Here is a 54,940-nt window from a genome sequence, read left to right as displayed (position 1 = left end):
GAGCACAGCCGCCCGTCTCTCAGGGTTCACGATCGACCGCTACGCGCCCGATCAGCCGACCGGCTATCCCACCTTGTGCAAGGGCCGGTTCTCGGCAGGCGGAACGACCTCCTATCCGGTCAGCCTGAATGCCGGCGGGTTGATCGCGGGCCTGAAGGCGGCCGGGGTGACGGCGTTGAAGATCGAGGGGCGCCAGCGCGGCAAGGGCTATGTCACCGAGGGCGTCCGAACGTTCCGAAAGGCAGTCGACGCGATCGAAGCGGGAGGGGATGCGCCCGAAATCGACCGAATCCTCGCGAGAATGTCGGAGGGTGGCCGACGGACGACCGGAGCCTACAAGAAAACGTGGAGATGAGACCGTGGCGAGAATAGCACTGACGCTCGGCCCGGTTTTCTTCCACTGGCCGGCCGATCGCCTGGCGAACTTCTACCGGCGCATCGCCGACGAAGCGGCGATCGACAGAGTGCATATCGGCGAGGTCGTCTGTGGCAAGCGAATGCCGTTTTCCGACCCGGTCTGGCCGGAAATCATCGAGCGGCTCGAACGCGGCGGGAAAGAAGTGGTGCTTTCCACCCTTGCAGCGCCGGCGACCGTCCGCGAACGCAAGGCGGTAGAGGAATTGTGTTCCGACGGGCGATTGGTGGAAATCAACGACATCACGGCGCTGCCGACACGCTTCGGCCAGCCATTCGTGGCCGGTCCGTTCGTGAATGTCTACAACGAGGCCAGCGCGCAATTTCTGATCCGAAGAGGTGCTCGGACGATCTGTCCGCCCGTCGAACTTTCGTTGGCTGTCACCGGGACTATGGCGCGCGCATGTCCGGAGGTGGAGTTCGAACTTTTCGCCTTCGGTCGCCTTCCGCTCGCGCTATCGGGACGTTGCTATCACGCCCGGCTGCACGGCCTTCACAAGGACTCCTGTCAATTCACCTGTGAAGAAAACCCCGACGGTCTTTCGGTCGATACACTTGACGGCCAGGAATTCCTGGCGGTCAACGGCGTGCAGACCCTGTCCCATCAGGTGCAGGCCTTCTGCCCCGAATCCGCCGATCTTCTAGCCTGCGGCGTCACGCGGTTGAGGCTGTCTCCGCAAACCGTCGACATGGTCATCGTCGCCCAAACCTATCGCGCGTTGCTCGACGGAGCGGAAACGCCGACAGGCGCCCGCTTTATCCTGTCATGTCTCGATCTCCCGGGCGCGCTGGCCGTTGGATTCCCTCACGGTCGACCGGGGTGCCACGTACCGGACACCATCTGACCCGCGGCTCAATCGAGAAAGAATTGACCCAGATAGCGATCGTCAAGATCTCGGGCCGGGAAGCCGCGGTGAGTACAAGGATCGCTGCGGTCCCGCTATCGAAAATTGGTCTCGCCGTGCCGGGACGGGCTCGAAACTTCGGTGACGTACTTCCCGACCTGTGCTTCGCAAGATCGAGTTCGACCAATCCGCACCCGTCATTCCTCGGGCCCTTGCAGGAGGTACTCCCAGCCGAAGACGTCGTCGGTAGCGATGTGCGGTCCCGCGCATTGCTCGATCTCTGGCCCATAAGCTTCGGAACGGCCAATCCACAGAAAAGGTTTTTGGCATCTTTGTTGGTATCGTCGCCCTCTGGCCAATGAAAAAATGCGTTCGGAATTAGTTACATTGGCAACGCTCTCGATTCCGCCTCTGGCCCAACATTTCTCGGTCGACGGGCATTTTCACTCCAAGTCGTGCCCCAATTCAACTCTGGGTATCGATCGCATAAAAGATATGCATCGTCGTACACAAAAGTTGAATGGGTATCCGGTGTCTTGAGCAATCCTGGGTCTGAAGACCGAGGGTAAGGCTGCAAGCATTAGGGCCAGGACATGAATGAGCGTCTGCAATTTTCGGACAGCTGCACGGAACGAAAGAGGTGCGCCAAAGACGCGCTTTCAACGCGAGGGTTTTAGCTGGAGAGCTAAAGCCGATGTCACGTGCCCTGAACGTTTTGCCGCCCTCGCTCCCGCCAGTAGGAATCAATCGCGAGCAGGCTGCGACGTTCATAGGCGTGAGCCCAACGACCTTTGATGAAATGGTTCAGGACGGCCGGATGCCGCAGCCACGAATGCCAAGCAAAGGACGCATCGTTTGGGACGTCGAAGAGCTTGTATTGGCGTTTCGAAAGCTCCCCCACCGCCAAGTCGAAGAAGCACCAAACCTTGACGAAGATTTGCTGCCAGACAATCCTTGGGATCGAAAACCACGAAAATGACGGATGAGCCTGTGAAGGTCGATCTTAAGGGCGTCGTGAAGGACACTGATCGCCACGGCAATGATCGGTACTATTTTCGCGCACCCGGTCGGAAGAAGGTCCGGCTCCGAGAACCGATCGGCAGCGACGAGTTCCTCGAGGAGCTGCGCTGTGCGCGTGCCGGGGTCGCCTATTTCCGGCCCGGCACTCTTCCCAAGGCTGTCCGATCCATCCCGGAGCCTCCCGAGCCAGCCAAGAAGGGCACGTTGCTGTGGCTTTGCCAGGAGTACTACCGTCGCGGCGGCGCGGAGATCACTGAAGACACTATGGCGCGGCGACGAGCAATGCTGGAGCGCGTGTGCGAATTGCCTCATCCGCTCGAAGGCGACCTCGATCCACAGTATCCCACCAAGGGGTCTCTGCCGTTCGCCGGCATGAAACGGTCTCATGTCAAGGAGATCAGGGACACAAGGCTCGACGCCCTCGGCGCCGCAAACAATATCGTAAAATCCATCAGCGCGATGTTCGAATGGGCAAAGGAAGCCGAGCTCGTCGATTTGAACCCGGCTCGAGGCATTAAGCGACTGAAGAGCGGGTACGGCTGGCACACCTGGGAGGTTACGGAAATCGTACGGTACGAAGAACGTCACCCCCGCGGCACAACGGCCAGGCGTGCGCTTGCGATCTTCATGCTCACCGGCCTGCGGCTTTCTGACGCCGCTATCTTCGGCCGACAGCACATCACGCTCGTCCATAACGATGAAATCAGCGAATGGGAGAAATGGATCAGAATCAAGCCAGGAAAGACAAGTCGTAACAGCGATCCCGTTATGGTCGAGATCCCATTGCTTCCTGAGCTTGAGGCCGAACTAAATGCGACACCGGCCGACCAGATGACTTTCCTGGTCAACGAATATGGCAGCCCGTTCTCCGGGAACGGTCTCGGGAACAAAATGCGCCAGTGGTGCGACGAGGCTGGCTTGCCGCACTGCAGCGCACACGGGCTGAGGAAGGCCGGTGCGACGATTGCAGCTGAGAACGGCGCTACGCACGAACAGCTCAAGGCGATTTATGGCTGGACGACGTATCAGCAGCCTGACCTCTACATCCGTAAAGCGCGCCGGCGGAAGGTGGCCAAGGCTGCTCGCCACCTACTCGTCATCGACCGGAACGAGAACAAAATTGTCCCACTTTCCGAGGGGGTTGATTTGAGTGGGACAAAATCAGCCAAAAAATCTTGAGAAATCAATGAGCCGAGATGGGTAATGGTGGGCCCGGAGGGACTCGAACCCCCAACCAAGCGGTTATGAGCCGCCGGCTCTAACCATTGAGCTACAGGCCCCACGCCGGGCTGGATAGTTGCTTTTTTCGGGGCGCACAAGACAGTTCGCCGCAATCGCCACATAATGTCGCCGTAACGACCACGCCGTAGACGCCGCCGCATGGCTCGTTGCGAAACGGAGAATGACATGAGACCGAATATCCTGCCTCTGACGCTGGCGTTGGCGCTGGCCATCCCCACTGTCGCCAGCGCTGCGGACCAGCCGCCGCCACGCATCATCGTGGTCGGCGAAGGCCAGAGCACGCTGGCGCCCGACATGGCGCTGCTGTCGCTCAGCGTGATGCGCGAGGCAGCCACCGCGCGCGAGGCGCTCACCGCCAACAACGACGCCATGGCGGCGGTCATCTCGGCGATGAAGTCGGCGGGCATCGAGGAGCGCGACCTGCAAACGGCCGGCGTGCAGATCGCGCCGCGCTACGACTACACTCCCAAGCAGGATGGCACCCAGGAAGCCAAGCTGGTCGCCTACCAGGTCACCAACACGCTTTCGGTGCGCGTGCGCGACATCGCCAAGACCGGCGAGATTCTCGACAAGGCTGTCGGCCTCGGCGTCAACCAGGGCGGCGGCATCTCATTCACCAACGACGATCCGTCGAAAGTCATGACGGAGGCGCGCAAGAAGGCCGTCGCCGATGCCGTCGCCAAGGCAAAGACGCTGACCGAGGCAGCCGGCGTCAAACTCGGCAGGATCCTCGAAATCTCCGAAATGCCGAACTTCCAGCAGCCGCGGCCGATGATGCAGGAATATGCGGCCAAGGCCGGCGCAGACGCGGTCCCGATCCAGGCCGGCGAAAACGCCTACAGCGTCCAGGTCAACGTCACCTTCGAGCTGAACTAGCATTCTGCAGCCAAATGGAATCATTTGGCGTCCGCATAAATGCGGCAAAAACAAATAGTTGGATCGAGTTATCGGTTCTAGAAAAACCGAGACCCTTCTAAACGAGGCCTGCTGAAGACAAAAAAATAGCCGGAGGGTCGCCCCTCCGGCCATTTTTATGAACGGCCGTATCAGCCGATGATCGGGCAGCGCGGCGCCCGGGCGAAGGTGATGACGGCGCGGTCGCCGCGCGAACGGCCGACCACCGTGATGGTGCGGCGGCTGACGTCGGCGACGCGGGCGCGGCGCACCCCCATGCGCTCGGCCTTGTCGAGCGCCCGGCCCGGCGTGCACTCGCGGGCCCAGCGGTCGCGGCGGTCGCGGCGGTCGCGATAATAGCGGCGATCCTCGCGGTACTGCACGCGGCTGTCGTCGCCGAAATAGACGCCGGCGCCGGTGTCGCCGCGGCCGCCGAAATTCAGGTAGACGCCGCTTTCCTGCGCGGTCGCCGGAACGGCGGTAAGAGCGGTGATGCCGACAAGAGCGGAAATGGCGGCGGCCTTGAGTTTGCTGAACATGTTTCTCTCCAGTGTTCGAGGGTCGATCCTTTTTCGCCGAAGCGATGGGGAGACAATGCGCCAGTCAAGCTGAACCCGGTGCGAACCGCATGTTCATGCAGCATTCATGTTTTGGATTAGCGGCCCGGCGCGCCGCATCGGCGTCCTGGATGGCCTGACCCCGGGCATTTGACGGGAAGCAGCGCAATATCTTCACTGCCAGGCAGGAACAGATCGGCGGCACGCCGCCTAAAGCTCATCCTCGATCATGTGATCGAAATAGTCTTCGGGTGAAGCCATGTCGCTCTCCGACGCGGTCACACGGCCGCGCACCGAAATGCCGGCCTCGTGCACACTCTCCGTGGTGCCCGAAATCAATGGATGCCACCAGTAGAGGTCCCTGCCCTCGGCAACCAGCCGGTAGGCGCAGCTTGCCGGCAGCCAGCTGATCGTGCGCACATTTTCAGGCGTCAGCTTCACGCAGTCTTCCACCTTGGCGAGCCGGTTCTTGTAATCGCTGCAACGGCAGGTGCCGGCATCGAACAGCCGGCAGCCCACCGTCGTCCAGTAGATCTCGGCGGTATCCTCGTCCTCCAGCTTCGCCATGCAGCATTTGCCGCAGCCGTCGCACAACGATTCCCACTCGCGCCGGCTCATCTCCTCCAGCGATTTCGTCTTCCAGAACGGCGTTTCCATTGCTGTGATGTGAGCCCGGGCGGTCGCCGGGTCAAGCCCATTGGAATTGCCGCGGAGGCTTCGAACCCGGATTTGGCCATGTTGGCGCCACCTTGCGGCCGGTCTATTGCCCGGTAAAGACCGTATTGCGGGCCGAACAGGAACAAATTCGAATGTTGGGTGTTTGGCCAGCGATGGGACGGCACGACAGGAGAGACACTATATGAAACGCCAATCCAGGATTCTGGCAGGCACCGCGTTTGGCCTGCTGATGGCGTCGACGCCGCTTGCGGCATTCGCATCGGAAACCGCAACGGCAAAGTCCTATCTTCTGGCCCAGGCGGAAGAAGGCAGTTCCGAAGAAGAGCTTCTGAAGAAGAAACAGCAGGAAGAGGCGCCCCCGGCTGCGGAGGAGCCCGCACCGGAAGCCGCGCCGGAACCGGAACAGGCGCCGGCCGCCGAGCCCGCGCCCGAACCAGAAGCAGCCCCCGCACCTGAACCGGAGGCTCCGGCTGAGCAGGCCCCTGCCCCGCAGGCAGAACCCGCACCTGAGCCGGCGCCACAGGCCGAGCCTGAGCCCGAACCGGCGCCGCAGGCGGAGCCTGCGCCCGAAGCGGCACCTGAAGCCGAGCCTGCTCCGCAGGCAGAGCCTTCGCAGGAAGCACCGGCTCAAGCACCCGCCGAACAGCCCGCTCCCGAAGCACAGCCGCAACCCGAAGCGCCTGCGGCCGAACAACCTGCAGCACCCGCGCCGGAAACTCCTGCCGCCCCGGCGGATCAGGCTCCGGCCGAACCGACGCCCCAGCCACAAGCTCCGGCGGAACAGGCCCCGGCTTCCGAAGTCCCCGCGCAACCGGCCCAGCCCGAGGCTCCGGCCGAGCCTGCTCCGCAGCCTGAAACCCCGGCTGCGCCCGCTCCGGGCGGCGAAGCGCCGGCGCAAACCGCCCCCGCAGGCGAACAGCCCGCACAGCCGGGCGCCGAGCCGACGCAGCCATCAGGCGAAGCGCCGACAGCTCCCGAAGGCCAGGCGCCGGTGCTCGACAGCCAGAAGCAGCCGCCGGCAGTGGACGGCCAGCAGCCGGCAGTTCCCGCGACGGAACCTGGCCAGCCCGCAGCTCCCGCAACGGAACCCGGTCAGCCCGCGGCTCCCGCGGCGGAGCCTGGCCAGGCGGCGCCCGCGCAGCCGGCACAGCCAGTTGGCGAACCTTCTGCGCCGCCCGCCGATGACGGCGCGGCCCAGATCGATATCGCGCCGGCGCAGATCCAGGCCGTCACCGCCGAGCAGGGCAAACGCATCGAGGTGAAACCGGAGGAATTCGTGCGCGAGCGCCCGCAGGCGGCAGAAGTTGTGCGCGAGGTGGGCGACCGCACCATCATCCAGATCAACAACCAGATCATCGTGCAGAGCAACGATCGTCCGCGCCTGACGCGCGGCGCCCGCGACGTCTATTACGAGGAACTGCCGCGCGGCCGCACCCGCGAGGTCATCGAGCGTGAGGATGGCTCCCGCGTCATCACCATCCGCGACCGCTATGGCGACATCGTCCGGCGCTCGCGTATCGCGCCCGACGACCGCGAGTATGTCCTGGTCTATGTCGACGAGGAGAATTACGACCGCGTCGGCGAATGGCGCGATCCCGGCCTCGACCTGCCGCCGATGCGCCTGACGATCCCCGTCGATGAGTACATCCTCGATTCCGAGCGTGTCGACGATGAAGAGGACTACTATACCTTCCTCGACCAGCCGCCGGTCGAGCGTGTGGAACGTCTCTACTCGATCGACGAGGTGAAGCGTTCGGCCCGCATCCGCGACAAGGTGCGTCGCATCGATCTCGACACCATCAACTTCGAGTTCGGTTCGGCCGAAATCGCCGAAAGCGAGATCGCCAAGCTCGAAGGCGTCGCCAATGCGATGGAGCGTCTGCTGAAGGAGAACCCGGCGGAAACGTTCCTGATCGAAGGCCACACCGATGCAGTCGGCTCCAACGATGCCAATCTGGCGCTGTCTGACCGGCGGGCGGAGGCGGTCGCCGAGGCGCTGACCAATGTGTTCGGCATCCAGCCGGAAAACCTGGCGCCTCAAGGTTATGGCGAGCAGTTCCTCAAGGTGAACACCGAAGCGCGCGAACGCGAAAACCGCCGCGTCGCGATCCGCCGCGTCACTCCGCTTGTCGCCCCGGTGGCGAGCGCTAGATGATGTGAGCCAGGTCCTGTCCGCCGGCTCGGTCCCGCGGACAGGACAAAAGTTCCCTGCCCCGTCCCCCCAGCCGGGGGACGATGGCGAAGGGGCCCGGCGGATCATCTGATCCGGCCGGGCTCTTCTTTTGCTGCTGCAAGTTGGCGAACCGAAAAATGGTGGATTTCGAGAAGCGAACTTTTAATGCATGTCGCCCGAAAGTGTCCTCGGTTTCGGGAAAAACGACATGCGCAACTGAGAAGCTGCAGCGCGGCCGCCGAATCCCATTCGCCGCGAAGCGCTGTAGGTACATGAACGCGGCAAGCAAAGAAAACCGCCATTTGCAGGCCGGCTGAATATCCACACACCCGTCTCCAGTGGATGAGCCGCCTTTGGGCGGCCCATCCGTTTGACATCGCGGTGACACGCCCATACTCCTGTAAAGTGCAACCCACCCGTGCGCTTGGAAGGAGGTATCTATGACCACTGTTCCCTCTGACGCTGCCGGCAAGGCTACGGTCGAACCGAGCCTCCATCGCGTGATGGGCCCCTGGCTGCTTCTTCTCTTCATCGTCGGCGACATCCTGGGCACCGGCATCTACGCGCTGACCGGTCAGGTGGCCAAACAGGTCGGCGGCGTGGTCTGGCTGCCGTTCCTGGTCGCCTTCGTCGTGGCGGTCATCACCGCCTTCAGCTACCTCGAACTGGTGACCAAATATCCGAAGGCAGCGGGCGCCGCGCTCTACACCCACAAGGCGTTCGGCATCCATTTCGTCACTTTCATCGTCGCCTTCGCCGTCATGTGTTCGGGCATTACTTCCGCCTCCACCGCTTCGCGCGCCTTCTCGGTCAATCTGTCCAGCGCCTTCGGTCTCGGTTACGAGAGCGGCGGAACCGGCATCATCCTGCTCGGCCTGGCCTTCATGGCCATCGTAGCGGCGGTCAATTTCCGCGGCGTCGGCGAAAGCGTGAAGGCCAATGTGGTGCTGACATGCGTGGAACTTACCGGCCTGTTGATTGTCATCTTCATCGGCCTGTGGGCGATCGGCGCCGGCCAGGGCGATGTTTCCCGCATCACGCAGTTCCATACGCCCGAGGGCGTCAGCGCAGTCTGGCCGGTGATTGCCGCGACGACGCTCGCCTTTTTCGCAATGGTCGGCTTCGAGGATTCGGTCAACATGGCCGAAGAGACGCAGAACCCGAGCAAGATCTTCCCGAAAATCCTGCTTGCCGGCCTGCTGATCACCGGCGTGATCTATGTGCTGGTGTCGATTTCCGCTGTCACGCTGGTCGAACCGGCTGAACTCGGCGAAGGTGAGGCCCCATTGCTGAAAGTCGTTCAGGCCGGTGCGCCGAATTTCCCGATCGGCATCTTCGCCTTCATCACCATGTTCGCCGTCGCTAACAGCGCGCTGATCAACATGCTGATGGCGAGCCGGCTCGTCTACGGCATGAGCCGCGAGCGCGTTTTGCCCTCGGTCCTTGGCAAGGTTCATCCGACACGCAGGACACCCTACATCGCGATTGGATTCACCACCTTGCTGGCGTTCGGCCTGATCACCTTTGTCGGCTCGGTGCCGCAACTCGGCGGCACGACGGCGCTGTTGCTGTTGTGCGTGTTCACTGTCGTCAACGTCGCCGTCCTGGTTCTGCGCAAGGACAAGGTCGATCACCAGCACTTCACCGCGCCGACCGTCCTGCCGGTGATCGGCGCGATCGCCTGCGGCTTCCTGACCGGCCCCTGGACCGGCCGTAATCCGGAGCAGTACAAGATCGCCGGCGTCCTCTTGGCGATCGGTATCGTGCTGTGGTTCGTCACGGTGATGATCAACCGCGCCACCGGCCAGCAGCCGGCGGAACCGCGGATGGAGGATATCGGCGGCGCCGGACCAGTGAACTGAGCGTTGTGGTCCGTTCCCCTGAAGGGGGACGGATCTCGATCGTCATTGCTTTAATGCGATCAGACGGGTACCATCTATTGGTACTGGAGATTTGCGATGTCGAAAAACACTTCGGTGACACTCGGCGACGAGTATGACTCCTTCATCAAAAGGCAGGTGTCGAACGGCCGTTTTGGTTCCGCAAGCGAAGCTATTCGTGCTGGGTTGCGCTTGCTGGAAGAACAGGAAGCCGGCCTGGAACGGTTACGGCTTGCATTGCAGGAAGGCTATGAATCCGGTGAGCCGGAGCCGTTCGATTTCGACGAGTTTCTAGCGTCGAAAAAATCTCGCTAGTGCGCCAGATACGTTTACGCCCTCGAGCGCGGCAGGATCTTGAGCAAATCTGGTCCTACAGTCTTGAGAACTTCGGCGAGCAGCGTGCCACCGACTACGTCGAAGCCATCCGGGCCACGTTAGCACTCCTGCAAAAGAATCCTGGTCTCGCGCGAAATGCCGAAGGGGGCCGGCCCGGTCTGATGAAATATCGTGTGGGGTCGCACGTTTTGTATCTGCATATTGCCGGCCAATCGATCGATGTCGTGCGTATCCTTCACGGCCGCATGGATTTTCCCCAGCACCTCTAGTTACCCGAACGGCCGCGCCACCTTCGTGTCGGTCTTGGCGAACACCTCGTCCGGCACGAAGAAATCCCCCGCCAGCGGTCCCTTCGCGCCCGGCGCATAATGCGAGAAATCGGTGACGCCTGCTTCACGCAGCACCAGTTCGTCGATGAAAAAATTGCCGGTTGTCTCGCGCGACGGCCTGGTCAGGATGGCGTGGGCCGCGTCCGCCATGATCTCCGGCGACCGGCTCATCGAAGCGACCGTCTCGCCGCCGAGCAGGTTGCGCACCGCAGCGGTGTCGATCGCCGTAATCGGCCATAGCGAGTTGACCGCGATGCCGTCCCCGGCGAACTCGGCGCTCATGCCGAGCGTACACATCGACATGCCGAATTTGGCCATCGTGTAGGCGACGTGGTTCTTGAACCATTTGGCCGACATGTCGAGCGGCGGCGCCAGATTCAGAATGTGAGGATTTGCCGCCAACTTCAGGTGAGGAATACACATTTTCGAAACGAGGAACGTGCCGCGCGTATTGATCTGGTGCATCAGATCATAGCGTTTCATGTCGGTCTGCAGCGTCCCGGTAAGCTGGATCGCGCTGGCATTGTTGATGCAGATGTCGATGCCGCCGAACCGTTCCACGGTCTTTTGCACTGCCTCCGCCACCTGCCCCTCCTCGCGGATGTCGCACAGCACCGGGAGCGCCTTGCCGCCTGCCACCTCGATCTCCTCCGCGGCGGTATAGATGGTGCCTGGCAGCTTCGGATGCGGCTCGGCGGTCTTGGCCGCTATGGTGACGTTGGCGCCGTCGCGTGCTGCCCGGATGGCGATCGCCAGCCCGATGCCGCGCGATCCGCCGGAGATGAAAAGCGTCTTTCCCTTAAGCGACATTTTTGGCCTCCCATCACAAATGGTCGGCCCATCTTGGCTGTCGCGCCGCCGATGCGCAATCGCTCGCCCTGTCAGCTTCTCGCCGTGCCGCCAAAATTCCAGCCGCGGCCGCGATTGCCCATCAGCTCCGGGCCTGCTTCATGGATCGCCACCGTATCCTCGATCTTGATGAAGCCGCGGCTTGGATGCAGCATCGTCGTCTCCACTGAGAGCACCATGCCGGCCTCCAGCGGTTTCGCCGCGTCGGTGCCTTCATAGGCGACGGGGTGGTTGGTCATCAGGAACGGCATTTCATGGGTGATCAGGCCCATGCCATGGGCGAAGAAATCGTTGAATTTAGCGCTCGGCCCGGCTTTCAGCACGCTCTCGGCATGCGCGATCAGGTCGCCGCCCAGCACTCCCACTTGCGCCCTGGAAATCGCCGCCTGCTGAATGGATTCGATCTCGGCCAGCAGATCCTGAAGTTCGGCATCCGGTTCGCCCAACACCGCCATGCGGCAGAGATCGCCGATATAGCCGTGATAGTTGCCGCCGGAATCGAGCGACATCACCTCGCCCTTCTGCCAGCTCTGCGGCGACACCGCGCGGTTGTGGCTGGATCCCAGCGTCAAAAGCGCATATTCGAACTGCAGCCCGCGGTTGGTCTCCTCCCGCCGCAACGCTTCCACGATTTCCTGCTTGGTCGAGCCCTCGCCCATCGCGGCAAACACCGCCAGCATGGAATCGGTGATCAGTTCGGAGGCCGTGCGCAGCTTCTGCAGTTCCTGCGGCGTCTTGATTGCCCGCATCCGCTCTAGCATGGCGGTGGCACCGACCAGCGCCGCAGCACCCAGCCCGCCGCGCAGCACATCATAGGCATCCGCCGGCAGGAAACCCGGCTCGATGCCGATGCGCGCGCCGGAGAGGTTCAATTTCTTCAGGTGATCGAGGGCGAGCTTGGCGGCATCGACCGTGCCCCAGGTCGCGGTATGCAGCGTCGGCGTCCAGAACGGGTTGTTGTGGTGTTCGCCGCCTTCCATCTTGTTGGCGATATAGGCGGCATGTTCCGGCCTGCCCTTCTCGTAGATCACCACAGGCAGATAGCGGCTGTGGCCGATCGCATCCATCGCCGAGAAGAAGATGAATTTGTAGCCGCCGAGCAGGTACTGGACGTTATGCTTCGACGTGGCGAGCAGGACGTCGATCCCCGCCTCCTCCATCAGCCGGTCGACGCGATGATGATCGAAGGGGATTACGGCTTGCGACCGAGCGGCAGCGTTGGTGTTCACGATCTCTCTCCCTGGCGGATGGTGGCAGCGCCGAGTACGCCCGCAATCTGGTCCTACCAGATTTGCACTGTCGGGGCCACCGCGTCCAGAGGCAACAAAATCCTTGGCGAGAATGCTGCTACGGCCAGCCCGCGCCCGGCACCGACACCGGGATCATGATGACCTGGCCGGTCCGTTCCTTACCGTCGACGCTCCCGCCCCATTCATTGGCGACCATGAACAGCGTCTTGCCGTCCTTGCCACCGAGCATGCAGGCGAAGCCGCCGCGATCTAGGTTGACGGTCTGCAAAATCTCACCGCGCTCGCGGACCCGTACGCAGCGTTTGTTCGGAACGCTGGCATACCAGACAGCATTCTCGGCATCGATGCAGATGCCATCTGGATAATCGTCGGAGAGATCGGCAAACACCCGCCGGTTCGACAGGCCGCCATCCGCGCCGATGTCGAAAGCGGTGAGCATCTGGCCGTAGGATTCCGCGACGATCAGCGTCCGGTTATCCGGGGTCACCGCCATGCCGTTCGGAAATGCCAAGCCGTCCGCGACCTGGCGCACCGAACCGTCCGCACCGACCAGGGCGATGATACCCGGTGCGAACGCGCCATCGGGAAAGCTGAAGCCGATATTGTTGAGATAGATGTTGCCGCGCCCGTCCACGACGATCTCGTTCCAGGCAAATCTGGAAAGACCGGTAAGATCCGCATGCGTTATCAGCGAGCCATCGGGTTGTCGCCGCTTCAAAAGCTTGTCCGCCACCACCACCAGGCTTCCGTCAGGCAGGAAGTCGATCGAGAACGGAAATGCGTTCACATCGGCAATCTTTTCGCGTTTGCCGTCGAGATCGACGGCGATGATTTCCCGCGCGCCCCAGTCCGAGAACCACAGGCGGTTCTCATGCCAACGCGGCGACTCGCCCATGACGAGCCCGTTTATCAGGATTTGCGGTGCAGACATCGACTACCTCCAGCGTTCCGCGACCCGGAGTGGTCGCGGCAACACCGCCTCGTCGAGACGGCTTCCCAAGGACGCTGGTGGCGACGCCTATCCGACAGCGAGGCAGGAAATTTTTGCGGGCTAATGCATGTTGCCCGAAAGTGTCCTCGGTTTCAGAGAAAGCGACATGCACAAACAAGAAACTACAGCGCGGTCGCCGAATCCAATTCGGTGCAATACGCTGTAGGTCTAGCCGGCCGGCACAAACACCTTGATTGCCTTCGGCCTGATGCGGAAATGCGCCGGCGTGTAGGTCGACAGCTCGCCGTCGGTGTTGACCGGCCGCGGCTTGCTGGTGCGGATCGTCACCTCGGTGGTCTGGAAGGCGCGCACGTCGTCCCAGCGCCCATGCGTGCCCTTGCGCAGGCTGGGCAGCAGCGCCAGAAGTCGCCACCAATGGTCGACCTCGAGACTGTAGAAATCGAGCCGCCCGTCATCGGCGGTTGCCGTCTCCTCAACCGTCATGCCGCCGCCGTAGTGGCGGCCATTGCCGACCGAAACCTGCATGGTGCGGATCTTTTCCGTCGTGCCGTCATGGTCGACAAATGCGGTGAAAAGCCGCGAGCGCATCAGGATGCGCGCCGCCACGATGGCGTAGCCCAGTGTTCCCCAGCGTTTCTTGGCGTGTTCGGTCAGGTCCTGAGCCAGTTCGGCGCTGAAGCCGATGCTGGCGACGTTGAAGAACAGATGGCCGTTCACCTCGCCAAGGTCTATGCCCTGCAACTTGCCGGCCGCGATCGTCTCGGCGGCCTTCGCCGGCTCGGCCGAAATGCCGACAGTGCGGGCAAAATCGTTGGCCGTGCCGAGCGGTATGACGCCAAGCGGCAGGCCGGTTTCCACCAGCGCTGGCGCGGCGGCGTTCAGCGTGCCGTCGCCGCCGCCGACCATCACGAAATCGTGCCCTTCGGCATTCCTGCGGATGACGTCGGCGATGTTTTCGCCGGCTGCCGGCTTCTCCTCGGTGACCCTGATCCCGGCTTTCTCCAGGACGTCCCGTGCTGCGGCGATCGACCCGGTGCCGCGTCGTGCCCGCGGATTTACGACCAGCAGCGCGTGCTTTTGCCGGACATGCGTCGCCGCCTTGCCCTTTGCGGTTTTGTTCTCGGTTCCAGGCAAGTGCGCTCCAATCCTTGGCCGGTGAGCGGCGTAGATAGGATTGTTATGTGGCGGATGGAAGGCCCGCGCCGTTGCGTCACAGCCTCGCCAGCACTTTGACGAGAAACTCCACCAGAAAAGCCGCCAGCTTTCCGTTCGGGTCGAGATCGGGATCGAAAATGGTCATGTTCATGCCGGCACAGCGCCGGTCGGCGACAAGCGCACCGAGTATTTCGGCCAGGCCTTCTGGATCGATGCCTGGACTACCTGGCGAATCCACCGCCGGCATCACCGCCTGGTCGAGCGCGTCGACATCGAAATGCAGCCAGAACGGCCAGTCCGTGCGGTCGAGCGTGGCGCGTGTCTTTTCCAGCACGCCGGCAACGCCGAGTTCGCGCGCGGCAAACACGTCGATGAGGGTGAAGTCGGTATCGTTGATGTCCGCCCAGGCAAAATCCGCGTCGCGCCCTTCCCGCTCACCGATCTGCACCACCTGCGCATCGGGGATGAGTTGCCCCGAAATGCCCGGCCATTCGGTGAGCAGCGCCTCGCCGCGCCCGGTGGCCAGCGCCAGGTCCATGCCGGCGGCCGACACCGGCCCTTCACTGTTTTCGTAATTGCCGGGATGGCGGAAATCGCTGTGTCCGTCGACGTGCACCAGCGACAGCGGGCCAAAACGCCGCCGTCCGGCCAGTGCGCCCAGCAGGATGGTGCAGTCGCCGCCGACGACCAGCGGGAATTGACCGCGCTCCACCGCTTTCGCAACGATTTCGGCGAGTTCGAGATTGAAGCGCCGTATCGCCGGTCCGTTGCGCAGGCGTGTACTCGGCTGCGGTTCCACGCTGTAAACCGGGCGCTCCATATCGACGATGTCCGCCGGCGAAAGCGCCTCCACCAACCCGGCGTCGGTTAGCGCCTGCGGCGCACGCCAGGTGCCGGGAATATGGCCGGGAGCCAATGGCCTCAGGCCAAGGTGATGCGGTGCACGGATGAGGCAGATTTCACGCATTTTGTCCGGCTTTCACGGCAATCCAGGCGAGGCGAAGCTGAGTGGTCGACGGGCCTCAACTCAAGTTCGGAGCGTCGACCATAAGCCGCCCCGGCGCGCCGTGCCACGGTGGCGGAATTCTAACCTGACAACATCTGACAACCGGCGCAGCCCATTGCAGTTGCCGCACAATTGCCTGCCAATTACCGCTACGTCGCCGGCTGTGGATGGCGCGCGGCGAATTCCGCGCTCGGCGGTATCGGCTTGATGATATCGATCATCACCCCGTTCGGATCGGCGGTAACGAAATGCCGCTGGCCGAATTCCTCGTCGCGCAACGTCCACAGGATCGGCAGGCCGGCGGCGAGCGCCTTCTCATACTCTGCGTCGACATCCCTGACCTCGAAGTTCAGGATGAGACCCGACGCCCTGCCCCGTCCGGCCTCCGGTACAGTTGGATGGTCGCCGTCGACGATCGCCAGGTTAACCCGCCGGTTCTCGGTCGATTGCAGATGCATGTACCAGTCGCTGGTGAACCGGGGCTCGAACGAGAAATGGTTGCGATAGAAAGCCGCCGTGCCGGCGACGTCACCGGTTAGGATAACCGGATAACTGGCGATCGGACGCATAGCTTTTCCTCCCCGCCTCTATGACATACAGTCTGCATGTATCTGGCAATTAACATACAGGCTGCATGTATGCAACAACCCTCCGAACGGCGCTCCAATCGCGAACGCACCGAAGCAACGCGCGGCGAATTGATTGCAGCGGCGCGGACGCTGTTCACCGAAAAGTCCTATGCCGAGACCAGCACGCCGGAAATCGTGGCGGCTGCCGGCGTGACGCGCGGCGCGCTCTATCACCATTTCGAGGACAAGCAGGCGCTGTTCCGCGCCGTCGTCGAGCGGGAGGCGGAACTGGTCGCCGCCGAGATCGAACGCGCCGCACCTGAAGGCCTACCGGCGCGGGAGGCTCTGGTGAAAGGCGGCGAGGCGTTCATCGAGGCGATGGCGATGCCCGGCCGCACCCGTCTCCTACTCCTCGATGGACCGGCCGTGCTCGGCCGCGCCGAAATGGACGCCATCGACGCCCGCCACGGCACCCGCACCTTGCGCGCCGGTATTGCCTTCGCCATGCGCGAGGGCGTCATGCGGCGCCTCTCGCTTGACGCCGTCACTGCATTGGTTTCATCCGCATTCGACCGCGCAGCGCTCGCCATCGACGCCGGTGCGCCGGCCGAAGATTACCGCACAGCACTCGCCGCCCTTATCGACGGGTTGATGCTGGAGTGACGTCTTGCGCTGCGGCGGCGGCCTCCAGCGACGCGCAAACCTTCGGCAATTCCAGCTTGAATCGTTCGATCAACCAGGTCGCGGCAGGTCCTGGCGGCGTGTCGGCGCGGTGGAACGCGTAAAGCGTGTATGGCCGTTCCGGATAGGGTTCGAGATCGAGCGCCACCAGCCGGCGGGCCGCGACATCGTCGACCACCATCCAGGTCGGCAGCCCGCCCCAGCCAAGGCCGGAAAGGATGAGCTCGCGCTTGGTGGCCATGTCCGTCATGCGCCAGGTGCGATAGGCGAACACTCCGAAATCCTTGCCCTTGGTCATGTCGGAGACGTCCGAAATGACCAGTTGGATATGCTCGCGCACCACCGTCAGCGGCACTCGGCCCGGGTAGAGCGCCAACGGGTGGCCTGGCGCCGCCACGGGCGTCATGCTGGCATCGCCGATCCTGATCGACAGCAGGTCGTCGTGTTGCAACTCCGGCTGTCCACCGAAGCTGACATCGCTCTTGCGAGCCAGCAATTGCTCCCAGACGACGCCGATCGCTCCGATATTCAGCCGCAGCGCCACCGTCGGAAATTCCGCGTTGAACGCCTTCAACACATCGACCAGCACCGGCGAAGGCAGCGATACGTCGACCGCGATCGTCAACTCCGGCTCAAGCCCCTGCTTCAGGCCTTCAGCCCGCGCGCGGATCTCCTGCAAAGCACCGATCATTCGCCTTGCATCGGGCAGCATCGCCTTGCCCTCTGTGGTCAGCACCGGCTCTCGGGTGCCCTCGCGTGAAAACAGCTTCAGTTCGAGCTGTGCCTCCAGATTGGCGATGGTGTAGCTGACCACGGATTGCGCCCGGTTGAGACGGCGCGCAGCCGCAGAAAAGCTGCCGGTCTCCGCGACGGCAAGAAACACCTGCAGCTGGTCGAGCGTCGGGTTGGCTTGCATGGCAATCCATCCATATTATCGATATGTATCATAGATATTTTCCCAATTATGTGGATGAAAGTCGAGAACTATCTGTTTGGCGAAGTTCAGACGTCCGAACCTGGACGCCCCAAATGGAGCCAAGCAATGTCCTCTATCCTGCTAGTAACATCGAGCCCGCGCGGTGCGGCCTCCCATTCCACCCGCATTGCCAGCGATCTCGCCGGAAAACTCAAGGACGCGCTGCCCGGCAGCACCGTCACCACGCGCGATCTGGTCAGCAACCCGCTGCCGCATATCGAGCCTGATTACGCTTCCGGCATCTATACGCCGGCCGAGGCTCGCACCGAGCGTCAGGCTGAAGTCGTCAGTGTTTCCGACATCGCCGTCGACGAACTGCTTGCCGCCGACCACATCATCCTTGCCACCGGCTTCATCAATTTCGGCATTTCCTCGACGCTGAAATCGTGGGTCGACCACATCTCGCGTTCGGGCAGGACCTTCTCCTACGGCGCCGACGGCCCCAAGGGTCTGGTTACCGGCAAGAAAGTTTACGTGGTGGTCGCTTCCGGCGGCATATACTCGGAAGGCCCGGCCACGGTGATGGATTTCGCCGTTCCCTATCTGAAGAGCGTGCTTGCCTTCAACGGCATGACCGATGTCGAAGTCATCCGCGTTGAAGGCGTCGGCATGGGCGCCGACGCCATCGCTGCCGCACTCGACAAGGCCGAAAAGCAGACCGACGCGATTGCTTCCTCGCTGCAGGAAATCCAGCTGTCGACCGCCGCTGCTTGATATCTTGAATGTGGAGCGCTGCCCTGGGTTGCGCTCCACATTCCGCTCCCGCGGCGCTTCGCTTTTGGAAATCAGCCGCTACCGGACCAGGTTTAAAAAAGCGCTTCCGCAGCTATGGATAGCCTTCTCCGCCACACCGGGATTTCGTCCACCACACAGCCCAAGAAGGCGTAAGCGAGACGCTCAGCTAAACAGCCGGTCGCCCTGTTCATCGATCAATTGCCGGCCCTTGGACAACGAAACCTGGATTGCGTCGTCCATCGTCGCGAAGCGGTCGGCGCGGATGAATTTGTGTTCCTTGACCACGCCGCCGATTTCCTTGGCGACGACGCCGCATGTCTGGAACTGGCCGCCTTCCTTGAACGGCGTGGCGCGGATCGTGAAACCCTTGTGCTCGGCCTCGGCTGCAACCGCAGGCTCGGCACCCGCCGATTCGCCGCCGCCGCCGAACAATCGTTTCAGAAAAGACATCGGGAAGCCTCGCAGATTGCGCTGCTCCAAATTAGCCGCTTCGCAATGCTGCGTCGAGATATCGATGCGCTTCGCCAATCTCCTATCTGCGATTCTGCTGCTGACAACGGAGTGTCAGCAAAGCCTTGCGCATGTCCTGCATTTCACATTTCTCTACTTGCATACATGCAGTCTGTATATTTTATGAAAGCCATTACGCGCAACGCTCAAACACGAATGGAGATGGCCATGAAGGGAAACCCTATACAATCGGTCGGAGGGGGTTTTCGCGCACTTGCCGGCTTCGCTTCCTGCCTGCTGCTCGCAACCGCGCTGACTGTCGGGAGCACTTCGGCAAACGAAAAATCCAACACGCAGAAAGAGGAACAAACGATGCGCGTCCGCGATCTTTATCCGCTGATCACCACGCCCGCCCTTTTCGAGGCGCGCGACTTCTACGTCAGGCATTTCGGCTTCGAGGTGCTCTTCGAGGCAAGCTGGTTCGTCTATCTCTCAGGCCCGGCGGACGGCGAGACGCGCGGCGCAACACTTGCCTTCATGAGCCCGGAACACCCGTCGAACCCGCCAGGCCCGGAAGTTTTCGACGGCCGCGGCATGATCCTCACCGTAGAGGTCGCCGACGCCAGAAGCCTTTTCGATAAACTGAGCGGCGACGGTGCACCGATCGTGCATCCGCTGACCGACGAGGATTGGGGCCAGCGCCGCTTCATGACCCGCGATCCCGCGGGCGTCCTGGTTGACGTCGTCGAGCAGATCGAGCCCAGCCAAGGCTTCTGGGAACGCTACCCGGCACCGACCCGATAGGGGTCTGCCAGATTTTCAGAAAACGCAAAGGGCGCCTTTTGACGCCCTTTGCCCTTCCTGCACGGGCTCCTGGCATAGCCCGTCTCGCGACATCAGCCGAGCGAGTTGATGATCTCGCGATAGGCCGCCTCCGGAAACGCCTTCAGCGTGCGGGTGCGCACGTTGCCGGCCATGCCGAGCCCCAGCGTGAAACGCGCCATCACGGCATCGTCCGGCGCCTCGCAGACCGCCACCATGTCGCAATCACCCATGGTCAGGTAGAACGCCTTGAAGGAACCACCCATATCGGCCAGTGCCTTCTTGGCCCCGTCGAGACGCTTGGGCGAGTCGCGAACATTCTTCACGCCCACTTCAGTCCAGTTGACCAACATGATGTATGTTGTCACGTCGCACCTCCCTTCCGATGCCGTGACGCACAGGCTTTCGCTGGCCCGGCACCGGGATCGTCGCTCCCCGCGCGAACCCGCATTCCAGTATGAACCTGCAGCGAGGCGCCCGCCAGAGCGCGGCAGTCGACTTCCACCAGCGGTCGTCCACCCGCTGCCGTTACCGGCGCTTTCTGCTAAGGTCGGGCGCCGGAACGGAGGCTGCCATGGCATCTACCTGGAGACTTGCACTGTTTGCCATTGCGGGCACTTTGGCCAGCCTCGGGCTCGCGATCATCGGCGCGGGTGGCGTCGCCACGTTCTTTGCCGACCCGGCGCGAACCGCAATAGCCTTCCTCACCATCGTACTGTTGGCCGCAGCCTTGTTCAGCGGGGGGAACCTCAGTCCCGGCGAGCAGGAGGACCGCTCCAACCGCTGGGTGCTCGTAGCCTTTGGCGTGATCGGCCTGCTCAACGCCTTCCTGCCGGCCTACACCGATCGCATCGACTTCTGGACCATCGACGGCGATACCGTTCGCTGGATCGGCGTCGTGCTGTTCGCCGTCGGCGGCGTCTTGCGTCTTTGGCCCGTCTTCGTGCTCGGCAATCGTTTCAGCGGGCTGGTTGCCATCCAGCCTGGGCACAGCCTGGTTACGTCAGGCATCTATTCCGTCATCCGCAATCCCAGCTATCTCGGCCTGCTGGTCAACTCGCTCGGCTGGGCACTCGCATTTCGCTCAGGCGTCGGCGTATTGCTGACCGCGCTTACCGTCCCACCCCTGCTCGCACGCATCACGTCGGAAGAACGCCTGTTGCGCGGGCATTTCGGCGCCGAGTACGACGCCTATTGCCGTCGCACCTGGCGGCTCATCCCGGGCCTTTTCTGAGTCCTGTCGTCTCATCCCACTCGAACAAACAAAAAAGCCCGGCAATGCCGGGCTTTTCAGTTTGTCCTAGCTGTCCAGGAAGCTCCTGAGCTTCCGGCTCCTGCTCGGGTGCTTCAGCTTGCGCAGCGCCTTCGCCTCGATCTGGCGGATACGCTCTCGGGTAACCGAGAACTGCTGGCCAACCTCTTCCAGGGTGTGGTCGGTGTTCATGCCGATGCCGAAGCGCATGCGCAGCACGCGCTCCTCGCGCGGCGTCAGCGAAGCCAGAACCCGCGTCGTGGTCTCGCGCAGATTGGCCTGGATCGCCGCGTCGATCGGCAGGATGGCGTTCTTGTCCTCGATGAAATCGCCGAGATGCGAATCCTCCTCGTCGCCAACCGGCGTTTCGAGCGAGATCGGCTCCTTGGCGATCTTCAGGACCTTGCGCACCTTTTCCAGCGGCATCGCCAACTTTTCGGCCAGTTCTTCCGGCGTCGGCTCGCGGCCGATCTCGTGCAGCATCTGGCGCGAGGTCCTGACGATCTTGTTGATCGTCTCGATCATATGGACCGGAATGCGGATGGTGCGCGCCTGGTCGGCGATCGAACGGGTGATCGCCTGCCTGATCCACCATGTCGCGTAGGTCGAGAACTTGTAGCCGCGGCGGTATTCGAACTTGTCGACTGCCTTCATCAGGCCGATGTTGCCTTCCTGAATCAGATCGAGGAATTGCAGGCCGCGGTTCGTGTACTTCTTGGCGATCGAGATAACCAGGCGCAGGTTCGCCTCGACCATTTCCTTCTTGGCAATCGCCGCCTCGCGCTCGCCCTTCTGCACCTGGTTGACGATCTTGCGGAATTCCAGGATCGAGATCGCCGTCTCGGTGGCAAGGTTCTGGATCTCGGAGCGGATGTCCTTGATCGTATCCTTCTCGCTCTTGGTGAATTCCTTCCAGCCACGGCCGGAAAGGTTGGAGATCGACTTCATCCAGTTCGGATCGAGCTCCGAACCCTGGTATTCCTTGAGGAACTCCTCGCGGCGCACGCCGTAGCTTTCGGCAAGGCGCAAGAGCCGGCCTTCGTTCTGAACCAGCCGCTTGTTGATGTCGTAGAGCTGCTCGACCAGCGCCTCGATGCGGTTCTGGTTGAGCGACAGCGACTTCACCGACTTGATGAGCTGGTCCTTCAGCTCCTTCAGGCGGCGGTCCTGGCTGGGCGACAGCGTGCCGGCGGCAGCCAGGCGGTTCTCCACCTGCTGGTCCTGCAGCTTGCGCAGCTTCTTGTAGATGTCGGCGATGGTGTCGAGCGTTTCCATCACCTGCGGGCGAAGTTCTGCTTCCATCGCCGCAAGCGAAAGGCTCGCCTCGTCCTCGTCGTCCTCTTCCTCTTCGGTCCGGGATTCGCCGCCGACATTGGTGATGTCGTCGTCGTCGCGCGAGCGCCGCGCCGCACGCGGATCGTCCTTCTGCTTCTCGGCCGGCTTCTCGGCCTCTTCCGTGTGCACGACAATCGGCGCCTGCTTGGCTTCGGGTCCGGCGTAAGTTGTTTCGAGATCGATGATCTCGCGCAGCAGGATTTTCGCTTCGTTGAGCTCGTCGCGCCAGATAATGATGGCCTGGAAAGTCAGTGGGCTTTCGCAAAGGCCGGCGATCATCGTCTCGCGGCCGGCCTCGATGCGCTTGGCGATGGCGATTTCGCCCTCGCGCGACAGAAGCTCGACCGAACCCATTTCGCGCAGATACATGCGCACCGGGTCGTCGGTGCGGTCGGTCGGCTCTTTCTTGGTCGTGGTCGCGGCAACCGCCGTGCCGGTCTGCTCGGCAAGCTCGTTGGCGTCTTCCTCGGCGTCGGCGGCCGAGGGCTCGCCTTCGGCCTCTTCGCCCGCCTCGTCATCCTCGACGACATTGATGCCCATGTCGGAAAGCATGGACATGGTGTCCTCGATCTGCTCGGAGGTCACTTCCTCCGAGGGCAGCACCGAGTTCAGCTCGTCCATGGTCACGTAGCCGCGCTTTTTCGCGGCCTTGATCATCTTCTTGACAGCATCATCGGAAAGGTCGAGCAACGGGCCATCGGTTGTGGCTTCACGTTCGGTCTCGACCTCTTCCTTTTCCTTTGTCGCCATTCTTTGCTTTCTCCAAGGGCCGGAGTTTTGAGCGGAGCCGGTGCTCCTGTAACCGGGCAAATCAAGCGAAGCATTCGCACCCGCTTTTGACGCGAGTACTCGCCGTGCGTTAAAGCCCGATTAACCCTGATATCTGGGGCGGGCCGCCCGCCCGTCCAGTGATCAGCGCTCCGTCCCGTGTTGTTGGGTGCGGGCAATGCCGCAGGTTAACCTTTTCGAATCGTCCTGATTCCGTCATTCCGACGGAAGGTCAAGCGGCTCTGGCACGATTCGCAACAAAAAAGCGAATCAATTGCTCAGAATCACCGGTTTGCCCGTCCAGACGGTATGCCGAAGCCTTCGATCAGCGCTTCCGTGGCCTGCGCGTCGCGAAACTGCGCCTGTATTTCCAGCATGTGACGGTAGTTTTCGTCTGTCGGGTCGGTTGCCAGTGCCACCTCGGCTGCCTTCAGCTCTCTATGTAGGGTGCGTGCGCTGCGGTGCAAGTGAAGCGCCTGGGCGAAGGCCTCGCGGGCGTCGTCAAGGGCGGCGTCTTCCAGCGCCGGCCACAGGCGCGCCCGCCGAACAAGGCTGACCGCCCGCTCCCAGGCTTCCGAAAGTCCTGCCGCTTCAAGCGCTTGCACCACAGCGTCGCGGTCATGCGCGACCTGGTGCGCCAGCGCATCGATCAGCGCTGCGTGCAATTGCCGCAAGTCGGTGTGGACGAGGTCGAGGCATTCGACCACGTCGAAATTCTCATCAACCAGGGTGGGATGGTTGACCAGCGCAACGATAAGGGCGGTCTCGCGCAGGGGCATGATGCCGCCGGCGCGTTTCACCAGCGCCGAGCGGGCCAGGCTGTCGGACACTGCCAGACGACCCGCCACCGCGCCCGGCCCGCCCTTGCCCCACTGGCCGCGTTCGCCGCCTTTGCCGAAAGAACCCTTGCCGCGCTCTCCCTGCCCCTGCGGCCTGCGCTGGCTGCCGAAGAAGGCCAGCACCCGCTCGCGCATTTCCTGTTGGTAGTGATAACGCACGCTTTCGTCGCGGATGCGGCTGGTCAGCTCGCGCAGCGTCTTCTCAAGTTCGGCCCGTCGCTCCGGCGTATCGAAGACGCCGCCGGAAGTCTCGCGCAGCCACAGAAGATCGGCGAGCGGCTTTGCCTCGGCCTGCACCTGGCGGAACGCCTCCGGCCCGCCTTCCCGCACCAGATCGTCGGGGTCCTTGCCTTCGGGCAGCAGCGCGAAACGCACCGTGCGGCCGGCCTGGATCATCGGCAGCGCCAGGTCGGCCGCCCGCCACGCCGCCTTCAACCCCGCCTTGTCGCCGTCGAAACACAGCAACGGCTCGCCGGTCATGCGCCACAAAAGCTCGAGCTGGTTTTCGGTGAGCGCGGTGCCGAGCGGCGCCACAGCGTTTTCGAAACCGGCCTGCGCCAGCGCGATCACGTCCATATAGCCCTCGACGACGATGACCGTGCCGTCCTTCTGCTGGGCCTTCCTGGCGCGGGCGAAATTGTAGAGCACGTTGCCTTTGTGGAAGAGCTCTGTGTCGGGCGAGTTCATGTATTTGGCCAGCGCATCGGGCGCCAGGGCACGACCGCCGAAAGCGATGATGCGGCCACGCGAATCCGGGATCGGGTACATGATGCGGTCGCGGAACCAGTCGTAGGAGACCGCGATGTCGTCGCCGTGCCGGACGAGGCCGCAGGCTTCGATATCGGCCTTCGGCACGCCCTTGCCGGCCAGGAATTCCTTGAGCGCGTTGCGGCTTTCCGGCGCATAGCCCAGCCGGCACGCCTGCTGGGTTGCCGGCGTCAACCCGCGCTCGCGCAGATAGGAGCGCGCCTTGGCGCCGGCCGCCGACTGCAGCTGGTCCTGGAAGAACTTCGTCGCCAGTTCCATGACGTCGTGCAGCGAGGCGCGTTCCCTTTCTCGCCGCTCCGCCTGCTCGTCGCGCGCCGGCATCGGCACTCCGGCCATGTCGGCAATCTTCTCCACCGCCTCCGGAAAGCTCATCCCGTCAAGCTCGGTCAGGAATTTGAAGTGGTCGCCGGACACGCCGCAGCCGAAGCAGTGGTAGCGGCCTTTGCGGTCTTCGCAGTGGAACGACGGCGACTTTTCGCCATGGAACGGGCAGCACGCCCAGTAGTCGCCGCGCGGCGCATTGGTCTTGCGCTTGTCCCACGAGACGTGCGCGCCGATCACCGCCGAAATCGGCACGCGGTCGCGTATCTCGTCGAGAAAGGAGGGTGGGAAGCGCATGAATGAAGCTCGTTTCACTTCCATATAGACATGCCAAGCAGGCCGCACGACCCTTAATGCAAACCATGCCCGGTTTTCACAGGGTTGCGGCGGTGGGCATACAAGTGTATATACAAGGCGTTCCCGATCTAAGCCTGCTGTGATCGTGGTGAGGTCGATGACCGCCGAGAGGATCGACTCATGAAACTCGCTTACGAAACCAGCGGCTTAGGGCCATTTCATGCGACGCATCGAAAAGCTGGAATTCAATGAATTCGAGTGGGACGTTGAGAAAGAACGACAGAACATCAAGAAGCACGGCATCGACTTCGACGAGGCGCTGATTGCGCTTTCGCAACCGCACCTCGAAGCACGATCCGACAGAAACGGAGAAGTCCGCACGCTGGCGATATGCCCCTCTTCCGGCCGAATAATTGCCGTCATTTTATACCATGCGCGGCGAGAAATGCCGGATCATATCCGCAAGGGCGGCTCGAGATTATGAACAAGCAGAATATCGTCACCACTACTCTAGAAGAAGTTCAGGAACGGATCCGGCGTGATGGCAGCCGCACCGATTGGGCGCGTGTCGATGCGATGACCGATGAAGAGATCGAAGCGCAGATGCGCGACGATCCTGACTGGAAAGATTTTATCGACGTCGATTGGTCGAAGGCGGTCGCAGTCTATCCACAGCCGAAGAACCCTGTCTCCATCAGGCTTGATTCCGACGTGCTCGATTTCTTCAAGGCGACCGGCAAAGGCTATCAGACCCGCATCAACGCGGTGCTGCGTCATTTCATGCAGGAAACGCTTAAGAACAAGAAAGCTGGTTAGAGACCGCCAGTTGCCGAGATATCGGATATGGAAGGCGGCCTTCACCAGCCGCCTTCGTCCATGTTTGATCAATACCCGGCACGCCGGCAATGCTAGCGACACACCCTGCAAATGTGCTGTCGCCCCGGTCATCCTGCTGATCGCTCCCCTCAGTCGGCGGCGCAATCGTCTCGATTCCCGATCCATTTCCGACACATTGCGTCGGCATGAAACGCCCGGCTTCTATGGACGAAAACTATTATCCGGCTAAATTAGATGCTTGGGACCGATGACCTTGATTCGCCTTTCAGATATCGCCAAACTGCGTGACGTCATCGCGCCCGTTTTCGTGCACGTAGAATCCAGCCTGTCCGGCATCGGCGAATGAGCGGTTCCGTCGTTCTCCTGCATCTGGCCGGCGCCATCGCGCTGTTGCTCTGGGCCACGCGCATGGTCAGGACTGGTGTCGAGCGCGCTTATGGCGACGTGCTGCGGCACAAGCTACGCGCCACGATGCGCAACCCTTTCATGGCGGTGCTGACGGGGTGTGCCCTCTCGATCGCCCTGCAAAGCTCCACGGCGGTAACGCTACTGGTCGGCTCCTTCGCGGGGGCGGGCATCGTCAGTGGCATGTCGGGCCAGCTCGCCGTGCGCGGCGCCGAAATCGGCTCGGCGCTGGTCGTCAAGCTTCTGTCGTTCGACCTGAGCCTGCTGGTGCCTATCTGCCTGGCCACCGGCACGATGATGTTCATGGCCACCGAGCGGCGCAGTTGGCGCCAGTTCGGGCGCATCCTCGTCGGCATCGGCCTGTTGATCCTGTCGCTCGAAATGATCGGCGAGGCTTCCGAACCGCTGCGTGAAAGCCGGCTGCTGCCGGTGATCGTCGATTATTTCTCGACCGACCCGGTGACCGCCTACCTGCTTGCGGCGTTCATCACCTGGCTTTTCCATTCCAGCATCGCCGCCGTGCTGCTGCTCGTCACGCTGGCCGGCCGCGGCTTCATCCCGCCGGAACTCGGCGTCGTGCTTGTGCTTGGCGTCAATCTCGGCAGCTCGGTCATCGCGCCCCTCTTGACGCGCCACGCCGAGCCCGGCGTGCGGGTGGTGCCGATCGGCAACCTGCTGATGCGCGGCGCCGGATCGCTGATCCTGATGATCGCCTTCACCTGGGCGAAACCGCCGGTCGCCTATCTAGGCTCCACCGTTCCCGACCAGATCATCAACGCGCACATTCTGTTCAACTGCCTGATCCTGATCGCCGGCATTCCTCTGGCAGGCCTCATCTACCGCGCGTCGGAGAAGATCGTCGTGTTGGGCACGCCGCCCGATCCCGCGGAATCGCTCGCCGCCGCCGAGCTCAGCGCTCTCAACGAAAGCGCGCTCGACACGCCGTCGCAGGCGCTGGCCAACGCCACCCGCGAGGTGGTGCGTGTCTGCGAGACGGTCGAGATCATGCTGAAGCGCATTATCGAACTCTACGAGAAGGCCGATGCCGAGAAGATCGCCGCATTGGCGGCGCTCGACGACCGCGTCGACAGGAAGCATCAGGCGATAAAACTCTATCTGGCCAAGATCAGCGCGCGCCAACTCACCGAGGCGGAAGCGCTGCATCACCAGGAACTGATCGGCGCCTGCGTGAAACTCGAGCAAGTCGGCGACATCATCGTGCGCAACATGCTGGCGCATGTGCAGAAGAAGCTCGACCGCGGCCTGGAATTCACCGAAGAGGGCTGGCGCGAGCTGAGCCGCTTCCATGCCTCGGTGCTGACCAACGCGCGCATGGCCTTCAACCTGCTTGTCTCGCGCGACCCGGAAACCGCGCGCCAGCTGGTTGAGGAAAAGGACAGGCTGAGGGCACTGGAGAAAGAGGCGAGCCAGAGCCACTTCCTGCGGCTGCGCGAAGGCACGGCGAAAAGCGTCGAGACAAGCTCCATCCACCTCGACACCATCCGCGACCTGAAGCAGATCAACTCGCTGCTCGCCTCCATCGCCTACCCCGTGCTCGAGGAACAGGGCCTGCTGCGCGGCTCCCGGCTGCAGGCAAGCTGAGCGGCAAAGGAAGAGCCGTCGCGCTTTCCATCTGTAGGGGTTTGAGCAACCCTTATCCCCTGCAGAAAATCTAAAGCCTGGCCCAAATATTATGGATTGCCCGGCGGCGACGTCCGTGATCTCTGGCCAATCCTGCCAATCATCCGGCCACCAAGAAATCATGCCGCTTCCCCTCATTGCCCTGTTCATCGCAGCCTTTGCTTTCGGCACCACCGAATTCGTCATCGCCGGCGTGCTGCCGCAGGTGGCTGAGGGGCTGGGTGTCACCATTCCCACCGCCGGATACCTGGTTTCCGGCTACGCGATCGGCATCGCCATCGGCGGCCCCCTGCTGACGCTCGTCACCGCGAGGCTGTCGCGCAAGACGCTGCTGCTCGGCCTGATCGTCGTCTTCTGCGCCGGCCAGGCGGCTTGTGCGCTGGCGCCGGATTTTGCCTCGATGCTGTCGCTGCGGGTGGCGGTGGCGGTGGCGCACGGTGCCTATTTCGGCGTCGCCATGGTGGTGGCGGTTTCCCTGGTGCGCGAGGACCAGCGCGGCATGGCCGTGGCGCTGATCCTGGCCGGCCTGACCGTTTCCGGTATCGTCGGCGTTCCCGCCGGCACGGCCATCGGCAATGTCTGGGGCTGGCGCTCGACCTTCTGGGCGATGTTCATGCTCGGCATCGTCGCCATGATCGCCATGATCGCGCTGTTGCCGCGCACTGCGGGAAGTTCGGCCCCGTCCACCGGGTTGCTGAGCGAAGTCAAGGTGCTGGGACGCCAGCAGGTGTGGACCTCGCTCATCCTGATGCTGATGTTGATGCTCGGCCAGTTCGTGCCCTACACCTACATCGCGCCGCTGCTGCAGCAGGTCACCGGCCTCGATGCTGGTCTGGTGCCGTGGGTGCTGGCGCTCAACGGCATCGGCGCCACGCTCGGGGTCTTTATCGGCGGCAAGCTGTCCGACGCAAGGCTGATGCCGTCGCTGATCACCATGCTCATCCTGCAAGGTTGCGTGCTGGCCGCGATCTATCTCGTCAGCCCCTACCCGCTGCCCATGATCGCAGCACTTACCGTCTGGGGCGGCGTCAACTTCGCGATCGGCACGCCGATCCAGACCCGGATCCTCAGCTGGACCGCCGACGCGCCCAATCTCGCTTCGTCGCTCATCCCCTCCGGCTTCAACATCGGTATCGCGTTTGCAGCCTTCGCTGGCGCGACGATGCTCAACGCCGGTTATTCCTATCGCAGCCTGCCCCTGCTCGGGGTGGCGGCGATGATCGTCGCGACAGTCACGGCATTATCATCTTACCTTGCCGAGCAGCGCGCCGGCATTGCCCCGCCGCAGCCCGTCGGCGTCGCGGTGTAATCAAGCGGGCGCTTTCCGGCCAGCTATTGCAACGCAGCAAAGCCGGTTGTCATGGCGCCGTTCTATCGCCTATGGTCGTGCAGTCGACGCTCCGTCCGGAGTGTCTGCGAGGCAGGGCACGATGAAGACAGCAATGCCGGACTTTCGAACCGCTTGCTCGGGGTTGTGCGGATGAACGACGCCGCGCCGCATGATGGAGAGTTCATCGATCTCATCTATGCGGCACTGCTGGGTGAAGCGCCCTGGGAGGATTTCCTCGACCGGCTGAGCCGCTCGCTGCCCGGAGGCAAGACGACCCTCTTCCATCACGATGTCCGCAAGGCAAGGGGAGCCTGGGAACTCAGCTCTGGCCTCGGCGAGGACGTCGTTGCCGAATATGCGCGTCATTATTCCCGGCTCAATCCCTGGATGCCTGCGGCTTCCGTCCGCAAAATCGGGCAAGGCGTCGTCGCAGAACAGATGCTGCCGCGCGAAAAGTTCGTCAAAACCGAATTCTACAATGATTTTTTCCGCCGCGAGATCGGCGAGTCCGCGGTTGGGGTCACCATCGTGCGCGAGCACGGCTGCTCGTTCCTGCTGTCGACGACGACGAGCCGCGCCGACCCCGATGCGAACCGCGAGGCCGCCGACCGTTTGACTCGACTGGCGCCGCACCTGCAGCGGGCCTTCCGGCACTTCCGGCGCAATTCCCGCCAGAGGGCCATCGAAGACATCGGCGCCTCGCTCTTCGACGCCATCGATGTCGGGCTCGTGATTGTGGGCGACGCCCGCGGGCTGAAGGCGATTTCCGCGACCGGACAGCGCATGGTCGAGGCCGGATGCGGCGTCGGCGTCACCCCGCTCGGCCGGGTGAAGAGTGCGCAAGCCGATGCGGACGCCATGCTGGCGCGGATGCTCGACCGCAGCTTCGCAGGAGCCAACACTGCCGGCTTCGTTGCCGGTCAATGGAAGCTGACCCTGATCCGCTTGAACCAGGACCGGATTTCGGCCTATTTCGATGGACCGACGGTCGTCGTGCTGATCGAGCGCCCGGCCGCCAAGACCCGTGTCGGAATCGACTATTTCGCCAACACGCACAGGCTCACCGCAGCGGAAAAGCGGGCGCTCGAAGGGCTGGTGTCCGGCAAGCGCATCTCCGAAATCGCCGACGATGCGATGCTTTCACGCGAGACGATCCGCTCTCAGGTAAAGAGCGTTTTTGCCAAGACCGGCGTCTCCAGCCAGATCGAACTGATCCGGCTGGCCGGCTCGATGAATCCCAACTGAGACGCGGTAGCGGCAGTTAAAAGTGCGATCCTGAACCGCAGCGAGCCCAGTCCCGTTGATGCCTACATTCAGGCGACGGCTAAGAGTCCGGTGGCCACGCAAAGTCGGGACCGGTTCTGAAGAACGACACGTTGTTGGTGAAGACGCTGGCCGGCTCCAGCCTGATCATGCGTCCGTCCGGGTGCTCGATCTGCGCCACATTATCGATGAACCAACGGTTCCAGCCTGCTTCGGGACCGAGATATTTGTGAAGCAGCCGTCTAAAACGCTCTGGCGACATCGGTTCGATGGTGGCTTTGCCGCGCAACCCGAGATGCAACAGGACGCCGGCATCGTTGTCGAAATGAACGATTTCCACCGCGCAGCGCGGGTCTCTTTCGAGATGTTTTACAGCACTTCCGTCGACTGACCCGAGCAGCCAGATCGCACCCTCCTCCCAGATGAACCACACCGGCGCGTTTCGCGGCGCGCCGTCCGGCATGACGGTCGCCAGGTTCGCCATCAGCGGGCGGCTTAGAACATCGTTCGGGTCGAACTCTCGCATCATCGCCAGAATATTATCATCGGGCCGGGCAGATTTCAGGAGCCCACCTGCCTTTGCAGATATCCCGATTGCCGGACGGGATTGCGATACCAGATGTCATCGCGACGGCGCGATCGGGTCGTCACCCCTGCAAGAAGCCCTTCACCAGGCCGCTCGCCTTGCCGAAATCCATCTGGCCGACATATTTTTCGCGCAGCGCCGCCATCACGCGGCCCATGTCCTTGACCCCGGCTGCCCCCGTTTCGGCGATCGCGGCCTTGATTGCCTGCGCAGTTGCGGCCTCATCCATCTGCGTCGGCAGGAAGGCGCGGATGATCTCGATCTCGGATCGCTCCTTGGCCGCCAGTTCAGGCCGCTTGCCATCGTCGAAGGCCTTGGCCGATTCCTCTCGCTGCTTCACCATCTTGGCGAGGATCTGCATTATCTCCTCGTCGGTCGCGGCGGCCTTGCCGGTGCCACGGTTGGCGATGTCGCGGTCCTGGATGGCGGCGTTGACGAGCCGCAGAGTTCCGCTGCGTTCCCTGTCGCCGCTCTTCAGCGCAGTTTTCAGGGCGTCGGTGATTTTCTCGCGCATCGGTCTGCTCCAGTGAATTGCTGTGATTAATGTCATTTCGGCTGAAATCTCAAGGCTGCGTATAAATCTCGCCGCCCCTGTCTGCGCAATTGACCGTCAAGGCCGCTTCACCTATGTAGCGGCCTTGCATGCATTGAATTCTGATCGTGCGCGGAGATGGCGAGGTTTCGCCGCTTCCGTGTCTTTGGCTGCGCAGACGTGACCGCGACGGGTCGCTGCTCCGGCCACCTCTTGATGGAGAGCCGCCATGGCCGCAACGACCACCCCTTGGACGACCGAGACCCCCACCGCGCTTCTGGTGCTGGCCGACGGAACGGTCATCGCGGGGCGCGGCCTCGGCGCCGTCGGCAGCGCTGTCGCGGAAGTCTGCTTCAACACGGCCCTGACCGGTTATCAGGAAGTCCTTACCGACCCCTCCTACGCCGGCCAGATCGTCACCTTCACCTTCCCGCATATCGGCAATGTCGGCGCCAACGACGAGGACATCGAGGACCTGACGCCGGCAGCGCGCGCCGGCGCCGTCGGCGCCGTGTTCAAGGCCGATGTCACCAACCCGTCGAGCTATCGCGCTGCCGGCCACCTCGACCAGTGGCTGAAGCGGCGCGGCGTCGTCGCCATGTCGGGCATCGACACCAGGGCGCTGACGGCACTGATCCGCGAAAAGGGCATGCCCAACGCCATCATCGCCCATGCGCCCGATGGCAAGTTCGACATCGAGGACCTGAAGCGCCAGGCGAAAGCCTGGTCGGGTCTCGTCGGCCTTGACCTCGCCAAGGAAGTCACCTCCGGCCAGAGTTCAACCTGGCACGAGACGCCCTGGGCGTGGGACGAAGGCTATGGCGCGCAGGATGACCCGACGATGCATGTCGTCGCCGTCGACTACGGCGTCAAGCGCAATATCCTGCGCCTGCTGGCCGGGCTCGGCGCCGAAGTGACCATCGTGCCGGCTACCACAGCGGCCGAGGATATCCTCGCCATGAAGCCGGACGGCGTCTTCCTGTCCAACGGCCCCGGCGACCCGGCCGCCACCGGCGAATATGCCGTGCCGGTCATCCAGGACCTTCTGAAAACCGACCTGCCGATATTCGGCATCTGTCTCGGCCACCAGATGCTGGCGCTCGCAGTCGGCGGCAAGACCCAGAAGATGCACCAGGGGCACCACGGCGCCAATCACCCTGTCAAGGACCACACCACCGGCAAGGTGGAGATCGTGTCGATGAACCACGGCTTCGCGGTGGACTCGAAATCGTTGCCCAAGGGCGTGGAAGAAACCCACGTTTCGCTGTTCGATGGCTCGAATTGCGGCATCGCGCTCACCGGCAAGCCGGTGTTTTCGGTCCAGCACCATCCGGAAGCCTCGCCCGGCCCGCAGGATTCGCACTATCTGTTCCGCCGCTTCGTCAACCTGATCCGCGCCAAGAAGGGCGAGCCGGCTCTGGCGGAATGATCGGGCGTCCAACGCTTAAAGTTCAAAATTTGATGAACTATTGAGCCAGCCATTGATCCCGATTTCGAACTTGCTTAGATCGGGAGCATGAAATTGCTGCATCCCGATGCCGAGCAGATCGAACTGTCGCTGGTGCTGGCGGCGCTCAGCGACCCGACGCGCCTGTCGATCATCCGCCAGCTTGCCGAGGACGGCGAAGCCATGTGCCGGCGGCTCGACTTCGGTTCGAAATCCAATTTGAGCTATCATTTCGCCAAGTTGCGCGAGGCGGGCGTCACCAGGACGCGGATCGAAGGCACGGCGCGTCACATCTCGCTCAGGCGCGAAGATCTCGACGCCCGGTTCCCCGGCCTACTGGATTCGGTTATCAAGGCCGCAGCCAGCTATCCTCGCCTCACCACCGAAGCCGACGTCACCGACGGCGCCTGAACCTGCCGGCAGCAGCGGATCGGCAGCGCTTCGAGGCAACTGCCCACCATCACGGCATAAACCATCCAGCCCTGCCAAGCCGCGGAAGCGGCTGCTCAGATCGGATTGTTGAACGTATCGCAGTCCGAAAGCTTGCCGCTCTTGAAACCGCGTGCGAACCAGGTCTGCCGCTGCGCCGAGGTGCCATGATTGAAGCTTTCCGGCACCACATAGCCCTGCGTGCGCCGCTGCAGCGTGTCGTCGCCGATCTGCTGGGCGGCGTTCAGCGCTTCCTCCACATCGCCTGCCTCAAGCAGGCCCTTCTGGGCGGTGAAATGTGCCCACATGCCGGCGAAGCAATCCGCTTGCAGCTCGACCCGCATCGACATTTCGTTGGCCTCGACCTCGCCCATCGATTGCCGCATCTGGTTGAACTTGGGCAGCACGCCAATCAGGTTCTGCACGTGGTGGCCGACCTCATGCGCGATCACATAGGCTTGCGCGAAGTCGCCGCTCGCCCCGAACTGCCGGTCGAGCTGGTCGAAGAAGCTGGTGTCGAGATAGACCTTGCGGTCGCCGGGACAGTAGAAAGGCCCGGATGCCGACGACGCGAAGCCGCAGGCCGAGCGTATCTGGTCCGAGAACATGGTGAGCGTCGGTTCCTCATAGGTCGCGCCCTCCGCCTGGAAGACGCCTTTCCAGACGTCCTCGGTCTCGGCTAGCACGGTCGACACGAACTGCTTCATCTCGTCGGATGCGGGTGTATTGCTGTCGCTCACCGCACCTCCCCCGCCGGGCGACTGCGTGGGCGCGTCGCCGCCGGCCAGGATCTGCATCGGGTCGATTCCGCACGCCTTCAGCACGAAGAACAGCACGACAAGGATGATGATGCCGGACAGTCCGCCACCGCCGGTTACGCCGGGACCAATACGGATGCGGCCCGGTCCACCACGTCCGAATCCACCCGGAAGCCCACCGCCCTGGCCTCGCGCGTCCTCGACATTGTCACTCTGACGGCGGCCTCTCCAAAGCATGGCGAACCTCTTGGCGCAGTTTGCTGATCCTGCCGGCCTCAACCGGTGAATCGAAACCAACAATAAACCGAACGGTTGCACCAAGTCACAAGGTTTTTCATCGTCAGGAAGCGAAACGCAAACCGCGGGCGCGGATGAATTCCTTGAAATCGGCCGCGTTCATGGCGCCGGCGAATGCATGGCCCTGAAGAATGTCGCAGCCCAGGTCCTTGAGGATACGGGCATGATCCATGGTTTCCACCCCCTCGGCGATCACGGCGATGCCGAGCGACCTGCCAATGTCGATGATGGATTCGACCAGCCGCCTCTGCGCCAGCGAGGTGACGATCGGCGACACCAGCTGCCGGTCGATCTTCAGGCGGCGCGGTTTCAGCTTGAGCAGGCTGACGATCGAGGCGTAGCCGGTGCCGAAATCGTCGATCTCGACATCGATGCCGAGATCCTTGATCTGGTTTATGTTCCAGATCACCAAGTCGTCGCTGTCGTCGAGGAAGATGGATTCGACCAGCTCGAAGGACAACAGCCCCCGCTTGATGCTGAGGCCCCGAAGACTTTCGATCAGGTCTTCGTCCTGCAACCGCCTGGCCGACACGTTGACCGAGATATGGGGTATGACGAGGCCTTCAGCGGTCCATTCCTCGTGATGCTTCAGAGCCTGTTCGAGCACCAGGCGGTCGATGCTGGAGACGACGCTCAATTCCTCGGCGGTGTGCAGGAAAACGTCCGGCGCAAGAAGGCCCCGCACCGGGTGGCGCCAGCGTGCAAGTGCCTCCACACCGATGATTTCCTGGGTGTTCGCGTCGAATTGCGGCTGGTAATAGGCCAGGAACTCATCCCACTCGAGGCCGTGCAGAATTTCGTCCGCCGTCCGCTTGGTGACGGTGATCTCTTCCTGCAGCGCTTCGGTGAAAAACTCGTAGCGGTTGCGGCCACGCCTCTTGGCCCGGTAAAGCGCGATGTCGGCGTTGACCAGCAGCCGCTTCGGGTCGACAGTTTCGCCCGTTTCGATGGCGATGCCCACGCTGACGCCGAAACGGCATTCGTATCCATTGTAGGAAACCGGCCGGCGCATGTGGCGGATAATGCGGTCGGCAAGCACGGCCATCTCGTCTGCGCCGCCGCTTGCCGGACAGAATACGACGAACTCGTCACCGCCGATGCGGGCCACGAAATCCGCTTCGCGCACGTTTGATTTCAGGACGTTGGCCGCATGTACCAGCATGGCGTCGCCGGCCGCATGGCCCAGCGTGTCGTTGATCTGCTTGAAGCGGTCGAGATCGATGTTCAAAAGCGCGATACCGTCGGAATCCGGAACGAAGCGTTCCAGCATTTCGTCGAGATAACGCCGGTTGGGTAGGCCGGTCAGCGAATCGTGCAAGGCATTGTGCTCGATGTGCCCCTTGGCGATTTCAAGCTCGGCGTTGCGCTTTTCGGCAAGGTTCTTCGCTCGCTCGAGTTCCTTGCGCAAGGTGACGTCAGCAGTGACGTCCCATTCGGCGCCGATCATCTTCGCCTGATCGCTGGCGTCTTGGTAGATCGCCGCACGGGTGCGAAGGTAACGCAGTTGCCCATCGGGCAGCAGCAGGCGGTATTCCGAGGAATAAAGGTCGTTGTTGGCGACGGCCAGGTCGAAATCCCGCTGTGCCTGTTCGACATCTTCGGGATGGATGGCGCCGGCCCAGTCTTCGAACCCCCTCGGTTTACCATCGTTCGGTTTGCCGTAGAGCTCGTTGACGCGATCGTCCCAGACGAGCTCGTCGGTTTCGAGATTGTGTTCCCAGACCCCGATCCTCGAGGCCGAGAGGGCGAGCTCCAGCCGCCGCGACAGCTGTCTGAGCTCCCTTTCGCTGCGGCGCAGCTGCCGGTAGTTTTTCTGCCGTTCCTCGAACAGCCGCCCGGCGATCAGGATGGGGATGACCACCAGCGCACCGGCGACGATCATGGCGAGACGGAACAGCCAGGCATAGTCCTCCACGGCGTCCCAGCCGCCCTTGGGCACTGCCGCCAGCCGCCAGGAACCGGAGGGAAGCAAGACGTCGGTTGTCACAGGATCGCCGTCGACGATGTCCTCGCTGCCGAAAAATCGCATGCCGCGCTCGCCACGCGAATCCGCTCCGATGAGGGCCACGTCTATCGGCAAGTTCGGGTCGAGCAAACCGCTGTCCCGGTAGAGTTTTTCAGCGTCGATTACTGCCGAAACGATGCCCCAGAACTGCCTCCCGGCGCCAGGCAGATCGACGAAAACCGGGTAGCGCCCGATAAAGCCCAGGCCGCCCTGCCTCAAGGCGACGGGTCCAACCAGAACCAATTCGCCACCGTCTCTCGCCCGCAGCGCACCTTCCCTCTGCGCGTCGTTCGTACGGTAGTCGAGGCCGATCGCCCTTTCGTTGCCAGCCATCGGATATATCATGGAAACGACGAGGTTGGGTGCTGCTGCAATGTTGCGCAACTGACTGTCGCCGCGGAACAGATTGGCGGCCAGGCGCTCGAACCGCTCCTGATCCATGCCCGGCTCGGTGGACAGTGTGGCGACAAGGCCCCTCACGAGCTGAAGATTGGCGCTAATGCTGCCTTCGAGATTGGAGCGTATCAAATGGGCTTGCGCCAGCACGCTTGCCCGCGCCGACTGCCGGGAGACCAGTTGGTTCTGGTAATCGGCGTAAACTCCAAGCACCGCGATCACGACAAGCGCGATTGCAGCCGGAATATTGGTCGTAGTGAATACGGCCTGTCCTATTTTCCGGGGTTTAGTGCCAAAAAACTTCAATACTCCCCCACCGGTCGACGGCCAACTCTACAATATGCGCCGCAGATTAGTCAAAAGAGCTTAAATTTGGCTTTCACAAATCTTTTGAATTCGTTCACGGCGCTTTGCTTTCAGCGTTGCTTTGCGCCGGCGCTCCTGCCGTCCGAACTCTTCGAGCGCTCTTCGAAGCGCTTCTCGCCCTTGGCCAGGTCGCTGCCCTTCTGCGCTTCGACCTTACGCTCTTCCTTGGCTGCGCTCCGTTTCAGCGATGCGCCCGCTGCCTTGCCCTTGGTGGTAACCGCCGATTGTTTCTTCATGGCCATCGCTTCCTCCAGGCGGCCTCCCATGGCCGTGCGTCTAAACGCGCGGAGCAACCCGACGTTCCAACGGCAAAACCGCCACGCGGATGCAGAGCGGTTGTCTTGCATGCGCGGAGCGATCATTCTTGAAAACGGATGCAGCATGGCTCTGCGCCGATTATCGGGAGAGGTGAATGGTCAAGCCAGTCATGAACCTGGACGAGGTCGCGTTCGACGACATCGAGGAAAATGGTATCTACGCATCGAGCCGCGCGACGATAAGCGACCACATCGGCGCCAGAGATCTTGGCTACAATCTCACCGTCCTGCCGCCAGGCAAGGTCCAATGCCCCTTCCATTGCCACCATGGCGAGGAGGAGATGTTCTTCATCCTGGAGGGTGAAGGCGAACTCCGTTTCGGCGAGCAACGCTTTCCGATCCGCCGGCACGACGTTATCGCCTGCCCGCCCGGCGGCCCGGAGGTGGCCCACCAGATCATCAACACCGGCACGACGACGATGCGCTATCTCGCATTGTCGACGCTGGTCGAGGTCGACGCGTGCGAATACCCGGACTCGGGCAAGGTGCTCGTCGTGGTGGGCAAGCGCGGAAAACCCAGACTCCGCAAAATGATGCGCGCCGAAAATACCGTTGGTTATTACGACCGCGAGAAGACCTGAAACTCCCGGATGCCGGCCGCCATTCCTATGTCTTGAGCGGCACCCAGATCTCCACCAGGCCCGTCCCTGTCTGGGGGTCGAACCGGTCGTCGTAGCGCTCGAAATTCGGCGCGTCGGCCACCGTGTATCCCGATTGCGGCAGCCATCTGTTCCAGATCGTCGAAACCGTCCTGCGCATAGCTGAAATGTGCTCGCGGTGGTTGAAAACCGCATATTTCTGCGCCGGCACCCGGATGCTGCTGAAGCCTTCCGGCACATCGCCGAAATTGGCGACCTCGACGCCGGTGACATATTCGAAACTGTCGTCATTGTCGTAGTTGCAGCAAAGCCCGTAGGAGACCCAGCCGACCTGCTGCGGGATGTTTCCGATATGCGGCGCGAAGCGTTGCCACTGGGCCGGAATGCCCTGGTTGGTCTCGCAGGTATAGCGCATGCCGATGCCGGCGATCAGCAGCGGCCTGCCGTCTTCGAAGAGCGGCTCTTCAAGGTCTATGGTCATCGATTTGTCCATCCTGATGGGTTCCATGAATTCGATAGGGTCGAGCGAACCTTGCGTCCGCAGCTGTTCCGGCGTCATGCCGAACTGGTCGCGAAAGGCGCGGGTGAAGGCCTCGTGGGAGCCGTATCCGGCATCGAGCGCCACGGCGAGGATATCTGGCGCGCCGGCCGCCAGCGCGCGCGCCGCTTCCGAAAGCCTGCGGCCGCGGACATAGCGCATCACCGAATGGCCGGTCGCCGTGCCGAAGGCGCGGGCCATGTGAAAGCGCGACACACCGGCCACCGCCGCGATGTCTTCCAGCGAGATTTCCTTGCCGAACCCCTGCTCGACGAACCAGATGGCTCTTTCTACCGGGTCCATGTAATCCTCGTTGCGTCCTGCATGATCTGCTGCCTCAGTAGCCTGGCGGCGCGCGAAACCCGCCCGTCAGTTGCGAAACCGCCTTGGCAATGCCGAGCAGTCGCGCTTCATCCCACAATCTGCCGACCAGTTGCAGGCCGATCGGCAACCCGCCACGGTCGGAGCCGCAAGGCAGGACGATGGCCGGATGGCCGGTGTAGTTGAACAACGTGCCATGCGCGCTCACTGTCCAGTAATCGGCCGGCTTGCCGTCGACATCGAGCGGCGTTCCGGGTTCGCAATGCGCAAATGCGGTGACCATCGCCGCCGGGCACAGAAGCACGTCCCAGCTTTCGAAGAACCGTTCCCATGCCAGGATCGACTGGTCGCGCCGATGCAGCGCCTCGAAATAGCGTTTGAGAGGAGCCGGCGGGCCGTCCTCCTGCGCCGCGCCGAGCATCATGCCGATCAGTTCGCCGGCGCTTTCAAGGTCTCCGCCAATGTCGATGTCCGGCAGCCGCGCTTCTTCAACGATGGCGCCCTCGCCTTCCAGCCGACGCGACAGCTCTTCGGCTGTCTTGCGAATATCCCCGGCGACCGCAATGCCCGCGAAGGTTGGCGCGTAGGCCACCCGCAATCCCCGCAGTTCGACCTCCCGCATGGGCTCGACCGGCACCGGCTTGACCTCGGTGTCGTGGCCGTCCGGCCCGGCGATGATGCCGTAGAGCAGGGCAAGGTCGTCGACGGTTCGCGCCATCGGCCCGATGCAGGACATCAGCCGCACGCTGCGCGGCAGGCCTTGCGGGTCGGGAAAGCCGCCGTGAAGCGAAACCCGGCTCTCGGTGGGCTTCAGTCCGAACACCCCGCAAAAATGCGCCGGCACGCGGATCGAGGCCGCCATGTCGGTGCCGATCTCGAACGGTGTCATGCCGGCGGCCAGTGCCGCCGCCGCGCCGCCGCTCGAACCGCCCGGCGTGCGCTCGGTGTTCCAGGGATTGCTGGTGCGGCCGAAGAGCGGGTTGCTCGACTGGTAGTCGCCAAGCAGCATAGCCGCGTTGGTCTTGCCGACCAGGATTGCGCCTGCCGCCTTCAGCCGGGCGGCGACCGTGCCGTCCTCCTTCGCGACGTGCCTGGCGAAGGGCGGAAATCCGACGGTAGAAGGCATGCCGGCGGTCGCGTGCGCGTCCTTCAGTGTGTGCGGCACGCCGTGCAACGGCCCGAGGATTTCGCCGCGCGCTAGCGCTGCGTCGGCTGCCTCGGCCCGCTTGCGGGCAGCTTCGGCATCCATGATGACCACGGCGTTCAAAGCGCCATTGTGGCGCTCGATCTGCGCGAGATGCGCCTCCAGCGCTTCCACGGCCGAGAGTTTCCGGCTGCGGATCGCCGCCGCAAGGTACGCGGTGCTGGCAAATACAACGTCCGCCGCGGCGGCGCTCGCGCCATCCTGTTCCGGCGCTGTCATCGTTTTGCGTCTCATCGTGCGCTCCTGCGGCACGGCCCATGGCCCGACCGTTTGCGCATTCTAGTCTATGGCTTCCCGCTCCATTTGATCGATCGTGCTGCTTTGCAGCCTCGCCCACAAATGAAAACGCCCGGCTAGCCGGGCGTTTCGTGTCAGGCTGCGGATATTTTCCGCGCCTGCATGTCGGGCAGGAATATCGTCAGCAGGCCGAGTAGTGGCAGGACCGAGCAGACCGCGTAGACATATTCGATGCCCCGGGCGTCGGCGACCACGCCGAGCACTGCCGCGGCGATGCCGGCCATGCCGAAGGCCAGCCCGAAGAAGATGCCCGCCACCATGCCGACGCGGCCAGGCAAAAGTTCCTGCGCGAAGACGACGATCGCCGGAAACGCCGAGGCCATGACCAGCCCGATGACGAAGGAGAGCACGACCGTCCAGGTGAGGTCGGCGAAGGGCAGCACCAGCGTGAACGGCAAGACGCCGAGAATGGAGAACCAGATCACCGTTTTTGCGCCGAACCGGTCGCCGATCGGCCCGCCGACGATCGTGCCGACTGCCGCCCCGCCAAGGAAGACGAACAGTAGCACCTGCGACATCTGCACGGAGACGCCGAACTTTTCGATGACATAGAAAGTGTAGAAGCTCGAAATGCTGGCCATGTAGACGTTCTTGGAAAAGGTCAGGATGGCCAGCACCACCAGCGCCACGACGATGGTCCGCCGCGGCAAGGTCTGCTTCGGGATGCTGGCCGGGCGGTTTGCATTGGCCTTGCGGTGATTGCTGTACCAGGTGCCGACCTGCCAGAGCACGATCATGCCGACCAGCGCCGCCACCGAAAACCACGCGACGCTGGATTGTCCGCGCGGCACCACGATGAAGGCTGCGAGCAGCGGACCCAGCGCCTGGCCGAAATTGCCGCCGACCTGGAACAGGGATTGGGCCAGGCCATACTTGCCGCCGGAAGCCAGTCGCGCCACCCGCGAGGATTCGGGATGAAACACTGCCGAGCCAAGCCCGACGAGAGCCGCGCCGACCAGCAGCAGCGCATATTGTCCGGCAAAGGCGAGGAACATCAGCCCGATCAGCGTGGAGCCCATGCCGACCGGCAGTGAATAGGGCAGCGGTCGCTTGTCGGTGTAGATACCGATCGCCGGCTGCAGCAGCGACGCCGTTACCTGGAAGGTCATCGTCAGCAGACCGATCTGCCAGAAATCGAGGCCATAGTCCGATTTCAGCATCGGATAGATCGCCGAAAGCAGCGACTGCATGATGTCGTTGATGAGATGGCAGAAGCTCACCGCCAGGATGACGGCATAGGCTGTGGTCTCTGCCGGTATTCTTCCGGCGTTTGCGGTCGTGTCGGTCAACTGAGGCTCCGTGCGGCTTTTCCTGCACCGGGCCGTTGTATACGCCGCTTGCGAATGCGCTTCCTTCGTGGTTTGGCCCATTATTTACGCGAGTGGGCCATCAGTGGCGGGAATCTATGGGTGCAGCCTTAGCGATTTGATGATCTTGTCGGCGATCTTGCGTTCGGCCCGGAATGCCAGCCCGACGAGGTCGAGATCGTCTCTTGCCACCGCAGCCACGGCGGCCCGGTTGTCGGCATCGTTGCCAAGCAAGCCTTCGGCATCACGCCCGGCCGCTGGGCGCGGCTGCGCCTGAAGCCACCGGCCGGCTCGCCCGCATATTGATCTCCGAAAATCGCGAATCGCTTTATTTTCGGCCCGGACGATTGGCTCGCTGCTGGTGCAGATTATCGCGAAGTGTAGGCAGAAATTGTTTTTCCCGTCGCGAATGCCTATCTGTATCGCAATCGAATTTTATTTTTATTGCAAACCGAGGAACATGTTCGTTGGCTGATAACAGACAAAATATCATGGAAAAAGCTGAGACGCGCTTCATGGAAACTCAGAAGAAAAACGCCGAAAAAGCCAAGGCGATGAACGAGTACCAGACCGAGGCCAAGCTTCGGGCCCAGAAAACCGCCAAGCTGCGCGAATTGCGGCTTGCCCGGGATGAGGCCGAACGCGCCGCCGAGGCGCTGAAGCCCGTCGAACCCAAGAAGAAGCGCGCATCCCGCGCCGCGAAGTAACAGAAGCCCGCTCACGGGAAGACCGAGGCAAGCTCGGTCTATCGATCGGGAAACTGCCCGGTCAGGCCGCGTCCTTGGTCATTCCGTCGCGCAGCTTCTGTACCTTGCGGTTGAGATCGACCATTTCAGGGATTGTGAAGCCGGAGCGGTGCAACAGCGTCTCGGTGAGGCAACCCGTCTTGGCGTGAAGCTCGCTGCCCCTTTGGCTCAGATAGACCTGCACCTGCCGCTCATCCGCAGCATTGCGCCGGCGCACCAGGAAGCCGGCGCTCTCCAGCCGCTTCACCGCCGGCGTGATCGTGCTTGGCTCCAGCGCCAGCCTGTCGGCGATGGCCGTGATGGTCAGCCCGTCAGTTTCCCAAAGCGCACTCAAGACGAGATATTGCGTATAGGTGACGCCCAGTTCGTCGAGCATCGGCTTGTAGACCCGGTGAATGGCGATCGACGTCGAATAGATCGAAAAGCAGAGCTGGCTGTCCAGCGGAAGTGTCGGGGCATCGGCCATGGGGTCGTCTCCTGATTTCAGCTTCATAACCATTACCACAAAAAATGATATCGCGATAAAGAAATCGCTTTACAAGGCCTGCGGCATGTCGTATCAAAATAATCATCGCAATAATGATTATCGCAATTAACAAGAGGAGATACCGAGATGACCAAGACCCTGATCGCCGCCGCAACCCTTGCCATGGCCGCAACCGCCCTCAATCCCGTCAACGCCGCCCCCGCCGGCGCCAAGAACATCGTGCTCGTGCATGGCGGTTTCGTCGACGGTTCCGGCTGGCAGGGCGTCTACGACATCCTGAAGAAGGACGGCTACAACGTCAGCATCGTCCAGAACCCGACCACCTCGCTCGCCGACGACGTTGCCATCACCAAGCGCACCATTGCCCAGCAGGACGGCCCGGTTGTTCTGGTCGGCCATTCCTATGGCGGCGTTGTCGTCAGCGAGGCCGGCACGGATGAGAAGGTGAAGGCCGTCGTCTACATCGCCGCATTTGCACCGGACAAGGGTGAGTCCGTTTCGTCGCTGATTGCCAACCCGCCTGCCGGCGCCCCGGTGCCGCCGATCCTGCCGCCCGTCGATGGTTCCCTGTTCCTCGACAAGGCGAAATTCGCCGATGCCTTCGCCGCCGATGTCGATGCCGAAACCGCCTCGTTCATGGCCGACTCGCAGGTTCCCTGGGGTGTCGAGGCCCTGACCGGCGCCGTCACCGATCCGGCCTGGAAGAACAAGCCGAGCTACTATCTGGTTGCCGCCGACGACCGCATGATCCCGCCGCCCGCGCAGCGCATGATGGCCGAACGCGCCGGCTCGACCGTTGTTGAAACCGCTGGCAGCCACGCCGTCTACGTCTCGAAGCCGCAGGCCGTCGCCGACATCATCGAACGGGCTGCTAACGCCAAGTGATTTTTCAGTTGCCTGTTGTCCCGATGCCGGAGCGTGGAAAGCGCTTCGGCATTTTTTCCGTCGAACATATCCAACGCCAGGTGGGCTGCTGCTTTCTTCCCATTGTCCGAAGCTTTGAAGCCCGGCTGACGCGATAAGGCTTCGGGCACTTGCCATCCCTCGCCGCGCCGGTGTATTGGCAAAGCCTGCTCACAACGTTCTTTTTCGGAAAGGAGGGCTGCGTGTTTAGAGCCGATCACCACCGTCAGCGCGGCCCTGTTCCCGCCCTGCGAGCTTGCTTGCAGGGCTGACCGAGCGGTCCCGGGACTTTAAGAAAAAATCCCCGTTCCATTTTTGGTCTGCCCTTCGTGGTGTCGCTGAGCGCCTGCTCGTTTAGCACACCGTCAAAGTGCACCGAAACCGGAGTCCTGGCCGAGCGCCACGAAAAACTCCGGGCAGACCAGAGAACGAACATGGCCCTGATCAGCCTCAAGAACCTCGGCGTCACCATGAGTGCGCCGCTCTTTTCCAACCTCAACCTCGTCATATCGGCAGGCGACCGTCTCGGCATCGTCGCGGCCAATGGGCGGGGCAAGTCGACGCTGCTGCGTTGCCTGGCCGGCGCGCTCGATCCAACGACCGGCGACATCACCCGCACGCGCGGCCTGCGCGTCGGCCATGTCGAGCAGGCGGTGTCTGCGGCCCTGCTCGAGCGCAGTTTCCATCAGGCGGTGGCCGACGCCCTCCCGCCCGATCAGGCCGACCATGAATTGTGGCGGGTCGACGTGGTGCTGGATTCGCTCGATGTCCCCGAAGCGATGCGTGAGCGTCCCGTCAGGGCGCTGAGCGGCGGCTGGCAAAGGCTGGCGCTGATTGCCCGCGTCTGGGTCACCGACCCCGACGTGCTTTTGCTCGACGAGCCGACCAACCATCTCGACCTGGCAAAGATCGGCCAGTTGGAAAGCTGGCTCAACGCCTTGCCGCGCGACGTGCCGGTGGTGGTGGCCAGCCACGACCGCGCCTTCCTCGATGCGACGACCAACCGGACGCTGTTCCTGCGCCCCGAGCAATCGGCGGTTTTTTCCCTGCCCTATTCGCGGGCGCGCCAAGCTCTGGACGAGGTCGACGCCTCGGCCGAGCGGAAATTCCAGCGCGACATGAAGGTGGCGCAGCAATTGCGGCGGCAGGCGGCCAAGCTCAACAACATCGGCATCAACTCCGGCAGCGACCTGCTTACCGTCAAGACCAAGCAGCTCAACCAGCGCGCCGAGCGGCTGGAGGACGCGGCATTGCCGGCGCACCGCGAAAGATCGTCGGGCGCGATAAAACTCGCCAACCGCGGCACGCATGCAAAAGTGTTGATCACGCTCGACGACGTATCCGTGGAGACGCCGGACGGCACGCCATTGTTCAGGACCGGCAAGCGCGTCATCTGTCAGGGCGACCGCATCGTGCTTCTCGGCCGCAACGGCGTCGGAAAATCGCGCTTCGTCGAATTGATCCGCCGCGCCATCGCCGAACCCGAAACGGTGGCGCAGCCCGTCAAGGTGACGCCGTCGGTGGTGCTGGGCTACAGCGACCAGGCGCTGTCCGGCATGCGCGCCGACGACACGCCGCTGGCCATGCTGTCGCGAAAATTCGAGGTCGGCGACCAGCGGGCCCGCTCGCTGCTGGCCGGCGCCGGCGTCAGCATCGAAATGCAGGAGCGTCGGATCGGCGCGCTGTCGGGCGGCCAGGTGGCGCGGTTGATGATGCTGGCGCTACGGCTCGCCAACCCCAACTTCTACCTGCTGGACGAGCCCACCAACCATCTCGACATCGATGGCCAGGAAGCGCTGGAGGCGGAATTGCTGGCGCATCAGGCAAGCTGCGTGCTTGCCTCGCACGACCGCTCCTTCATCCGGGCGGTCGGCAACCGCTTCTGGCTGGTCGAGAAACGCAAGCTCACCGAAGTCGACAGCCCGGAGGCGTTTTTCCGGTCCGTCGCCGAAACCGCCGGGTGACAAATGTCGCGGCCGCCGACCTCGCGCAGGGGCGGCGGCCGATCCCTTCAGATCGAAGTCGGGTGGTGTCTCGGTTTGAGTTTTGATCCTGGCACTTCCCCATCTGAATGCTAAGGTGGTGGAAGACCGGAGATGCTCCATGCGTATCGGACTGACCGCTGCAGCCATTTCGTTTCTCGCTTTCACCACGGTGGCCCTCGCCAAGCCCCCGGCTGATGTTGCCGATCTTGTAGGCGCTCGCGCCCCCGGTGCGGAGAGCGAGATGCAGAACCGTGGTTATGTCGACGTGAGGAACAACACTTGGTGGAACGACGGCACGAAGACATGTGTCCGCGTCCATGTCTCACAGGGCAAGTATTCGGCAATCACTACGATCAAGCCCTCCGCCTGCGGGCAAGGCGGCAGCGCTGGTGCTGCAGTGGAATGCCCGCCCGATCTGTCACAAGCTGATCTGGCTTCGCATCCGGGCTGCAGCCTTTAAGCTTGTTCCTTCATAGGCCAGCGCGGTCCTTGCCAGGTGCGCGGCATCGATCGCTTTGCAACGTCTCCATCGGAGCTTGTCGCACGCCTTGCCTTCGCCCGGTTTCCATGATTTTCTCCCCACTTTCGCAAGTGGGCCAAAGTTATGGAAAAATTTCCTCAAGGCGCCCCGTCCAGCCACGACCTCGCGCGCTTGCATGAGCAGCGCCTGGCCTGGCTGGAGGAAGCCGGCGGCGACGTGCTGGCGCTGCCCACCGAATATCCCGATGGACACCGCGTCAAGCCGCACCGCCACAGCCGTTCGCAACTGCTGCACGCCCTGACCGGGGTGGTGATGGTGAGCACAAGCGAAGGCCGCTGGATGGTTCCGCCCGACCACGCGATCTGGCTGCCGGCCGGCGTCGAACATGCCGTCGAGATGCTCGGCGACGTCGCCATGCGCTCGATCTATGTGCGTCCGGATGCGCTGGATGGCCTGCCGCGCGACCTGAGAGTCGTGGCGGTCACCAGCCTGATGCGCAGTCTGATCGTCGAGGCCGTCACGCTGGCGCCCGATCCTGAACCCGGCACCCGGGCCGCCCTCGTCATGGGTCTGCTGCTGCACGAGATCCCCAATTTGCCGCCACGGCCGCTTGGTCTGCCATTCCCTTCTGAACCGAGGCTGGCGGCACTCTGCAGAAGCTTCGTCGCGGCCCCTTCCCCGCACGCCACCATCGACGGCTGGGCAAGCATGCTGGGCATGAGCCGCCGCACCTTCACCCGCAGCTTCCATCGCCAAACGGGCCTCAGCCTTTCAACCTGGCGCCAGCAGGCCTGCCTGTTCGCCGCCCTGCCCCGCCTTGCCGACGGCGAGCCCATCACCAGCGTCGCGCTCGATCTCGGCTACGAAAGCGTTCCGGCCTTCACCACCATGTTCAAGCGCATGCTGGGCGAGGCGCCGCGCAACTATTTCAGCGGCAAGCGTCATGCCGGGCCTGCCGGCGGCCCGCCGCCGGCCGGTCGAGCAGCGGTGCGTTCTGCGGCGATCGGGATTTGAGCCGATGGCGACGCTTGCGGAAGTCAGGCGGCTTTATGCGCAGCTGATGGCCGCCGCCAGCGGCTCCACCGATCCGCGCCTGGAGCGTATTTTCGAGCTGGTGCCGCGCGAAGCGTTCCTGCCCGCCGGCCCCTGGCACATTCGCCACAACGGCCGCAATGTCGAGACGCCCGGCGCCGATCCGGCCTTCCTCTACCAGAACACGATGGTCGTCCTCGACGCCGAAAAGGGCATCAACAATGGCGAGCCCTTCCTGCATGCTGCCTGGATCGGCAAGGCGGCGCCGCGTGCTGGCGACACGGTCACCCATATCGGCGTCGGAACCGGTTACTACACCGCCATCCTTGCCATGCTGGTGTTGCCGAAAGGCCGCGTCCACGGCTTCGAGCTCGAAAAGCATCTCGCCGCCAAGGCAAGGCTCAATCTCGAGCCTTTCGAAAACGCCGGCGTGATCGCCGCCGACGCCGTCTCTCGCAAACTGCCGCGATCGGACCTCATCTACGTCAATGCGGGCGTGGTCGCCCCTCCCGTGCAATGGCTGGCGGCGCTCAAACCCGGTGGCCGTATGGTCTTCCCCTGGCGGCCGGCGGAAAAGATCGGCTTCGCCGTGCTGGTGACCAACACGGCCGCCGGCTTTTCCTGCGAGCCGTTCATGCCCTCCTGGTTCATCCCCTGCGTCGGCGCTTCCACGGTCGGCGACAACGACCGGCGGCCGAGCCCCTCGCAGGCGCGCCGGACACGCTCCATCCATGTGACGGCCGAGTGCCCACCGGACGACACGGCGACCGCCATTTTCGGCGATGTCTGGTTCTCGTCGGTTGCGCTGCCCGCAGCCGGGCGGTAGGAATATCATGGCTGCCGTGGGCCATGCGGATCGACAGCACTGGCTGGCTGTAAACGCCGCGAAATCAGCGACAGTTCGGGCATGCGTTTAGCCATCCTTGCCGACATCCATGGAAACATGCCCGCGCTCGACGCCGTGCTGGATGACCTCGCACGTCGCGGCGGCGCAGACCGCATCGTCAATCTCGGTGACTGTGTTTCCGGGCCACTCTGGCCCGCCGAAACGATGCGGCGTCTCGAAGGACTGGACGCGCTCACCGTGCGCGGCAATCACGACCGCCGCGTAGCACTCGATCCGCTCGACGAGATGGGGCCGTCCGACCGTTTCGCCTATGACAGGCTGACGGCGGACCAGCGCAGATGGCTGGCGGACCTGCCCCTGCTCACCGAAATTGCGCCTTCCGTCGTCGCCTTCCACGCGCGGCCCGATCACGACGAGCGCTACCTGACGGAAATCATCGTCGATGGACGGCTCGTCCGGGCGCCGCTGGCGAAGATCGAAAAACGCGTGAGCGAGTTCGATCCGAAGTACCGCCTACTGCTCTCCGGCCACAGCCATCGGCCCGACCTCATTCGGCTGTCGGACGGCCGCATCCTGTTCAACCCAGGCAGCATCGGCTGCCCCGCCTATCGCGACGACACGGCGCCCGCGCATGTGTCCGAGCAGGGCTCGCCGCATACCCGTTACGGATTGGTCGAACTCGACACCCGCGACGCTCCCGTGCGCATCGAGTGCTTCGCCGTTTCCTACGACAATGAAGCGGCAGCCCGGCGCGCGGAAGAGTCGGGCAGGCCGGAATGGGCGCATGGGCTGCGCACCGGCTTCATGCCGGGCTGACTGCAACCGGCCCTATTCGGCTGGTGCGGCAGCCAGCGCCCGCGAGCGGCCCGACATCCATATCACGGCCAGCGCCATCACCGGGAAGATGGCGGCGAAGAGGCCGAGATCCGAAGGGGTGGCGAATTCCAGCACCCGGCCGCCGACGACGGTGCCGAGCGCGATTCCGAAATAAAGCGCCGAGGCGTTAAGGCCGAGCGTCAGGTGCGCGACTTCCGGGGCGTAACCGACGATGCGGCTCGCCTGTGCCGGTGGAAATGCCCAGCCGACGATGCCCCACGGCACCATGATGCCGAGCAGCAGCGGCCCCGACAATTCGTGCGGCAGAAGCTTGAGGCCGAACGCGATGGCGAGGCACACGGTGAACGACATCAGCAGCGACATCACCACCACCCGCGTTGCGCCCAGCCGGTCGGCGAGATAGCCGCTGGCCAGGTTGCCGATCACCGCGCCGACGCCGAAGCACAAAAGCATGCCGGGAAGCGCCATCGCCGGCAGGCCGGCGCCATCGATGGCGAGCGGCGCCAGATAGGAGATGATGATGAAGCCGCCGGTCAGGTAGAGCAGCGTGGTGGCGAGCGCCGGCAGCACGCCGGGCCGGCTGACCGTGGCGAACCGTTCGGCGAGCGTCAGCTTCACCCCGCGCAGGCCGTGCGGAAGCCGCACCCACAGGATCGCCGCGCAGATGATGCCAAGCAGCGCGATAGAAAGAAACGTGCCGCGCCAGCCCCAGAATGTGGCGATCAGCGCGCCGAGCGGCGCGCCCAGCGCCACTGCGAAGGTGGTGCCGCCGACAACCACCGAGATGGCGCGCGCCCTGTGCTCCGGCCCGGCCAGCGATACCGCCGTCGCCTGCGCGGTAGCCGCGAAGAGGCCCGCCGACATGCCCATGACGATCTGCGCCGCCAACAGCGCGGAGAAGGACGAACTCGATGCGGCAATCAGATTGCCGGCCACGAAGCTCAGCATCGCCACCGTCAGAACCCGCCGCCGGTCGATCTCGCCGGCAAGAGCCGAAAGCACCGGCGCGCCGACTGCGTAGGCGAGCGAAAAAGTCATCATCAGATAGCCCGCCATCGGAATTGTTGTGTGGGTGTCGGCGGCGATCGACGGCAGCAGGCTGGCGAACACGAAACCGACGGTGCTCATCGCGAACGAACCGACCGCGAGCCAGATGAGGCGCTTGTCCATGACCAGTCCTTAGTTCAAAATTATTTGAACTATTGAACCTTACGTGACGCCATGTCAACACGATGCTGGCCGCCTCCTGCCGGCATGCTGTCAGGAGCATCCAGGCAATCGGGCCATTCCCGCGGCATCGGCAGTTTGGCCGGGCCGGCCCGACAGCCCTTATCAAGGCGCGGCCGAAATGCCTCACTGAAGTTTTCGCGAAAAATTTCCCCGCCCGTGTCGAATCCCTTCCGCCCCGTTCGTCGTTTGGATGACTCGGGACCTTCCGAGGTAAAGATGGAGAATTGAGATGCGGAAAATCGTTGTAGGTGCCTTCGTCAGCCTCGACGGCGTCATGCAGGCGCCCGGTGGCCCCAAGGAGGATACGGCCGGCGGTTTCACCCTCGGCGGCTGGACGTTCAACTACTGGGACTGTGCCATGGGCGCCTTCATGAGCGAAGGGTTCTCGAAGCCGTTCGACCTGCTGCTCGGCCGCAAGACATACGATATCTTCGCCGCCCATTGGCCGCGCGTCAGCGACGACGACCCGATCGCCGCAGCCTTCAACAAGGTCACCAAATATGTAGCGACGCGTTCGCCCGAAAAGCCGCTCGCCTGGAAGAACAGCCGGACGCTCGGCAAGGACCCCGTCGCATCGCTGCGCGACATCAAGCAGCAGGAAGGGCCGGATCTGCTGGTCCAGGGCTCCGGCGATTTCATCCAGACGTTGCTGGCCAACGACATGGTCGACGAGTTCAACCTGCTGATCTTTCCGCTGCTGCTCGGTCCGGGAAAACGGCTTTTCAGCACCGGCGCGATGCCGGCCGGACTGAAGCTCGCAAGCTCGGCCACCTCCTCGACCGGCGTGATCATGGCCAGATATGAACGCGGGGGCGAAATCGTGCCGGGTTCGTTCGCGCTGGAGGACTAAACCCCGCAGAAGCGATCTCGCGTCCTATGGACCCACTGGCTCCTTCCCATCGGGTGGCAGGGGGTTGGCTGCCGGTGTGTCGGGTTGCCCGCCGGCCGGGGCAGCCTGTGCCGCCGGCGGCTTTGGCGGCTTGGCGGCGAAGCTGCGCAATTCGTCGAGCGACAGCGCCCGTTTCAATGCATGCAGCGATGGCGGCCGTGCGCTTTCATCGGCTGCCACCTGCGCGTCGCAGCCCAGCCAGTAGCTGGTGTGGGCGGAAAGTGTATGGCCCGCCAATCCTTTCCACCGGCGCGTCGAAACCTCGATGTCCCTTATCCCGCCGCCGAGCACCGGGCCGAGCGGCCCGCCCACGGCGTCGCCGAACAGGCCAAAGCGGACCGGGAAGTAGAGATTGGTCCAGCGGGTCACCGCGAATGGCGCGGCGTGGTGGAGAATGAGGGGATTGTAGCGCAAGGCGGCCTTCCTGCCGGGCGGCGCTCCGATGTCGATCGCCATCTTTTGCCAGTATCCATACCCCATGTCGTCCTTGACCGGCGGGCACGTGACGAGTTCGCGTTGCGCCTTGCGGTCGTCGAAATCACCCTTGCCGTCGGCCAGAAGCAGCATGGCATGCGCAAGCGGGCTGCCCAGCGTGACGAAGTCGGTGATCAGCCATTGGTTGCCGTAGTAGCGTTGCTCGCACCACGCCTGCTTCTGGCGCTTCTGGAAATCGGACAGGAATTCCGGCTTGCAGCCTGCCGCCACCGTCTCGCCGATCTTCGACAGGGCATCCCGGACAATCGGCTGCGGCGTGGCGTTGGCGCATATCCGCTCGCCCATCGTCCGCTTGACCTCGGCATCCTCCTTCATGGCTGGAAGCTTCTGGTTGTAGACCTGCCAGAGATGGGTAAGCAGATCGTAACCGATGACGCTGCCAAGGCTGTGCCCGACCAGGATGATGCGGTCATATTTGCCGGACTCGTGCAAGGTCTTCAGCAGCGTGATGCCTTCGCTTCTGATGACCTGCCGCAGCTTGATGTTTTGCGGGCGCGGGCTGAGGTAGCGCGCCGCATCGCCGAGATACGAGACCATCACGAACTGGACCATGCCGATCACCATGGTGCCGGCGAGCCAGGGGAGCCCGAATTTCGGCAGTTCCGCCCATTGACGCGTGGCGGAGCCGAAGAACCCGCCTATCAGCAACACGGCGACCGCAAACAACAACAGCCGCGACGTGAACCACAGGCCGCCAAGGCCGTCGGGGACGTCCCTGCGTGGCCTGCGGATCAGCTGCCACAGCCACTTCGCGACGTCCCAGAGCTTGGTGCCCTCGACATTGTATGCCCAGTAATATTCGTAATAGTCGGTCGACGGAGAGCCCCTGCCTTGCAGCTTGCGGAGCTCGAACAGCGAGGACATTGCATCGGGCTTGCTGTAATAGGCGCCGTCGTCGCCGCTGGCTCCGGCCACCGCCTTGACGAATGGCCGGATCGTTCCCATCGGCCGTTGCTCGCCGATGCCGTGGATCAGGACGACAGCCTGGCGGTTGGTTCGCTTGCTCATATCATTCCAGCGCCGTCTCGCTTTGCCGCTCGACCTGGGCGGGCCATCGCGAGCGCATGTAATGGAACAGTTCGTCTTCGACGCGCGGTATGTTTTCAGGCCCCTTTCGCACATAGAGCTTCCCGTCGACCCAGACCGGCGAGCGGGTCGGGCGGATGCGGATGACGCAGATGTCTTTCCCCGCTTCGCGGTAGCGTTCTATGGTGAACTCCTGCGTTGCGTTCTTGCCAACCCTGCCCCGCAGGGTGTTGCTCAGCCACAGTTCGTATCCGCTCCAGTCCTGGCGCTGCTTGTTGGCGATTGCATATTCATTCTCGACACCGACGACCTTCATGTCGTCGGTGATGCCGATCATGACATTGCCGCCCTGGTCGCTGTTCATGAAGGCGGCGACCGAATTGACCAGCCGCTCGGACAGTTTCGTATCCGGCCTGGGCTTGCCGTCCCGGCCGCGCTCTATCGCGCATTCCTTGAATTCGATCTGCTGTCCCTCCCCGCGCTCCATCAGCCGGCGCAGGTCGGGATCGAGGGGGAACGGGTTGGAATCCGCGAAACCCCTGCGCGATATCGTCACCTCCGGCGTTTCCGGCGGCTCCCGCGATACCAGGTCCTGGAAGCCGTATTTGACCAGCCAGTCCAGGATGAAGGCACAGGGGATTCCCATGTTGTAGTTGCGGTCTCTGGCCGAGGTGCTCTGGTGCATCGCCAGGAACTTCCAGTCGGCGTCGAAGCATGGCCCGCCCGACGCCCCCGGCAGCGTATCTGTCCGGTAGAGCAGCCGGCTGTTGTCTTCGTTGAAGCCGATGATGGACTCCGTGTTCACCGAAACCTTCAGCGGTCCCCCATTGGCGTGCTGGAAGATGGCAAGTGACGATCCCGGTTCGGGGTTCCTGTTGGCCTGCCTGATATCGATCCAGCCGCGCACATTGTCCGTGCCTTCCGGCTTCATGCGGCCGGCCTCGCCGGCCAGTCTCAGCAGCGCCAGGTCCTCGCTGCCCACGCCGTCCGGCGCTGCGATGCGATCCGGTCCGCTGGCGTAATAACCTACGGCAGGTGCGGCAAACAGCCAGTCCTTCTCGGCCAGCAGGAAACGTTCGCCCGTTGCAACTTCGCCATTGCCCGTGGACACCGCAAATCCGAACCGAACCCGGACTGGCGGGGAACGTTGCGATTGTGGTCTCGTATCCGGTGACTGTTGCGCCCAGTAGGACAAATTATGATGCGCGGTCAGCAGCAAATCCGGCCCGACGAGAAACGCCGTTCCGATTGGCCGCGAAGGATCCTCGTTCGTCTCGACAAGACAAACCTGCCGTTCGAGAACGATTATCCGGCTGTACCATTCGCGGACATCGCGAAAACTGTTTCCTCGCCCAAGTACCGCCAACTGAACACCATCACTGTTTCGAAATTATTCGGGAGGCGCAGTCTTGCGATGTTCGTTCAAAATGAATTCTCTGGCAATACTTTGGTCATTCTCTCTTCGCTGCCCCGCGGTTACGGTATCTGCCCCGGCGTGGCGGCAAACTTGGCGGCCGCCAGCGAGATTTTGCGATCCGCTGGGGCTTTACCAATCCCGACATTGTTTCCGGGATTCACCAACCCGCTATAGGCACGCAACTCAGCCAGGAGATTTCTTCCGCCGCTTGCTCGCTCGCCTTCCGTCTGCTGTCTTCGGCAGTTTCAACGCGACGCTCAACGCCTCCGGTTTCAGTGTCTGCGCCGCAACGCCGAC

The 54,940-nt window shown here is 62.9% G+C and carries 58 protein-coding genes and 1 tRNA gene (2 of these 59 running past the window's edge); 30 read left to right on the top strand and 29 right to left on the bottom strand.

The window, feature by feature from the left end:
* The 4 genes from ubiU to F3H98_RS12925 all read left to right on the top strand — a co-directional run.
* Positions 1 to 355, top strand: partial view of a ubiquinone anaerobic biosynthesis protein UbiU gene (ubiU, locus tag F3H98_RS12940; RefSeq protein ID WP_149760563.1) — the 3' portion only. Its footprint begins 632 nt before the window's first position; the window shows 355 of its 987 coding nt (coding positions 633–987); its start codon lies off the left edge, out of view; its stop codon occupies positions 353 to 355.
* 4 nt (positions 356 to 359) lie between these two features.
* The gene (gene ubiV, locus F3H98_RS12935) at positions 360 to 1,259 is read left to right on the top strand and encodes a ubiquinone anaerobic biosynthesis protein UbiV (RefSeq protein WP_149760562.1); all 900 of its coding nucleotides are present in this window, start codon (positions 360 to 362) and stop codon (positions 1,257 to 1,259) included.
* A 694-nt stretch (positions 1,260 to 1,953) separates the two neighbouring features.
* Positions 1,954 to 2,238: a helix-turn-helix transcriptional regulator gene (locus F3H98_RS12930; RefSeq protein ID WP_149760561.1), complete on the top strand. Its 285-nt coding sequence runs from the start codon at positions 1,954 to 1,956 to the stop codon at positions 2,236 to 2,238.
* An 11-nt stretch (positions 2,239 to 2,249) separates the two neighbouring features.
* The gene (locus tag F3H98_RS12925) at positions 2,250 to 3,458 is read left to right on the top strand and encodes a tyrosine-type recombinase/integrase (RefSeq protein ID WP_244621697.1); all 1,209 of its coding nucleotides are present in this window, start codon (positions 2,250 to 2,252) and stop codon (positions 3,456 to 3,458) included.
* A gap of 25 nt (positions 3,459 to 3,483) precedes the next feature.
* Here F3H98_RS12925 and F3H98_RS12920 read toward each other — a convergent pair.
* Positions 3,484 to 3,559 (bottom strand) — tRNA-Ile (locus tag F3H98_RS12920).
* Positions 3,560 to 3,686: 127 nt separating this feature from the next.
* On the opposite strand from F3H98_RS12920, the gene F3H98_RS12915 reads away from it, so the two are divergent.
* Positions 3,687 to 4,397: an SIMPL domain-containing protein gene (locus tag F3H98_RS12915; protein WP_149760560.1), complete on the top strand. Its 711-nt coding sequence runs from the start codon at positions 3,687 to 3,689 to the stop codon at positions 4,395 to 4,397.
* A gap of 170 nt (positions 4,398 to 4,567) precedes the next feature.
* Here the strand turns inward: F3H98_RS12915 and F3H98_RS12910 are convergent, their stop codons facing one another.
* Together F3H98_RS12910 and F3H98_RS12905 are read right to left on the bottom strand one after the other, a co-directional pair.
* A complete protein-coding gene (locus F3H98_RS12910; RefSeq protein ID WP_149760559.1) occupies positions 4,568 to 4,954 on the bottom strand; it encodes a hypothetical protein in 387 nt (128 codons plus the stop codon).
* 228 nt (positions 4,955 to 5,182) lie between these two features.
* Complete coding sequence (locus F3H98_RS12905; protein ID WP_149760558.1) at positions 5,183 to 5,629, bottom strand: YcgN family cysteine cluster protein; 447 nt, start codon at positions 5,627 to 5,629, stop codon at positions 5,183 to 5,185.
* A 202-nt stretch (positions 5,630 to 5,831) separates the two neighbouring features.
* Here F3H98_RS12905 and F3H98_RS12900 point away from each other — a divergent pair, with 202 nt between their 5' ends.
* A complete protein-coding gene (locus F3H98_RS12900; RefSeq protein WP_149760557.1) occupies positions 5,832 to 7,805 on the top strand; it encodes an OmpA family protein in 1,974 nt (657 codons plus the stop codon).
* Here F3H98_RS12900 and F3H98_RS12895 read toward each other — a convergent pair.
* On the bottom strand, positions 7,798 to 8,148 hold the full coding sequence (locus tag F3H98_RS12895) for a hypothetical protein (protein ID WP_149760556.1): 351 nt from the start codon (positions 8,146 to 8,148) through the stop codon (positions 7,798 to 7,800). The genes F3H98_RS12900 and F3H98_RS12895 overlap by 8 nt on opposite strands.
* Positions 8,149 to 8,263: 115 nt before the next feature.
* Between F3H98_RS12895 and F3H98_RS12890 the strand changes: the two genes are divergently transcribed.
* The 3 genes from F3H98_RS12890 to F3H98_RS12880 all read left to right on the top strand — a co-directional run bounded on the left by F3H98_RS12890 (position 8,264) and on the right by F3H98_RS12880 (position 10,308).
* Positions 8,264 to 9,685, top strand: a complete 1,422-nt coding sequence (locus tag F3H98_RS12890; RefSeq protein WP_149760555.1) for an APC family permease — start codon at positions 8,264 to 8,266, stop codon at positions 9,683 to 9,685.
* 96 nt (positions 9,686 to 9,781) lie between these two features.
* The gene (locus F3H98_RS12885) at positions 9,782 to 10,018 is read left to right on the top strand and encodes a type II toxin-antitoxin system ParD family antitoxin (RefSeq protein WP_149760554.1); all 237 of its coding nucleotides are present in this window, start codon (positions 9,782 to 9,784) and stop codon (positions 10,016 to 10,018) included.
* The gene (locus F3H98_RS12880) at positions 10,018 to 10,308 is read left to right on the top strand and encodes a type II toxin-antitoxin system RelE/ParE family toxin (RefSeq protein ID WP_244621696.1); all 291 of its coding nucleotides are present in this window, start codon (positions 10,018 to 10,020) and stop codon (positions 10,306 to 10,308) included. Before F3H98_RS12885 ends, F3H98_RS12880 begins: the two co-directional genes overlap by 1 nt.
* Here the strand turns inward: F3H98_RS12880 and F3H98_RS12875 are convergent, their stop codons facing one another.
* From F3H98_RS12875 to F3H98_RS12850, 6 genes are all read right to left on the bottom strand, one after another.
* Complete coding sequence (locus F3H98_RS12875) at positions 10,309 to 11,178, bottom strand: SDR family oxidoreductase (protein ID WP_149760552.1); 870 nt, start codon at positions 11,176 to 11,178, stop codon at positions 10,309 to 10,311.
* 71 nt (positions 11,179 to 11,249) lie between these two features.
* Complete coding sequence (locus F3H98_RS12870; RefSeq protein WP_244621695.1) at positions 11,250 to 12,446, bottom strand: M24 family metallopeptidase; 1,197 nt, start codon at positions 12,444 to 12,446, stop codon at positions 11,250 to 11,252.
* Between the two features lie 118 nt (positions 12,447 to 12,564).
* Positions 12,565 to 13,398, bottom strand: a complete 834-nt coding sequence (locus tag F3H98_RS12865) for an SMP-30/gluconolactonase/LRE family protein (protein ID WP_149760551.1) — start codon at positions 13,396 to 13,398, stop codon at positions 12,565 to 12,567.
* 228 nt (positions 13,399 to 13,626) lie between these two features.
* Entirely contained in the window at positions 13,627 to 14,553 is a 927-nt protein-coding gene (locus tag F3H98_RS12860) for a lipid kinase (protein ID WP_149760550.1), read from the bottom strand.
* A 76-nt stretch (positions 14,554 to 14,629) separates the two neighbouring features.
* Positions 14,630 to 15,541 (bottom strand): arginase family protein, encoded by a 912-nt coding sequence (locus F3H98_RS12855; protein WP_210249676.1) that lies wholly within the window; start codon positions 15,539 to 15,541, stop codon positions 14,630 to 14,632.
* 188 nt (positions 15,542 to 15,729) lie between these two features.
* Complete coding sequence (locus F3H98_RS12850; RefSeq protein ID WP_149760549.1) at positions 15,730 to 16,149, bottom strand: VOC family protein; 420 nt, start codon at positions 16,147 to 16,149, stop codon at positions 15,730 to 15,732.
* Between the two features lie 69 nt (positions 16,150 to 16,218).
* On the opposite strand from F3H98_RS12850, the gene F3H98_RS12845 reads away from it, so the two are divergent.
* Positions 16,219 to 16,812, top strand: a complete 594-nt coding sequence (locus F3H98_RS12845) for a TetR/AcrR family transcriptional regulator (protein ID WP_149760548.1) — start codon at positions 16,219 to 16,221, stop codon at positions 16,810 to 16,812.
* On the opposite strand, the gene F3H98_RS12840 is transcribed toward F3H98_RS12845, so the two are convergent.
* Positions 16,787 to 17,746, bottom strand: a complete 960-nt coding sequence (locus F3H98_RS12840) for a LysR family transcriptional regulator (protein WP_149760547.1) — start codon at positions 17,744 to 17,746, stop codon at positions 16,787 to 16,789. The two genes, F3H98_RS12845 and F3H98_RS12840, sit on opposite strands and share 26 nt — an antisense overlap.
* Before the next feature lie 126 nt (positions 17,747 to 17,872).
* On the opposite strand from F3H98_RS12840, the gene F3H98_RS12835 reads away from it, so the two are divergent.
* Positions 17,873 to 18,520, top strand: a complete 648-nt coding sequence (locus F3H98_RS12835) for an FMN-dependent NADH-azoreductase (protein ID WP_149760546.1) — start codon at positions 17,873 to 17,875, stop codon at positions 18,518 to 18,520.
* A gap of 183 nt (positions 18,521 to 18,703) precedes the next feature.
* Here F3H98_RS12835 and F3H98_RS12830 read toward each other — a convergent pair whose 3' ends face one another.
* Positions 18,704 to 18,991, bottom strand: a complete 288-nt coding sequence (locus F3H98_RS12830) for an HlyU family transcriptional regulator (RefSeq protein ID WP_149760545.1) — start codon at positions 18,989 to 18,991, stop codon at positions 18,704 to 18,706.
* A 228-nt stretch (positions 18,992 to 19,219) separates the two neighbouring features.
* On the opposite strand from F3H98_RS12830, the gene F3H98_RS12825 reads away from it, so the two are divergent.
* Positions 19,220 to 19,795 carry a VOC family protein gene (locus F3H98_RS12825; RefSeq protein ID WP_244621694.1) on the top strand — a complete coding sequence of 192 codons (576 nt, stop codon included), beginning with the start codon at positions 19,220 to 19,222 and terminating at the stop codon, positions 19,793 to 19,795.
* Positions 19,796 to 19,887: 92 nt separating this feature from the next.
* Here the strand turns inward: F3H98_RS12825 and F3H98_RS12820 are convergent, their stop codons facing one another.
* Entirely contained in the window at positions 19,888 to 20,181 is a 294-nt protein-coding gene (locus F3H98_RS12820) for a GYD domain-containing protein (protein ID WP_149760544.1), read from the bottom strand.
* 206 nt (positions 20,182 to 20,387) lie between these two features.
* Between F3H98_RS12820 and F3H98_RS12815 the strand changes: the two genes are divergently transcribed.
* Positions 20,388 to 21,047 (top strand): methyltransferase family protein, encoded by a 660-nt coding sequence (locus F3H98_RS12815; RefSeq protein ID WP_149760543.1) that lies wholly within the window; start codon positions 20,388 to 20,390, stop codon positions 21,045 to 21,047.
* A 66-nt stretch (positions 21,048 to 21,113) separates the two neighbouring features.
* On the opposite strand, the gene rpoD is transcribed toward F3H98_RS12815, so the two are convergent.
* Both rpoD and dnaG read right to left on the bottom strand, forming a co-directional pair.
* Positions 21,114 to 23,150, bottom strand: coding sequence for an RNA polymerase sigma factor RpoD (gene rpoD / locus F3H98_RS12810; RefSeq protein ID WP_149760542.1), 2,037 nt, complete (start codon positions 23,148 to 23,150; stop codon positions 21,114 to 21,116).
* 302 nt (positions 23,151 to 23,452) lie between these two features.
* Positions 23,453 to 25,393 carry a DNA primase gene (gene dnaG / locus F3H98_RS12805; RefSeq protein WP_149760541.1) on the bottom strand — a complete coding sequence of 647 codons (1,941 nt, stop codon included), beginning with the start codon at positions 25,391 to 25,393 and terminating at the stop codon, positions 23,453 to 23,455.
* Positions 25,394 to 25,613: 220 nt separating this feature from the next.
* Between dnaG and F3H98_RS12800 the strand changes: the two genes are divergently transcribed.
* The 5 genes from F3H98_RS12800 (at position 25,614) to F3H98_RS12780 (ending at position 30,851) form a co-directional block, all read left to right on the top strand.
* Positions 25,614 to 25,877, top strand: a complete 264-nt coding sequence (locus tag F3H98_RS12800) for a BrnT family toxin (RefSeq protein ID WP_244621693.1) — start codon at positions 25,614 to 25,616, stop codon at positions 25,875 to 25,877.
* Entirely contained in the window at positions 25,874 to 26,209 is a 336-nt protein-coding gene (locus F3H98_RS12795) for a BrnA antitoxin family protein (RefSeq protein ID WP_149760540.1), read from the top strand. Before F3H98_RS12800 ends, F3H98_RS12795 begins: the two co-directional genes overlap by 4 nt.
* A 363-nt stretch (positions 26,210 to 26,572) precedes the next feature.
* Entirely contained in the window at positions 26,573 to 28,237 is a 1,665-nt protein-coding gene (locus F3H98_RS12790) for a Na/Pi cotransporter family protein (RefSeq protein ID WP_149760539.1), read from the top strand.
* A gap of 160 nt (positions 28,238 to 28,397) precedes the next feature.
* On the top strand, positions 28,398 to 29,585 hold the full coding sequence (locus F3H98_RS12785; RefSeq protein ID WP_149760538.1) for an MFS transporter: 1,188 nt from the start codon (positions 28,398 to 28,400) through the stop codon (positions 29,583 to 29,585).
* A 171-nt stretch (positions 29,586 to 29,756) separates the two neighbouring features.
* Positions 29,757 to 30,851, top strand: a complete 1,095-nt coding sequence (locus F3H98_RS12780; protein WP_149760537.1) for a helix-turn-helix transcriptional regulator — start codon at positions 29,757 to 29,759, stop codon at positions 30,849 to 30,851.
* 79 nt (positions 30,852 to 30,930) lie between these two features.
* On the opposite strand, the gene F3H98_RS12775 is transcribed toward F3H98_RS12780, so the two are convergent.
* Positions 30,931 to 31,398, bottom strand: coding sequence for a pyridoxamine 5'-phosphate oxidase family protein (locus F3H98_RS12775; protein WP_149760536.1), 468 nt, complete (start codon positions 31,396 to 31,398; stop codon positions 30,931 to 30,933).
* Between the two features lie 118 nt (positions 31,399 to 31,516).
* Positions 31,517 to 31,969, bottom strand: coding sequence for a GatB/YqeY domain-containing protein (locus tag F3H98_RS12770; protein WP_149760535.1), 453 nt, complete (start codon positions 31,967 to 31,969; stop codon positions 31,517 to 31,519).
* 247 nt (positions 31,970 to 32,216) lie between these two features.
* Here F3H98_RS12770 and carA point away from each other — a divergent pair, with 247 nt between their 5' ends.
* Together carA and F3H98_RS12760 are read left to right on the top strand one after the other, a co-directional pair.
* A complete protein-coding gene (gene carA / locus F3H98_RS12765) occupies positions 32,217 to 33,416 on the top strand; it encodes a glutamine-hydrolyzing carbamoyl-phosphate synthase small subunit (protein WP_149760534.1) in 1,200 nt (399 codons plus the stop codon).
* 87 nt (positions 33,417 to 33,503) lie between these two features.
* Complete coding sequence (locus F3H98_RS12760) at positions 33,504 to 33,845, top strand: ArsR/SmtB family transcription factor (protein ID WP_149760533.1); 342 nt, start codon at positions 33,504 to 33,506, stop codon at positions 33,843 to 33,845.
* Positions 33,846 to 33,940: 95 nt separating this feature from the next.
* Here the strand turns inward: F3H98_RS12760 and ypfJ are convergent, their stop codons facing one another.
* The 3 genes from ypfJ to F3H98_RS12745 form a co-directional block, all read right to left on the bottom strand.
* Entirely contained in the window at positions 33,941 to 34,858 is a 918-nt protein-coding gene (ypfJ, locus tag F3H98_RS12755) for a KPN_02809 family neutral zinc metallopeptidase (RefSeq protein WP_149760532.1), read from the bottom strand.
* Positions 34,859 to 34,961: 103 nt separating this feature from the next.
* Positions 34,962 to 37,541 carry a bifunctional diguanylate cyclase/phosphodiesterase gene (locus F3H98_RS12750; RefSeq protein ID WP_244621692.1) on the bottom strand — a complete coding sequence of 860 codons (2,580 nt, stop codon included), beginning with the start codon at positions 37,539 to 37,541 and terminating at the stop codon, positions 34,962 to 34,964.
* A 194-nt stretch (positions 37,542 to 37,735) separates the two neighbouring features.
* Positions 37,736 to 37,921: a hypothetical protein gene (locus tag F3H98_RS12745; protein ID WP_149760611.1), complete on the bottom strand. Its 186-nt coding sequence runs from the start codon at positions 37,919 to 37,921 to the stop codon at positions 37,736 to 37,738.
* Between the two features lie 176 nt (positions 37,922 to 38,097).
* On the opposite strand from F3H98_RS12745, the gene F3H98_RS12740 reads away from it, so the two are divergent.
* Positions 38,098 to 38,583, top strand: a complete 486-nt coding sequence (locus F3H98_RS12740; RefSeq protein WP_149760531.1) for a cupin domain-containing protein — start codon at positions 38,098 to 38,100, stop codon at positions 38,581 to 38,583.
* 25 nt (positions 38,584 to 38,608) lie between these two features.
* Here the strand turns inward: F3H98_RS12740 and F3H98_RS12735 are convergent, their stop codons facing one another.
* The 4 genes from F3H98_RS12735 to F3H98_RS32515 all read right to left on the bottom strand — a co-directional run bounded on the left by F3H98_RS12735 (position 38,609) and on the right by F3H98_RS32515 (position 42,502).
* Complete coding sequence (locus tag F3H98_RS12735; protein WP_149760530.1) at positions 38,609 to 39,442, bottom strand: AraC family transcriptional regulator; 834 nt, start codon at positions 39,440 to 39,442, stop codon at positions 38,609 to 38,611.
* A 34-nt stretch (positions 39,443 to 39,476) separates the two neighbouring features.
* A complete protein-coding gene (locus tag F3H98_RS12730; RefSeq protein WP_244621691.1) occupies positions 39,477 to 40,898 on the bottom strand; it encodes an amidase in 1,422 nt (473 codons plus the stop codon).
* Between the two features lie 137 nt (positions 40,899 to 41,035).
* The gene (locus F3H98_RS12725) at positions 41,036 to 42,250 is read right to left on the bottom strand and encodes an MFS transporter (protein WP_244621690.1); all 1,215 of its coding nucleotides are present in this window, start codon (positions 42,248 to 42,250) and stop codon (positions 41,036 to 41,038) included.
* A 114-nt stretch (positions 42,251 to 42,364) separates the two neighbouring features.
* Entirely contained in the window at positions 42,365 to 42,502 is a 138-nt protein-coding gene (locus F3H98_RS32515; protein ID WP_425294839.1) for a DUF2000 family protein, read from the bottom strand.
* A gap of 233 nt (positions 42,503 to 42,735) precedes the next feature.
* Between F3H98_RS32515 and F3H98_RS12715 the strand changes: the two genes are divergently transcribed.
* Positions 42,736 to 42,975 carry a hypothetical protein gene (locus F3H98_RS12715; protein WP_149760527.1) on the top strand — a complete coding sequence of 80 codons (240 nt, stop codon included), beginning with the start codon at positions 42,736 to 42,738 and terminating at the stop codon, positions 42,973 to 42,975.
* Between the two features lie 61 nt (positions 42,976 to 43,036).
* Here the strand turns inward: F3H98_RS12715 and F3H98_RS12710 are convergent, their stop codons facing one another.
* A complete protein-coding gene (locus F3H98_RS12710; RefSeq protein WP_149760526.1) occupies positions 43,037 to 43,480 on the bottom strand; it encodes a MarR family winged helix-turn-helix transcriptional regulator in 444 nt (147 codons plus the stop codon).
* A 147-nt stretch (positions 43,481 to 43,627) separates the two neighbouring features.
* Here F3H98_RS12710 and F3H98_RS12705 point away from each other — a divergent pair, with 147 nt between their 5' ends.
* The 6 genes from F3H98_RS12705 (at position 43,628) to F3H98_RS12680 (ending at position 49,565) form a co-directional block, all read left to right on the top strand.
* Positions 43,628 to 44,386: an alpha/beta hydrolase gene (locus F3H98_RS12705; RefSeq protein WP_149760525.1), complete on the top strand. Its 759-nt coding sequence runs from the start codon at positions 43,628 to 43,630 to the stop codon at positions 44,384 to 44,386.
* A 452-nt stretch (positions 44,387 to 44,838) separates the two neighbouring features.
* On the top strand, positions 44,839 to 46,368 hold the full coding sequence (locus F3H98_RS12700) for an ABC-F family ATP-binding cassette domain-containing protein (RefSeq protein ID WP_149760524.1): 1,530 nt from the start codon (positions 44,839 to 44,841) through the stop codon (positions 46,366 to 46,368).
* 139 nt (positions 46,369 to 46,507) lie between these two features.
* Positions 46,508 to 46,849 (top strand): hypothetical protein, encoded by a 342-nt coding sequence (locus F3H98_RS12695; protein WP_149760523.1) that lies wholly within the window; start codon positions 46,508 to 46,510, stop codon positions 46,847 to 46,849.
* 144 nt (positions 46,850 to 46,993) lie between these two features.
* Entirely contained in the window at positions 46,994 to 47,884 is an 891-nt protein-coding gene (locus F3H98_RS12690) for an AraC family transcriptional regulator (protein ID WP_149760522.1), read from the top strand.
* A 4-nt stretch (positions 47,885 to 47,888) separates the two neighbouring features.
* Complete coding sequence (locus F3H98_RS12685) at positions 47,889 to 48,728, top strand: protein-L-isoaspartate O-methyltransferase family protein (RefSeq protein WP_149760521.1); 840 nt, start codon at positions 47,889 to 47,891, stop codon at positions 48,726 to 48,728.
* Positions 48,729 to 48,809: 81 nt separating this feature from the next.
* Positions 48,810 to 49,565, top strand: coding sequence for a metallophosphoesterase family protein (locus F3H98_RS12680; RefSeq protein WP_149760520.1), 756 nt, complete (start codon positions 48,810 to 48,812; stop codon positions 49,563 to 49,565).
* A 12-nt stretch (positions 49,566 to 49,577) separates the two neighbouring features.
* Here the strand turns inward: F3H98_RS12680 and F3H98_RS12675 are convergent, their stop codons facing one another.
* Entirely contained in the window at positions 49,578 to 50,756 is a 1,179-nt protein-coding gene (locus tag F3H98_RS12675) for an MFS transporter (protein ID WP_149760519.1), read from the bottom strand.
* A 289-nt stretch (positions 50,757 to 51,045) separates the two neighbouring features.
* Between F3H98_RS12675 and F3H98_RS12670 the strand changes: the two genes are divergently transcribed.
* Positions 51,046 to 51,666 (top strand): dihydrofolate reductase family protein, encoded by a 621-nt coding sequence (locus F3H98_RS12670; protein WP_149760518.1) that lies wholly within the window; start codon positions 51,046 to 51,048, stop codon positions 51,664 to 51,666.
* Positions 51,667 to 51,690: 24 nt separating this feature from the next.
* Here the strand turns inward: F3H98_RS12670 and F3H98_RS12665 are convergent, their stop codons facing one another.
* Both F3H98_RS12665 and F3H98_RS12660 read right to left on the bottom strand, forming a co-directional pair.
* Positions 51,691 to 53,208: a hypothetical protein gene (locus F3H98_RS12665; RefSeq protein WP_149760517.1), complete on the bottom strand. Its 1,518-nt coding sequence runs from the start codon at positions 53,206 to 53,208 to the stop codon at positions 51,691 to 51,693.
* Position 53,209: 1 nt separating this feature from the next.
* Positions 53,210 to 54,421, bottom strand: a complete 1,212-nt coding sequence (locus F3H98_RS12660) for an RNA-binding domain-containing protein (RefSeq protein ID WP_244621708.1) — start codon at positions 54,419 to 54,421, stop codon at positions 53,210 to 53,212.
* Positions 54,422 to 54,424: 3 nt separating this feature from the next.
* Here F3H98_RS12660 and F3H98_RS31065 point away from each other — a divergent pair, with 3 nt between their 5' ends.
* A complete protein-coding gene (locus F3H98_RS31065) occupies positions 54,425 to 54,817 on the top strand; it encodes a hypothetical protein (RefSeq protein ID WP_188130409.1) in 393 nt (130 codons plus the stop codon).
* Between the two features lie 9 nt (positions 54,818 to 54,826).
* Here F3H98_RS31065 and F3H98_RS12655 read toward each other — a convergent pair whose 3' ends face one another.
* A protein-coding gene (locus tag F3H98_RS12655; RefSeq protein WP_149760515.1) for a DNA/RNA non-specific endonuclease crosses the window boundary here: on the bottom strand, positions 54,827 to 54,940 show its 3' end. Its footprint extends 2,265 nt past the window's final position; only the last 114 of its 2,379 coding nucleotides appear in the window; its start codon lies beyond the right edge, outside the window; it ends in the stop codon at positions 54,827 to 54,829.

Origin of the sequence: Neomesorhizobium albiziae (assembly GCF_900114255.1) — a bacterium.
Lineage (GTDB): Bacteria > Pseudomonadota > Alphaproteobacteria > Rhizobiales > Rhizobiaceae > Neomesorhizobium > Neomesorhizobium albiziae.
This window is presented reverse-complemented; position numbering and strand designations above follow the sequence as displayed.

Bases quoted from the DNA above. Each gene is read 5' to 3' on its own strand.
- F3H98_RS12930 (WP_149760561.1), top strand. From the start codon at position 1,954: ATGTCACGTGCCCTGAACGTTTTGCCGCCCTCGCTCCCGCCAGTAGGA.
- F3H98_RS12915 (WP_149760560.1), top strand. From the start codon at position 3,687: ATGAGACCGAATATCCTGCCTCTGACGCTGGCGTTGGCGCTGGCCATC.
- F3H98_RS12910 (WP_149760559.1), bottom strand. From the start codon at position 4,954: ATGTTCAGCAAACTCAAGGCCGCCGCCATTTCCGCTCTTGTCGGCATC.
- F3H98_RS12905 (WP_149760558.1), bottom strand. From the start codon at position 5,629: ATGGAAACGCCGTTCTGGAAGACGAAATCGCTGGAGGAGATGAGCCGG.
- F3H98_RS12900 (WP_149760557.1), top strand. From the start codon at position 5,832: ATGAAACGCCAATCCAGGATTCTGGCAGGCACCGCGTTTGGCCTGCTG.
- F3H98_RS12890 (WP_149760555.1), top strand. From the start codon at position 8,264: ATGACCACTGTTCCCTCTGACGCTGCCGGCAAGGCTACGGTCGAACCG.
- F3H98_RS12885 (WP_149760554.1), top strand. From the start codon at position 9,782: ATGTCGAAAAACACTTCGGTGACACTCGGCGACGAGTATGACTCCTTC.
- F3H98_RS12875 (WP_149760552.1), bottom strand. From the start codon at position 11,178: ATGTCGCTTAAGGGAAAGACGCTTTTCATCTCCGGCGGATCGCGCGGC.
- F3H98_RS12865 (WP_149760551.1), bottom strand. From the start codon at position 13,398: ATGTCTGCACCGCAAATCCTGATAAACGGGCTCGTCATGGGCGAGTCG.
- F3H98_RS12855 (WP_210249676.1), bottom strand. From the start codon at position 15,541: ATGCGTGAAATCTGCCTCATCCGTGCACCGCATCACCTTGGCCTGAGG.
- F3H98_RS12850 (WP_149760549.1), bottom strand. From the start codon at position 16,149: ATGCGTCCGATCGCCAGTTATCCGGTTATCCTAACCGGTGACGTCGCC.
- F3H98_RS12845 (WP_149760548.1), top strand. From the start codon at position 16,219: ATGCAACAACCCTCCGAACGGCGCTCCAATCGCGAACGCACCGAAGCA.
- F3H98_RS12840 (WP_149760547.1), bottom strand. From the start codon at position 17,746: ATGCAAGCCAACCCGACGCTCGACCAGCTGCAGGTGTTTCTTGCCGTC.
- F3H98_RS12835 (WP_149760546.1), top strand. From the start codon at position 17,873: ATGTCCTCTATCCTGCTAGTAACATCGAGCCCGCGCGGTGCGGCCTCC.
- F3H98_RS12830 (WP_149760545.1), bottom strand. From the start codon at position 18,991: ATGTCTTTTCTGAAACGATTGTTCGGCGGCGGCGGCGAATCGGCGGGT.
- F3H98_RS12825 (WP_244621694.1), top strand. From the start codon at position 19,220: ATGAAGGGAAACCCTATACAATCGGTCGGAGGGGGTTTTCGCGCACTT.
- F3H98_RS12815 (WP_149760543.1), top strand. From the start codon at position 20,388: ATGGCATCTACCTGGAGACTTGCACTGTTTGCCATTGCGGGCACTTTG.
- rpoD (WP_149760542.1), bottom strand. From the start codon at position 23,150: ATGGCGACAAAGGAAAAGGAAGAGGTCGAGACCGAACGTGAAGCCACA.
- dnaG (WP_149760541.1), bottom strand. From the start codon at position 25,393: ATGCGCTTCCCACCCTCCTTTCTCGACGAGATACGCGACCGCGTGCCG.
- F3H98_RS12800 (WP_244621693.1), top strand. From the start codon at position 25,614: ATGCGACGCATCGAAAAGCTGGAATTCAATGAATTCGAGTGGGACGTT.
- F3H98_RS12795 (WP_149760540.1), top strand. From the start codon at position 25,874: ATGAACAAGCAGAATATCGTCACCACTACTCTAGAAGAAGTTCAGGAA.
- F3H98_RS12790 (WP_149760539.1), top strand. From the start codon at position 26,573: ATGAGCGGTTCCGTCGTTCTCCTGCATCTGGCCGGCGCCATCGCGCTG.
- F3H98_RS12785 (WP_149760538.1), top strand. From the start codon at position 28,398: ATGCCGCTTCCCCTCATTGCCCTGTTCATCGCAGCCTTTGCTTTCGGC.
- F3H98_RS12780 (WP_149760537.1), top strand. From the start codon at position 29,757: ATGAACGACGCCGCGCCGCATGATGGAGAGTTCATCGATCTCATCTAT.
- F3H98_RS12775 (WP_149760536.1), bottom strand. From the start codon at position 31,398: ATGATGCGAGAGTTCGACCCGAACGATGTTCTAAGCCGCCCGCTGATG.
- F3H98_RS12770 (WP_149760535.1), bottom strand. From the start codon at position 31,969: ATGCGCGAGAAAATCACCGACGCCCTGAAAACTGCGCTGAAGAGCGGC.
- carA (WP_149760534.1), top strand. From the start codon at position 32,217: ATGGCCGCAACGACCACCCCTTGGACGACCGAGACCCCCACCGCGCTT.
- F3H98_RS12760 (WP_149760533.1), top strand. From the start codon at position 33,504: ATGAAATTGCTGCATCCCGATGCCGAGCAGATCGAACTGTCGCTGGTG.
- ypfJ (WP_149760532.1), bottom strand. From the start codon at position 34,858: ATGCTTTGGAGAGGCCGCCGTCAGAGTGACAATGTCGAGGACGCGCGA.
- F3H98_RS12745 (WP_149760611.1), bottom strand. From the start codon at position 37,921: ATGAAGAAACAATCGGCGGTTACCACCAAGGGCAAGGCAGCGGGCGCA.
- F3H98_RS12740 (WP_149760531.1), top strand. From the start codon at position 38,098: ATGGTCAAGCCAGTCATGAACCTGGACGAGGTCGCGTTCGACGACATC.
- F3H98_RS12735 (WP_149760530.1), bottom strand. From the start codon at position 39,442: ATGGACCCGGTAGAAAGAGCCATCTGGTTCGTCGAGCAGGGGTTCGGC.
- F3H98_RS12730 (WP_244621691.1), bottom strand. From the start codon at position 40,898: ATGAGACGCAAAACGATGACAGCGCCGGAACAGGATGGCGCGAGCGCC.
- F3H98_RS12710 (WP_149760526.1), bottom strand. From the start codon at position 43,480: ATGGCCGATGCCCCGACACTTCCGCTGGACAGCCAGCTCTGCTTTTCG.
- F3H98_RS12705 (WP_149760525.1), top strand. From the start codon at position 43,628: ATGACCAAGACCCTGATCGCCGCCGCAACCCTTGCCATGGCCGCAACC.
- F3H98_RS12700 (WP_149760524.1), top strand. From the start codon at position 44,839: ATGGCCCTGATCAGCCTCAAGAACCTCGGCGTCACCATGAGTGCGCCG.
- F3H98_RS12695 (WP_149760523.1), top strand. From the start codon at position 46,508: ATGCGTATCGGACTGACCGCTGCAGCCATTTCGTTTCTCGCTTTCACC.
- F3H98_RS12690 (WP_149760522.1), top strand. From the start codon at position 46,994: ATGGAAAAATTTCCTCAAGGCGCCCCGTCCAGCCACGACCTCGCGCGC.
- F3H98_RS12685 (WP_149760521.1), top strand. From the start codon at position 47,889: ATGGCGACGCTTGCGGAAGTCAGGCGGCTTTATGCGCAGCTGATGGCC.
- F3H98_RS12680 (WP_149760520.1), top strand. From the start codon at position 48,810: ATGCGTTTAGCCATCCTTGCCGACATCCATGGAAACATGCCCGCGCTC.
- F3H98_RS12675 (WP_149760519.1), bottom strand. From the start codon at position 50,756: ATGGACAAGCGCCTCATCTGGCTCGCGGTCGGTTCGTTCGCGATGAGC.
- F3H98_RS12670 (WP_149760518.1), top strand. From the start codon at position 51,046: ATGCGGAAAATCGTTGTAGGTGCCTTCGTCAGCCTCGACGGCGTCATG.
- F3H98_RS12665 (WP_149760517.1), bottom strand. From the start codon at position 53,208: ATGAGCAAGCGAACCAACCGCCAGGCTGTCGTCCTGATCCACGGCATC.
- F3H98_RS31065 (WP_188130409.1), top strand. From the start codon at position 54,425: ATGATGCGCGGTCAGCAGCAAATCCGGCCCGACGAGAAACGCCGTTCC.